Source organism: Kaistella flava (ex Peng et al. 2021) (assembly GCF_015191005.1).
Classification (GTDB): Bacteria; Bacteroidota; Bacteroidia; order Flavobacteriales; family Weeksellaceae; genus Kaistella; species Kaistella flava.
In genome coordinates this window covers 115,343-173,013 of sequence record NZ_CP040442.1, presented here as the reverse complement: position 1 = coordinate 173,013, position 57,671 = coordinate 115,343, and the positions used below count along the sequence as shown (strand labels likewise).

General features: G+C 34.8%; 52 protein-coding genes and 1 pseudogene (2 of these 53 running past the window's edge). 26 read left to right on the top strand and 27 right to left on the bottom strand.

Translation table 11 applies throughout. The annotated features are described in order from the left end of the window. Nucleotides 1-461, bottom strand: partial view of a peptide deformylase gene (gene def / locus Q73A0000_RS00745; RefSeq protein WP_193812187.1) — the 5' portion only. Its footprint begins 112 nt before the window's first position; the window shows 461 of its 573 coding nt (coding positions 1-461); it begins with the start codon at nt 459-461; its stop codon lies off the left edge, out of view. After that, nucleotides 458-874, bottom strand: coding sequence for a Holliday junction resolvase RuvX (gene ruvX / locus Q73A0000_RS00740; RefSeq protein WP_193812186.1), 417 nt, complete (start codon nt 872-874; stop codon nt 458-460). The genes def and ruvX overlap by 4 nt, the downstream gene beginning before the upstream one ends. Nucleotides 875-1,018: 144 nt before the next feature. On the opposite strand from ruvX, the gene Q73A0000_RS00735 reads away from it, so the two are divergent. Together Q73A0000_RS00735 and Q73A0000_RS00730 are read left to right on the top strand one after the other, a co-directional pair. Beyond that, nucleotides 1,019-2,059 (top strand): zinc-dependent alcohol dehydrogenase family protein, encoded by a 1,041-nt coding sequence (locus Q73A0000_RS00735; protein ID WP_193812185.1) that lies wholly within the window; start codon nt 1,019-1,021, stop codon nt 2,057-2,059. A 75-nt stretch (nt 2,060-2,134) separates the two neighbouring features. Beyond that, entirely contained in the window at nt 2,135-2,611 is a 477-nt protein-coding gene (locus Q73A0000_RS00730) for a SixA phosphatase family protein (RefSeq protein ID WP_193812184.1), read from the top strand. A gap of 72 nt (nt 2,612-2,683) precedes the next feature. Here Q73A0000_RS00730 and Q73A0000_RS00725 read toward each other — a convergent pair whose 3' ends face one another. Then, nucleotides 2,684-4,234: a serine hydrolase gene (locus Q73A0000_RS00725; RefSeq protein WP_193812183.1), complete on the bottom strand. Its 1,551-nt coding sequence runs from the start codon at nt 4,232-4,234 to the stop codon at nt 2,684-2,686. 172 nt (nt 4,235-4,406) lie between these two features. Here Q73A0000_RS00725 and Q73A0000_RS00720 point away from each other — a divergent pair, with 172 nt between their 5' ends. The 8 genes from Q73A0000_RS00720 to Q73A0000_RS00685 all read left to right on the top strand — a co-directional run bounded on the left by Q73A0000_RS00720 (nt 4,407) and on the right by Q73A0000_RS00685 (nt 13,896). Then, nucleotides 4,407-5,528 (top strand): hybrid sensor histidine kinase/response regulator, encoded by a 1,122-nt coding sequence (locus tag Q73A0000_RS00720; RefSeq protein WP_193812182.1) that lies wholly within the window; start codon nt 4,407-4,409, stop codon nt 5,526-5,528. Between the two features lie 13 nt (nt 5,529-5,541). Continuing rightward, nucleotides 5,542-9,123, top strand: a complete 3,582-nt coding sequence (locus Q73A0000_RS00715) for a response regulator (RefSeq protein ID WP_193812181.1) — start codon at nt 5,542-5,544, stop codon at nt 9,121-9,123. Between the two features lie 10 nt (nt 9,124-9,133). After that, entirely contained in the window at nt 9,134-9,508 is a 375-nt protein-coding gene (locus Q73A0000_RS00710) for a PleD family two-component system response regulator (protein ID WP_193812180.1), read from the top strand. Nucleotides 9,509-9,510: 2 nt separating this feature from the next. Continuing rightward, complete coding sequence (locus tag Q73A0000_RS00705) at nt 9,511-10,332, top strand: CheR family methyltransferase (RefSeq protein ID WP_193812179.1); 822 nt, start codon at nt 9,511-9,513, stop codon at nt 10,330-10,332. After that, nucleotides 10,333-10,893 (top strand): chemotaxis protein CheB, encoded by a 561-nt coding sequence (locus Q73A0000_RS00700; protein WP_193812178.1) that lies wholly within the window; start codon nt 10,333-10,335, stop codon nt 10,891-10,893. A 2-nt stretch (nt 10,894-10,895) separates the two neighbouring features. Next, nucleotides 10,896-11,282: a response regulator gene (locus Q73A0000_RS00695; protein WP_193812177.1), complete on the top strand. Its 387-nt coding sequence runs from the start codon at nt 10,896-10,898 to the stop codon at nt 11,280-11,282. A 162-nt stretch (nt 11,283-11,444) separates the two neighbouring features. Continuing rightward, nucleotides 11,445-12,803, top strand: a complete 1,359-nt coding sequence (pyrF, locus tag Q73A0000_RS00690) for an orotidine-5'-phosphate decarboxylase (protein WP_193812176.1) — start codon at nt 11,445-11,447, stop codon at nt 12,801-12,803. Between the two features lie 166 nt (nt 12,804-12,969). Further along, on the top strand, nt 12,970-13,896 hold the full coding sequence (locus tag Q73A0000_RS00685) for an AEC family transporter (protein WP_193812175.1): 927 nt from the start codon (nt 12,970-12,972) through the stop codon (nt 13,894-13,896). Between the two features lie 80 nt (nt 13,897-13,976). On the opposite strand, the pseudogene Q73A0000_RS00680 reads toward Q73A0000_RS00685, so the two are convergent. After that, nucleotides 13,977-14,958 (bottom strand): annotated as a pseudogene (locus Q73A0000_RS00680) (IS30 family transposase). 224 nt (nt 14,959-15,182) lie between these two features. On the opposite strand from Q73A0000_RS00680, the gene Q73A0000_RS00675 reads away from it, so the two are divergent. Both Q73A0000_RS00675 and Q73A0000_RS00670 read left to right on the top strand, forming a co-directional pair. Beyond that, nucleotides 15,183-15,887: a DsbA family protein gene (locus Q73A0000_RS00675; RefSeq protein WP_193812174.1), complete on the top strand. Its 705-nt coding sequence runs from the start codon at nt 15,183-15,185 to the stop codon at nt 15,885-15,887. A 121-nt stretch (nt 15,888-16,008) separates the two neighbouring features. Continuing rightward, nucleotides 16,009-16,509: a GreA/GreB family elongation factor gene (locus Q73A0000_RS00670; RefSeq protein ID WP_193812173.1), complete on the top strand. Its 501-nt coding sequence runs from the start codon at nt 16,009-16,011 to the stop codon at nt 16,507-16,509. A gap of 114 nt (nt 16,510-16,623) precedes the next feature. Here Q73A0000_RS00670 and Q73A0000_RS00665 read toward each other — a convergent pair whose 3' ends face one another. After that, a complete protein-coding gene (locus Q73A0000_RS00665; RefSeq protein ID WP_193812172.1) occupies nt 16,624-17,787 on the bottom strand; it encodes an MFS transporter in 1,164 nt (387 codons plus the stop codon). A gap of 126 nt (nt 17,788-17,913) precedes the next feature. Further along, on the bottom strand, nt 17,914-18,759 hold the full coding sequence (locus Q73A0000_RS00660; protein ID WP_244140772.1) for a DUF4846 domain-containing protein: 846 nt from the start codon (nt 18,757-18,759) through the stop codon (nt 17,914-17,916). A gap of 105 nt (nt 18,760-18,864) precedes the next feature. Between Q73A0000_RS00660 and Q73A0000_RS00655 the strand changes: the two genes are divergently transcribed. Further along, entirely contained in the window at nt 18,865-21,684 is a 2,820-nt protein-coding gene (locus Q73A0000_RS00655) for an aminopeptidase (protein WP_193812171.1), read from the top strand. Between the two features lie 192 nt (nt 21,685-21,876). Here the strand turns inward: Q73A0000_RS00655 and Q73A0000_RS00650 are convergent, their stop codons facing one another. Both Q73A0000_RS00650 and Q73A0000_RS00645 read right to left on the bottom strand, forming a co-directional pair. Beyond that, nucleotides 21,877-22,641, bottom strand: coding sequence for a T9SS type A sorting domain-containing protein (locus Q73A0000_RS00650; RefSeq protein WP_193812170.1), 765 nt, complete (start codon nt 22,639-22,641; stop codon nt 21,877-21,879). A gap of 145 nt (nt 22,642-22,786) precedes the next feature. Continuing rightward, complete coding sequence (locus Q73A0000_RS00645) at nt 22,787-23,545, bottom strand: T9SS type A sorting domain-containing protein (RefSeq protein WP_193812169.1); 759 nt, start codon at nt 23,543-23,545, stop codon at nt 22,787-22,789. Nucleotides 23,546-23,874: 329 nt separating this feature from the next. Between Q73A0000_RS00645 and Q73A0000_RS00640 the strand changes: the two genes are divergently transcribed. Beyond that, nucleotides 23,875-26,931 (top strand): hypothetical protein, encoded by a 3,057-nt coding sequence (locus Q73A0000_RS00640; RefSeq protein ID WP_244140862.1) that lies wholly within the window; start codon nt 23,875-23,877, stop codon nt 26,929-26,931. Nucleotides 26,932-27,213: 282 nt separating this feature from the next. On the opposite strand, the gene Q73A0000_RS00635 is transcribed toward Q73A0000_RS00640, so the two are convergent. Then, nucleotides 27,214-28,410: an exo-beta-N-acetylmuramidase NamZ domain-containing protein gene (locus Q73A0000_RS00635; protein WP_193812168.1), complete on the bottom strand. Its 1,197-nt coding sequence runs from the start codon at nt 28,408-28,410 to the stop codon at nt 27,214-27,216. A gap of 4 nt (nt 28,411-28,414) precedes the next feature. On the opposite strand from Q73A0000_RS00635, the gene Q73A0000_RS00630 reads away from it, so the two are divergent. Together Q73A0000_RS00630 and Q73A0000_RS00625 are read left to right on the top strand one after the other, a co-directional pair. Then, nucleotides 28,415-29,644 carry an ABC transporter permease gene (locus Q73A0000_RS00630; protein ID WP_193812167.1) on the top strand — a complete coding sequence of 410 codons (1,230 nt, stop codon included), beginning with the start codon at nt 28,415-28,417 and terminating at the stop codon, nt 29,642-29,644. A gap of 140 nt (nt 29,645-29,784) precedes the next feature. Then, nucleotides 29,785-30,765: a PLP-dependent cysteine synthase family protein gene (locus tag Q73A0000_RS00625; protein WP_193812166.1), complete on the top strand. Its 981-nt coding sequence runs from the start codon at nt 29,785-29,787 to the stop codon at nt 30,763-30,765. Between the two features lie 172 nt (nt 30,766-30,937). On the opposite strand, the gene Q73A0000_RS00620 is transcribed toward Q73A0000_RS00625, so the two are convergent. The 6 genes from Q73A0000_RS00620 to Q73A0000_RS00595 all read right to left on the bottom strand — a co-directional run bounded on the left by Q73A0000_RS00620 (nt 30,938) and on the right by Q73A0000_RS00595 (nt 37,785). Beyond that, a complete protein-coding gene (locus tag Q73A0000_RS00620) occupies nt 30,938-32,239 on the bottom strand; it encodes a glycosyl transferase family 1 (protein WP_193812165.1) in 1,302 nt (433 codons plus the stop codon). Nucleotides 32,240-32,412: 173 nt separating this feature from the next. Then, nucleotides 32,413-32,820 (bottom strand): GxxExxY protein, encoded by a 408-nt coding sequence (locus Q73A0000_RS00615; protein ID WP_193812164.1) that lies wholly within the window; start codon nt 32,818-32,820, stop codon nt 32,413-32,415. A 286-nt stretch (nt 32,821-33,106) separates the two neighbouring features. Further along, complete coding sequence (locus Q73A0000_RS00610) at nt 33,107-35,665, bottom strand: YfhO family protein (protein ID WP_193812163.1); 2,559 nt, start codon at nt 35,663-35,665, stop codon at nt 33,107-33,109. A gap of 56 nt (nt 35,666-35,721) precedes the next feature. After that, nucleotides 35,722-35,940, bottom strand: a complete 219-nt coding sequence (locus tag Q73A0000_RS00605) for a hypothetical protein (protein ID WP_193812162.1) — start codon at nt 35,938-35,940, stop codon at nt 35,722-35,724. Between the two features lie 50 nt (nt 35,941-35,990). Continuing rightward, on the bottom strand, nt 35,991-37,052 hold the full coding sequence (locus tag Q73A0000_RS00600; RefSeq protein ID WP_193812161.1) for a DUF6263 family protein: 1,062 nt from the start codon (nt 37,050-37,052) through the stop codon (nt 35,991-35,993). A 214-nt stretch (nt 37,053-37,266) separates the two neighbouring features. After that, nucleotides 37,267-37,785: an SRPBCC family protein gene (locus Q73A0000_RS00595; protein ID WP_193812160.1), complete on the bottom strand. Its 519-nt coding sequence runs from the start codon at nt 37,783-37,785 to the stop codon at nt 37,267-37,269. A gap of 100 nt (nt 37,786-37,885) precedes the next feature. Here Q73A0000_RS00595 and Q73A0000_RS00590 point away from each other — a divergent pair, with 100 nt between their 5' ends. Both Q73A0000_RS00590 and Q73A0000_RS00585 read left to right on the top strand, forming a co-directional pair. After that, a complete protein-coding gene (locus tag Q73A0000_RS00590) occupies nt 37,886-39,901 on the top strand; it encodes a M3 family metallopeptidase (RefSeq protein WP_193812159.1) in 2,016 nt (671 codons plus the stop codon). Nucleotide 39,902: 1 nt separating this feature from the next. After that, a complete protein-coding gene (locus Q73A0000_RS00585) occupies nt 39,903-40,280 on the top strand; it encodes a hypothetical protein (protein WP_193812158.1) in 378 nt (125 codons plus the stop codon). Nucleotides 40,281-40,355: 75 nt separating this feature from the next. Here Q73A0000_RS00585 and Q73A0000_RS00580 read toward each other — a convergent pair whose 3' ends face one another. Both Q73A0000_RS00580 and panD read right to left on the bottom strand, forming a co-directional pair. After that, on the bottom strand, nt 40,356-41,324 hold the full coding sequence (locus tag Q73A0000_RS00580) for a lysylphosphatidylglycerol synthase transmembrane domain-containing protein (protein WP_410504136.1): 969 nt from the start codon (nt 41,322-41,324) through the stop codon (nt 40,356-40,358). A gap of 99 nt (nt 41,325-41,423) precedes the next feature. Then, complete coding sequence (gene panD, locus Q73A0000_RS00575) at nt 41,424-41,774, bottom strand: aspartate 1-decarboxylase (RefSeq protein WP_193812156.1); 351 nt, start codon at nt 41,772-41,774, stop codon at nt 41,424-41,426. A 394-nt stretch (nt 41,775-42,168) separates the two neighbouring features. Between panD and Q73A0000_RS00570 the strand changes: the two genes are divergently transcribed. Then, the gene (locus tag Q73A0000_RS00570; protein ID WP_193812155.1) at nt 42,169-42,459 is read left to right on the top strand and encodes an HU family DNA-binding protein; all 291 of its coding nucleotides are present in this window, start codon (nt 42,169-42,171) and stop codon (nt 42,457-42,459) included. Between the two features lie 47 nt (nt 42,460-42,506). On the opposite strand, the gene pdxH is transcribed toward Q73A0000_RS00570, so the two are convergent. Beyond that, a complete protein-coding gene (pdxH, locus tag Q73A0000_RS00565; protein WP_193812154.1) occupies nt 42,507-43,151 on the bottom strand; it encodes a pyridoxamine 5'-phosphate oxidase in 645 nt (214 codons plus the stop codon). Nucleotides 43,152-43,203: 52 nt separating this feature from the next. On the opposite strand from pdxH, the gene Q73A0000_RS00560 reads away from it, so the two are divergent. Continuing rightward, the gene (locus Q73A0000_RS00560) at nt 43,204-43,752 is read left to right on the top strand and encodes a YqgE/AlgH family protein (RefSeq protein ID WP_193812153.1); all 549 of its coding nucleotides are present in this window, start codon (nt 43,204-43,206) and stop codon (nt 43,750-43,752) included. Between the two features lie 298 nt (nt 43,753-44,050). Here the strand turns inward: Q73A0000_RS00560 and Q73A0000_RS00555 are convergent, their stop codons facing one another. Both Q73A0000_RS00555 and Q73A0000_RS00550 read right to left on the bottom strand, forming a co-directional pair. After that, on the bottom strand, nt 44,051-44,854 hold the full coding sequence (locus Q73A0000_RS00555; RefSeq protein WP_244140771.1) for an aminotransferase class IV: 804 nt from the start codon (nt 44,852-44,854) through the stop codon (nt 44,051-44,053). A 67-nt stretch (nt 44,855-44,921) separates the two neighbouring features. Next, nucleotides 44,922-45,308: an START-like domain-containing protein gene (locus Q73A0000_RS00550; protein WP_193812152.1), complete on the bottom strand. Its 387-nt coding sequence runs from the start codon at nt 45,306-45,308 to the stop codon at nt 44,922-44,924. Nucleotides 45,309-45,716: 408 nt separating this feature from the next. Between Q73A0000_RS00550 and Q73A0000_RS17065 the strand changes: the two genes are divergently transcribed. The 5 genes from Q73A0000_RS17065 (at nt 45,717) to Q73A0000_RS00530 (ending at nt 47,868) form a co-directional block, all read left to right on the top strand. Continuing rightward, on the top strand, nt 45,717-45,851 hold the full coding sequence (locus Q73A0000_RS17065) for a hypothetical protein (RefSeq protein ID WP_262892925.1): 135 nt from the start codon (nt 45,717-45,719) through the stop codon (nt 45,849-45,851). 200 nt (nt 45,852-46,051) lie between these two features. Next, on the top strand, nt 46,052-46,528 hold the full coding sequence (locus Q73A0000_RS00545) for a hypothetical protein (RefSeq protein ID WP_193812151.1): 477 nt from the start codon (nt 46,052-46,054) through the stop codon (nt 46,526-46,528). 185 nt (nt 46,529-46,713) lie between these two features. After that, nucleotides 46,714-47,184: a GNAT family N-acetyltransferase gene (locus Q73A0000_RS00540; protein WP_193812150.1), complete on the top strand. Its 471-nt coding sequence runs from the start codon at nt 46,714-46,716 to the stop codon at nt 47,182-47,184. Nucleotides 47,185-47,324: 140 nt separating this feature from the next. Then, a complete protein-coding gene (locus Q73A0000_RS00535; RefSeq protein ID WP_193813616.1) occupies nt 47,325-47,576 on the top strand; it encodes a type II toxin-antitoxin system ParD family antitoxin in 252 nt (83 codons plus the stop codon). Continuing rightward, nucleotides 47,569-47,868, top strand: coding sequence for a type II toxin-antitoxin system RelE/ParE family toxin (locus Q73A0000_RS00530; protein ID WP_193812149.1), 300 nt, complete (start codon nt 47,569-47,571; stop codon nt 47,866-47,868). The genes Q73A0000_RS00535 and Q73A0000_RS00530 overlap by 8 nt, the downstream gene beginning before the upstream one ends. 22 nt (nt 47,869-47,890) lie before the next feature. Here Q73A0000_RS00530 and Q73A0000_RS00525 read toward each other — a convergent pair whose 3' ends face one another. The 7 genes from Q73A0000_RS00525 to Q73A0000_RS00495 form a co-directional block, all read right to left on the bottom strand. Beyond that, on the bottom strand, nt 47,891-49,066 hold the full coding sequence (locus Q73A0000_RS00525; RefSeq protein ID WP_193812148.1) for an aspartate aminotransferase family protein: 1,176 nt from the start codon (nt 49,064-49,066) through the stop codon (nt 47,891-47,893). Between the two features lie 123 nt (nt 49,067-49,189). Beyond that, nucleotides 49,190-50,926, bottom strand: a complete 1,737-nt coding sequence (locus tag Q73A0000_RS00520; RefSeq protein WP_193812147.1) for an OstA-like protein — start codon at nt 50,924-50,926, stop codon at nt 49,190-49,192. After that, nucleotides 50,926-51,399: a Fur family transcriptional regulator gene (locus tag Q73A0000_RS00515; RefSeq protein WP_193812146.1), complete on the bottom strand. Its 474-nt coding sequence runs from the start codon at nt 51,397-51,399 to the stop codon at nt 50,926-50,928. The genes Q73A0000_RS00520 and Q73A0000_RS00515 overlap by 1 nt, the downstream gene beginning before the upstream one ends. Before the next feature lie 77 nt (nt 51,400-51,476). Continuing rightward, the gene (locus tag Q73A0000_RS00510; protein WP_193812145.1) at nt 51,477-53,471 is read right to left on the bottom strand and encodes a KUP/HAK/KT family potassium transporter; all 1,995 of its coding nucleotides are present in this window, start codon (nt 53,469-53,471) and stop codon (nt 51,477-51,479) included. Nucleotides 53,472-53,578: 107 nt separating this feature from the next. After that, complete coding sequence (locus Q73A0000_RS00505; protein WP_193812144.1) at nt 53,579-54,562, bottom strand: pyruvate dehydrogenase complex E1 component subunit beta; 984 nt, start codon at nt 54,560-54,562, stop codon at nt 53,579-53,581. A gap of 116 nt (nt 54,563-54,678) precedes the next feature. Continuing rightward, nucleotides 54,679-55,098, bottom strand: coding sequence for a DUF2147 domain-containing protein (locus Q73A0000_RS00500; RefSeq protein ID WP_193812143.1), 420 nt, complete (start codon nt 55,096-55,098; stop codon nt 54,679-54,681). A 140-nt stretch (nt 55,099-55,238) separates the two neighbouring features. Then, entirely contained in the window at nt 55,239-57,164 is a 1,926-nt protein-coding gene (locus tag Q73A0000_RS00495; RefSeq protein ID WP_193812142.1) for an LTA synthase family protein, read from the bottom strand. A gap of 205 nt (nt 57,165-57,369) precedes the next feature. Here Q73A0000_RS00495 and Q73A0000_RS00490 point away from each other — a divergent pair, with 205 nt between their 5' ends. Continuing rightward, on the top strand, nt 57,370-57,671 hold the beginning of the coding sequence (locus tag Q73A0000_RS00490) for a CDP-alcohol phosphatidyltransferase family protein (protein ID WP_193812141.1). The gene runs 415 nt beyond the window's last position; the window shows 302 of its 717 coding nt (coding positions 1-302); the start codon lies at nt 57,370-57,372; its stop codon lies beyond the right edge, outside the window.

Here is a 57,671-nt window from a genome sequence, read left to right as displayed (position 1 = left end):
ATTCCTTCAATGTGATCATATTCATGCTGAATCACGCGCGCTCTCATATCTGAAAAAGTATCGGTATGTTTAACGAAATTTTCGTCATAATATTCGATGAGGATCGTTTCTTTTCTTTTCACATCTTCACGCACATCAGGAATCGAAAGACAACCTTCGTTGAATTTCCATTCTTCGCCACTTTCTTCCAAGATTTTCGCATTGATGAAAACCTTTCTGAAATCTTTTAATTCCTCTGCAATATCAACATAATCTTCATCTTCTGCCAACGGCGAAACATCGACTACGAAGAGACGAATATCCAACCCAACCTGTGGCGCTGCCAAACCAATACCGTTCGCACTGTGCATGGTTTCGAACAAATTATCAACTAACGTCTTCAATTCAGGATAATCCTTGTGGATTTCGTGGCAATGTTTTCTTAATACAGCATCTCCAAATGCTCTTATCGGTAATATCATTTCTGTTTCTGTTCTAAATAATTTTGCAATATAATGGTTGCACTCACTTTATCAATCAATCCTTTTTCTTCGCGCTTCTTCTTGCTCTTCCCACTTTGGGAGATAAAAAAAGAAGCCATTTTTGAGGTAAACCGTTCATCAAAACGATCGACTCCAATGGCAGGAAATTCTGATTTAAATTTCTCTATAAACTTCAAAATATGAACTTCTACTTCATTTAAATTTCCTTTTAAATCCGTGGGAAGTCCTACTACGATTTGCTCTACCTGGTTTTCACTAAAATACTTTTTTAAAAATAAAAAAACATCTTTTGTGGCTACCGTATCCAAACCACTCGCAATGATTTGCATGTCATCGGTGACCGCAATACCGCACCGGGCTCTTCCATAATCAATTGCTAATATTTGTGCCATCGCTTGCAAATTTACAAATATTTGTCTTTGCGCACAAAATTTTAAAAATGATGATTTCAATCATTTATATTTTAGCTAAAGTCATTCTTAATCTCACTAACTTTAATAAGGCAAAATAATGCCCAATCAGTAATCACAATCATTATGAAAGCGTTAGTATTTAAAGGACCCGGACAAAAAGACTTAGTCGATTGTCCGATGCCGGTGATTAAAGAATCGACCGACGTGATTGTTAAAATGGTGAAATCTACCATTTGTGGAACCGACCTTCATATTTTAAAAGGCGATGTTCCAGCGGTAATTCCGGGAAGAATCCTGGGACATGAAGGAATTGGAATCGTGGAAGAAATAGGAAACGGCGTTACCAATTTTAAAAAAGGCGATAAAGTTTTGATTTCCTGTATCACCTCTTGCGGAAAATGCGACAATTGTAAAAAACAACTCTACGCACACTGTTCCGATGGCGGTTGGATTTTAGGACATTTAATCGATGGAACTCAGGCTGAATATGTTAGAATTCCGCACGGTGACAATTCCCTTTATCATTTAAAAGAAGATATCGATGAAGAAGGAGCGGTAATGTTAAGTGACATTTTACCGACTGGTTTCGAAATCGGCGTTCTTAATGGAAAAGTAAATCCTGGTGATACTGTTGCTATTGTTGGAGCAGGACCAATAGGATTTGCAGCACTTCTTACCGCACAGTTTTTCTCGCCTTCAAAAATTATTATGGTCGATGTAGACCAGGAAAGACTGGAACTGTCCAGAAGTTTTGGCGCAACTGATCTAGTTAACAGTGGCGCTGAAAATGCAGTCGAAGCCATTAAAAAAATCGCTGGGAAATACGGAGTTGATGTTGCTATAGAAGCAGTCGGAATTCCTGCCACGTTTGATATCTGTCAGAAAATTCTAAAACCCGGCGCTCATCTGGCAAACGTTGGCGTACATGGAAAATCTGTAGACCTTCATATTGAAGAACTTTGGACCAGAAACGTAACGATTACGATGGGTTTGGTTTGTACAAGTACGACACCGATGCTGTTGAAAAATGTAGAAAGTAAAAAACTTCAGCCAGAGAAACTCGTAACGCACCGTTTCGATTTCTCTGATATGATTCATGCCTACGCAGTTTTCGGTAATGCCGCCAAAGAGAAAGCACTGAAAGTAATCATTAATTTCAACTAATTATTCACTTTAAAAAGGAGAAGCCGCTAACTTCTCTTTTTTTTATTTAATTTTAATGTTTTAAAAACTAAATGCATGAAAACATTAATTCTCGTAAGACACGCTAAAAGTGATTGGCCGGAAAACACCGATGATTTCGACAGACCTCTCGCGGAAAAAGGATTTCACGATGCTGAAAAAATGTCCCATTTTTTGAAAACTCAAAATATCGAAATTGAAAAATTCTTTTCCAGTCCTGCTTTACGAGCATTAACAACTTGTGAAATTTTTAATAAAGAATATAACATCGAAATTGAGAAGCTTCAGAAATTGTACAACGCTTCCGACACTAATTTCGAAAACATCACTCTTGGCTTAGATGACCATTTAAATAACGTAGCCATGTTTTCTCACAACAATGGAATATCTAATTTTGCAAACAGCATGGCCGAAGATATGTTTATCTTCCCAACTTGTGGCGTTGCCGGTTTTGAAATTGATTGCGATTCCTGGTCAGATTTTCATAATGCGAGGAAAAAAATGATTTTCTATTATGATCCGAAGAATATTTAAGTTTATTTAAAACCATAAAAAAACCTCATCAAATTAAATTGGTGAGGTTTTTTATTTTTATTTTGAATCAAATTAATTCTTTCTCTGCAAATCCAGATCTCCAAAATCAAAACTGAAATCGGTAACGTCAGAAATCGGTTTCAGTTTCATTCCTTCTGCTTTTCCATTTTCATCTAAATTGAAATTAACGAAAGCATCTGCATCATAGCTTCTGTCATCCCATTTTGCAATCATTACATTTGGAGAATAAGGCAACAACTCCCCTTTTAATCTTGGAGAATTTTTACAGAAAACACGGAAACTGTTTCCTTCTTTGGAAACAACAACATCTCCAAACCACGGGTCGGTATAGGTTCCTGTAATCTGCTCACCTTTGATCTGGCTCTTTTTCTCTTTTTTAAAGGCATCAGATTTCGCGAAGATTTCTTTCTTTTCTTTGGCATAATCTGCATCCACTTTAGCCATTCTGTCACCGTAAGTTTTCAGCCAGCTTCTGTCAGCAACTCCTAAGTAAGAATCTTTAATAGTATTGGTAATGGCGCTGAATGCCGCTCCACTTTGTTGATTGGTAAGCACTACAATTCCTAATTTCATATCTGGAATTAAAGTAAATTGAGTAACCGTTCCGATTAAACCACCAGTGTGATACACTTGTTTATGTCCTTTAACATCAGTTAAAAACCAACCTAATCCATAACCTCCAAAATTAGAATCGTACGGATTTTTTAAAGCAACTGGTGTAGAAATCTGTAGATTCCACAATTGCTGAATCTGTTTGTCGGTTACAAGTTTCTTTCCGTCCTTGGTTGTAAAACCATTCATTAAAAACTCTGCCCAAGTATTCATGTCCTTGATATTACTCATAATTCCACCTGCCGCATTTCCCGTTTCATTCCAGTCATGAGGAACTGCAACTACTTTCCCATCCACTGGCGCGTGAGCATCGATGATATTCGGAACATTGGCAGCTTTTGCTCGGTTGTAACTTCCGTAACTTGAAGTCATGCCAACTGGTTTCAAAATTCTTTGTTCGATAAATTCCGCCCAAGAAAGTCCAGAAACTCTATGAATAACTTCTCCGGCAACGATGAACATAATATTGTTATATTCCAAAGTCGTACGGAATGAATGATCTGGTTTTAAATATCTTACATTGTGAATAATATCATTAACCGTTAAAGGCCCTCCTTCTGGGAAAAACATTAAATCACCCTGTCCTAAACCAAGACCTGCACGGTGTGTAATTAAATCTTTGATGGTCACTTCCTGAGAAGGGTACGCCTCATGCATTTTAAATTCAGGAATATACTGAGACACTTTATCGTCGAATTTCAGTTTCCCTTCATCTGCTAACATTGCTAAAGCGGTCGCCGTAAAACCTTTCGAGTTAGAAGCGATTCCAACTAAAGTTTCATCGGTCATTTTTTGATTGTTCGTGAGAGATCTTACTCCAAATCCTTTTGAATAAACTACTTTCCCATCTTTCACAATTCCAATGGACATTCCCGGAACGTCGAAAGTTTTTAAAGTATTTTGAATAAGTTCGTCGAGTTTCTTTTCTTCCATCTGCGAAAAAGCAAAGAAGGAAATAAGAATTAAAAGAAGTGAGAATTTTGTTTTCATTGAAATTTTGATTTGTACGAAGATAGATAATTTTGGAAATATTTCATAATTCATCGTTTTTCTGAGTTCAAAATTTTTAGTAATATCCTTTCTTAGCATGGAATTTGATACTGTGAGAATTCTCAAAAATGTTATATTTGTTATCTTTTGAGGTAAAATTTAAATTTATAGAATGATTTTAATTGTCGATGATTCTCCGGAAAATATAATTTCCTTACAAAAAGTGCTTGAGAAAAATGATTTTGAGGTTGACACCGCATTATCTGGGGAAGAGGCTTTGAAAAAAATTCTTAAAAAGTCTTATGTTCTCATTATTCTTGATGTTCAGATGCCTGGCATGGATGGTTTCGAAGTCGCAGAAGCCATTTCGGGTTACAGTAAAGCCAAAGAAACGGCCATCATATTTCTTTCTGCCGCCACAGCCAATGTAAAACTGATCACGCGCGGTTATTCATCCGGAGGTTTAGATTACATCAGTAAGCCGGTTGATATGAATATTCTTCTTTTAAAAGTAAAAACATTTTACCGTATTTACGAACAAAGCCGCGCACTGAACGAGATGCAGCAAAGTTTGCGGGAAGAAATAGAATTCCGGAAAGAAGCGGAACGGAAAAAAGATGAATTTATCAGTATTGCCAGCCATGAACTGAAAACGCCGATGACCAGCATTAAAGGTTATATTCAGTTATTGGAACGAAGCCTCGATAAAGATGATAAAGAAACAATTAGAAAACGTCTGCACAAAGTACAGAATCAAATTGAAAAATTAAATATTCTTATTGCCGACCTTCTCGATATTTCAAAGATTGAAAGCGGAAAACTAAAGTTTAACAAAAAATATTTTTCTTTCAATAATCTATTGGAGCATATTATAGAAATTATGCAGCAATCAAATCCACATGTGAAAATTTTAAAGAAAGGTAATTTTGAGGCTCAAATTTATGGTGACGAAATGCGTCTCGAGCAAGTCATCATTAACTTTATAACCAACGCCATAAAATATGGACCCGATGGCGAGGAAATACATATTACGACAGAAATGCGTGGCGATGAAATTTATTTTTCTGTCAGAGATTTCGGTATTGGGATGTCTGAGGAACATCAGAAAAAAATCTTCGAGAAATTTTACCGTATTGAGGAAACTTCTGAACGTTTCCAAGGTCTTGGCATAGGATTATATATATGTCAGGAAATTATTGAACGTCATCATGGAAAAATAGGAGCTAACAGCGTTCCTTCTGAAGGATCAGAATTCTATTTCCAAATACCTGCACATCCTAAAAAGGAAGCATAACACAATTAATATTATGAGTTTTAAAAGAAATCTACTATTTGGCCTCGGGTTATCAATGACCCTTTTATTAATAAGTTCTTTTGCTTCCTACCTCAGTATAAAAAATCTGATTGACAGTTCCTATATGGTAAGGAACAGCAATAAAATCATTAAAGATCTCGACCATCTTTTTTCTCTGGTCAAGGATGCTGAAACAGGCCAACGAGGTTATCTTTTAACAGAAGATCAAGTTTTTCTGGATCCGTATACAAAAGCAAAGGAAAATATCACCGTAGCTATCAGTGATTTATCGTCTGAAATTTCTACTACTGATAAGCAAAGTAAAAATTTTGAAATTTTAAAAGCTAATATTGAAGCACGTCTGGACATATTAGATCGAAATCTAAATGAGAAAAAGCGGAAAAATGTTGTAACCACTGAGCAGTTATTAGCTGGTAAAAAATTCATGGATGACATCCGTGTTACGGTTGGTAATATGCAAACTGAAGAGCAGGCCATCCTAAAGTCCAGAACTGAAACAGTAGATAATCTTGCCTCTTATACGCCTTGGCTAATTATTCTGTCAGCGTTACTTGCCATCGCCATTACGCTTGTATTCTTCCGCAAAGTTTCCCAGGATTTTAATGAAAAGAATAAGCTAACAAATGAATTAGAAGAAAAGAACGAAGAAAGTGTAAACCGTCTTTCCGCTATTGAAAAGGTAACTGCACAAATTTCAGATGGTGATTATAATATCCTATTGGATCAGAATGCTAAAAACAGTTTGGGAAGCGTTGCAGAACCGCTGAACAATATGGCTCAGTCCCTTCAGAATTCCTTTAATACATTAGAGGAAAAAGAATGGCTAAGCTCTTCTGTCGCGCAGCTTAATGACCGAACCATGGGCGAAAAAAGCATTGAAAAACTGGCCACAGATATTTTAGAAAGTATTACAGAACATACCCAAAGCCGTTTAGCTGCCATTTATTTACAGGGAGAAGACAATCAATTATACTTGACCGGAACTTATGCAATCGATCATAGTGAAATTAAAACGACACTGAAAATTGGAGAAGGAATCGCTGGTGAAGCCTTCCGATCTGCAAAACAGATCGTATTGAAAAACATCCCGGATAATGCGGCTACAATAAGTTATGCCACAGGAAGAACAAAGCCAAATAATATTATTGCAATCCCGATTACCAGATATAACATTCCGTTGGGTGTTATTGAATTAGGTACAACGGGCGACTACTCTCCGCTTCAATTAGAATACCTTCATTCTGTAGCAGGAAATATCGGCCTGGCATTTTACGGAGCACAAAGCAGAATTAAAATGCAGGAATTGCTGGAGGAAACTCAGGCACAATCGGAAGAACTTCAAACCCAGCATGCCGAACTGGAAAACATCAATGAAGAACTTGAAGCACAGTCGCAGAAACTTCTCGCCTCTGAAGAAGAATTGCGCGTTCAGCAGGAAGAATTAATGCAAAGTAATCAGGAGCTGGAAGAACGAACCGGCTTATTAGAAGAAAAGAATGCTCTGATTGAAGAACGCAATATTTCAATTCAACAGAAATCGATTGAACTGGAGCAAAGCACCAAATACAAATCAGAATTTTTGGCCAACATGTCACATGAATTGCGCACCCCGCTTAATTCAATCTTACTGCTTTCAAAACTGATGACTGAAAGCGATGATCTTGACGAACAATATGTTGAATATGCGGCAGTGATGCAAAGTTCTGGACAAGGTTTATTAACGCTTATCGACGAAATATTAGATCTTTCTAAAATTGAATCTGGTAAGATGACCTTGGAAATTAATGAGGTTCCTTTAGAAGAAATAACCTCAGATATGCAGATGTTATTTAAACCAGTTGCAAATGAAAAGAAATTAGCTTTAAATATAGAAATCGAACCTGAAACTTCGAGAGTATTAAGTACTGATAAAATGCGTTTAGAGCAAGTCCTTAAAAATTTACTTTCCAATGCAATTAAGTTCACATCACAAGGAAGCATCACTTTAAAAATTTCGAATGATGAGACCAAACAGAAAGTTCGATTCACGGTAATCGATACAGGAATTGGTATTCCGAAAGATAAGCTGCGTATGGTTTTTGAAGCCTTTCAACAAGCCGACGGATCTACCCAACGAAAATATGGCGGTACAGGTTTAGGCCTTTCCATCAGTCGAGAACTGGCTCGTTTACTGGGTGGAGAAATAGATTTAAAAAGTACGGAAGGAGTCGGTAGTGAATTTACGCTGACTGTACCTGTTTATTTTACAGAAGAATCCAGAGATGAAAATCAATTGCAACTTCAAAGTCAGCCGTATCCAATCGTGGAAGTCGCAAAACAGCCGGAACGATTTATCGCAGATCATATTCCACAACCTATTCCGGATGACCGCGAAAATATTGTCGCAGGAGACAAAGTGATTTTGATTATTGAAGATGATACCGCTTTTGCAAAAATACTTATGGATTTTTCCCGCACGAAGAACTATAAGGTTATTGCAGCAGTGCGCGGTGATGTCGGTATTGAATTGGCTCAACACTTTAAACCGCTTGCTATTTTACTGGATATTCAGTTACCGATAATGGACGGCTGGCAAGTAATGGAAGCGTTGAAATCTAATCCGGAAACAAAACCGATTCCTGTGCATATCATGTCCTCAATGAAATTTAAACAGGAGAGTTTATTAAGAGGAGCAGTTGATTTTATTAATAAACCTTTTGCTTTGGATCAAATGCAGGAAGTTTTTAAGAAACTTGAAAATGCGATGAACCGTTCGCCCAAAAAAGTTTTGATTGTAGAAGAAAATGAGCAGCATGCCAAAGCATTAAGTTATTTTCTAAGTGCCAACAGCATCACCACAGACATCGTGAGTAATGTTTCGGAAAGCATTGACGCTCTTAAAAAACAGGAAATAGATTGCGTAATTCTGGATATGGGAATGCCTGGCAGAAATGCTTATGATACTCTTGAAACCATTAAGCAAAACAAAGGATTAGAACAACTTCCTATTATTGTGTTTACAGGAAAAAGTCTTTCTCAGGGTGAAGAAAACCGAATTAAAAAATATGCAGATTCTATCGTTGTTAAAACTGCGTATTCCTATCAACGTATTTTAGATGAAGCTGGTTTATTCCTTCATCTCGTAGAAGAGAAACAGAAGAAAAAAGGAGATAGATCAGACGGTTTTGAAAATTTAGGAGAGTTAAGAAACATCCTTAAAAACAAAACGGTACTTCTTGCAGACGATGATGTGCGTAATATTTTTTCCCTTACAAAAGCGCTTGAAATACAAGGAATGAAAGTAATTCCTGCAATGGATGGAAAAGAAGCCATGAACATTTTAAGAGAAAATCCAGCCATTGATATTGTTTTGATGGATATGATGATGCCTGAAATGGACGGCTACGAAACCATCCGTGAAATTAGAAGTTCATCGCAATTTAAAAATCTACCTGTTTTGGCAGTAACCTCAAAAGCCATGATGGGCGACCGCGAAAAATGTATCGCAGTAGGTGCCTCAGATTACATTTCAAAACCCGTAGATATTGACCAAATGGTTTCTTTATTAAGAGTCTGGTTATACGACAAAATCTAAAGTTCAGTTTATGAAAAACGAAAAAGAGATTCTCATCATCGATGATGACAGTAAAAATATATTTGCGCTCAGCGCAGTGCTCAAAGCAAAAAAATTTCAATGTATTTCTGCGTTGAGTGCCAATCAGGGATTAAAAATGCTTTCTTCCAATAAAAATGTTGGTGTCGTTCTTATGGACATGATGATGCCGGAAATGGACGGTTATGAAGCCATTGGAAAAATGAAAAGCGACAAAGAACTGAAAAACATTCCTGTAATCGCAATTACCGCACAAGCCATGACAGGTGACCGAGAAAAATGCATGGAGGCCGGCGCAGATGGTTACATTTCGAAGCCGGTAAATGTTGATGAACTTCTACTGTTACTTAACCAATTAATCGACTGACCGTGAATTCCACAGAACACAATGATGAATATGTCGAAACGCTACTCTCAGATGTACTGGAAGTTTACGGTTACGATTTTACGGGATATTCGCGGGCTTCTTTAAAGCGAAGGATTCTGCGGCTTTACGGCATGGATGGTTTTGTAAGTTTTGCAGAATTCAGATATAAAATCAGAACAGAACCCGCTTATTTTAAACGATTTCTGGAGCAGGTAACTATTAATGTTACTGAGATGTTCCGAGATCCAGAGTTTTATAAAACTTTAAGAAATGACATTTTACCCCGACTTGGAACTTATCCTTTTATTCGCATTTGGATTGCCGGATGCAGTACTGGTGAAGAAGCGTATTCTGTTGCGATACTTTTAAAAGAACTTAATCTACTCCACAAGTCGCTCATTTATGCCACGGATATCAACAGTGCTGTTTTAGAAAACGCTGCGCAGTCAATGATTCCGATGAGCAAAATAAAATTATATACCGAGAATTATATTGCCTCCGGCGGAAGTGAACAATTTTCTGATTATTACACTGCCAATTATTCATTGGGAAAACTCAACGATGATTTAAAAACGAAGATTATTTTTTCAACGCACAATTTAGTTTCAGACAATTCATTCAATGAGTTTCAGTTGATCTTGTGTCGAAATGTAATTATTTATTTTGATAGACCTTTGCAATCCAAAGTGTTCGAGCTGTTTGATAACAGTTTAGAAAAATTTGGCTATCTTGCTTTAGGCACGAAGGAAACTCTGGATTTTTCCCCAATTTCCAAGAACTTTGAAAGATTAGAAACCGGAAAGATCTGGCGTAAAATTCAATAAATGAAATATTGTGAAGCATTGGTTATAGGCGGATCTGCCGGCAGTCTGGATGTACTTTTAAAAGTACTGCCGGACCTTAATCCTTTGCTCCCATTTCCTATTATTATTGTACTTCACCGCAAACCGGGAAAAGAAAGTTTGCTAACCGACCTTTTAAGCAGCAAAACAAAACTGAAAGTAAATGAACTGGAAGAAAAAGAAGAAATGAAAGCATCCACGATCTACATCGCTCCTCCCAACTATCATTTACTTATCGAAAACAATAAAACCTTTTCACTGGATGCTTCTGAAAAAGTTAATTTTTCACGACCATCCATTGATGTCACTTTCGAAAGTGCCGCTCAGGTATTCGGAGAAAATCTCGTATGTTTGCTACTCTCTGGTGCCAACAGTGATGGAACAGTGGGACTGCAGAAAGTAAAAGAAAACGGAGGTCTCGCAATTATTCAAAATCCGGCTTCTGCAATCGTACCTTTTATGCCAGAATATGCAATGGATCATGTCGCAATTGATGCGATACTTGATTTAGAAGAGATGGCGAACTACATAAACCAACTATAAAAATGACCGAAAATACCGCTATAAAAAAAAACAAAAAAGTATTTATTTTTGATGACAATCTGGAAATTCTCGAGTTGTGTACTGAAATTTTAAAGGATCTCGGATTTGAAGTAAAAACTTCGCCTACGACCAATGGTATCGAACAACAGGTAAAGGACTTTTTGCCCGATCTTATTTTCATGGATAATTGGTTGCCGGACATTAGCGGAATTGAAGCTACAAGATTAATCAAAGCCAACGATGAATTAAAAAACATTCCGGTTATTTATTTTTCTGCCAACAGCAATATCAGTGAGTTGGCTGCCGAAGCCAAAGCTGATGATTTTATTGCCAAGCCTTTTGATCTTGATCAGTTTGAGGAAATTGTATGCAAACATCTGGACTGCTAACTGGCCAATTCAGAATACCTGTTTATTTTTTTTTCTTTATTAAAGTGAATTTAATTTCCAATTATATAGAAGGAAAATAATTTACTTTTTAGGGTTTTTTAACCTTTTATCTTTCCTCGAGTTTGCCTGAAAATATTAACTTTGTGATAAAGTAAAAAGTAAATGGAAACTAAGAAAGAATTTTTTCTCGAGTGTTATAAACTCGGCATCATTAAGTTTGGCAGGTTTACCCTGAAATCAGGAATAGAAAGCCCTTTTTATGTGGATTTGCGTCCACTCGCTTCTGATCCTAAGATTCTGAAATTGCTCGCTAATTATTTATTGGATATGCTTCCATTGGATAATTTCGATTTGATCTGTGGCGTTCCTTACGCGGCACTTCCGATGGCAACTGCAATGTCTTTGGAAAGTTATCTTCCTTTGATTATCAAACGTAAAGAAGCTAAGCAATATGGCACTAAAAAAATTCTTGAAGGGATTTTTACTCCCGGGCAAAACTGTCTTTTAGTTGAAGATGTTATTACCTCCGGTGCTTCATTGCTGGAAACGATTCCGGAAATCGAAAATGAAGGAATTACCGTTTCTGATATTGTGGTTGTTTTAGACAGACAACAAGGTGGACGGGAAATTTTGGAAAGCAAAGGATTCCGCGTTCATTCTCTTTTTACCATTTCTGAAGTTTGCAAAATACTAAAAGATGAAGGACATTTAACCGATGATGAAGTTGAAAGAATCAACGATTTCCTCGCTGGCAATGTGGTGAAATTTGAAGAAGAAAAAAGACTTTCTTACGAACAGAAATTAGATATTTGCGACCATTCTATTGCACAAAAACTATTGGAAATTGCGATTGAAAAAAAGTCAAATCTTATTGTTTCCGCAGATGTTACGACTACTCAGGAATTATTGGCCTTGGCTGAAAAAGTCGGTCCACACATCGTTGCTCTGAAAACACATATCGATATTTTAATCGATTTCGATTCAGACAATACCATTTTACCATTAAAAGATTTAGCGACCAAATACAACTTCCTTTTAATGGAAGACCGCAAATTTGCAGATATTGGAAACACTCAGGAATTACAGTTTGCGTACGGGACTTACAAGATTTCGAACTGGGCTGATTTCGTTACAGCGCAAGTAATTGCTGGCTACGATTCACTCGACTGCTTCAGAAATGTGGGCGTTGTTGCGATTATAGGAATGTCTTCAAAAGGAACTTTGACGGATGCTGATTATCGCGAAGACGCAACTAAAATTGCGTTATCTCATCCGAACGTTTTCGGTGGTGTCGCTCAAAATAAGGTTCCAAACGAATTACTTTTATTTACGCCGGGAATTAACTTGGCTGATGCTGGCGACGGAAAAGGTCAACAATACAACACACCGGAACACGCATTTACACAACTGGAAACTGATTTCATTATTGTAGGTCGTGGGATTTATAAATCTACTGACGCTGAAAAATCTGCTTTGACTTATAAGATTGCTGGTTGGAGTGCTTACGAAGCAAGTTTGTAGATTATTAGTAATATCACAAAAATAGGCTCCCGCAGATTTTGCAGATGACGCAGATTAACATTATTCAAATCTGCTCCATCTGCTTGATCTGCGGGAGTTTTTACTACCTTTATTCTAATTATTTTCGCTATTTTTAGTTCAAGAAAACCTTCAATAAAATTAAAATTTGTCTAATCTAATTATACTTTTTCTATGTTTATTTCTGGGATTTTTTCTTCGGAAAGCGAAACTGTTTCCAGAAAACGGACATCTTGCCTTGAATTCTTTTGTGATTAACATTTCACTTTCTGCGCTATCACTTTATTATATTCCGAAAATCACCTTAAACATGCAGGTGCTATTTCCTGTAATGGTTCCGTGGATCAATATCATTTTAGCCCTTCTATTTTTTAGTTTTTTAGGTAAGAAAATGAATTGGTCAAAAGCGTTGATTGGTGCTTTAATTTTATGTGCCGGTTTTGGAAATACTTCTTTTGTGGGAATTCCGGTCATTCAATCATTATATGGCGAAAGCGGAATAAAAATAGTGATGCTTGTTGATCAACCCGGATCTTTTGTAGCGCTTTCAACTCTGGGAATTACGATTGCCAGTTTTTATTCAGGTGATAAAATTGCAATCTCTGAAATCATTAAAAAGATTTTAAGATTCCCGCCATTTATTGCGTTTGTCATTGCGGTGATTTTAAATGTATCTAATGTCAATATACCATTTGTAATTGATGATGTATTTGCAAAACTTGGTGCAACAACAGTCCCGCTTGCTTTGGTTTCAGTGGGCAGCCAACTCAGATGGCAGAAATTAGACAGCGATGCAAAACCTCTCTTTTGGGGACTTTTATTTAAACTCATTTTATTTCCAGCGGTTATTTTTATCCTCTATTTCATCATTTTAAAACAAAGAGGAGAAATGATCGAAGTTGCTTTTTTAGAATCCGCCATGGGACCAATGGTAACGGCAGCCATTATCGCCTCAGCACATCGTTTGGAACCAAAGTTTTGTAACTTAATTCTCGGTGTGGGAATTCCTCTGTCATTTGTGACTTTAACTTTATGGTATTTGGTACTGAAGTATGGTGGAATATTAGGAATGTAGATTTCTATTTTAAATTAAAGGTTTCGCCCTGATTTTCTTTTCGTTGTTTTTAAAGACTGTTTTTTTTACATTAGGTGGATTCAAGTAATAAATGCAACATGATCAAAATTATTTAGTTGTTCGGCAAATATTTCATTGGGCGTTTTGTACCCAAATCTTTTCCTAGGTCTATTGTTTAAAATATAAGTTACATCTTGTATTTGTTCTTTTGTGATATTTTCAAAGTTATGCTTTTTAGGAAAATATTGTCTTATTAATCCATTCAAATTTTCATTCGCTCCTCTTTCCCAACTGTGGTATGGTTTGGCAAAATAGTAGCTTATATTGAGTGCTTCTGCTATCGCTTGATGATTTGCAAATTCTTTTCCATTGTCAGAGGTTATAGTTTTGATCAGAGGTTTCCAATCTTGTAATAACTCGATGGTTTTCTTCTCAATTTCAGCAGCTTCTTTACTACCTACTTTTCCCATAAATAGTACACCAGAGGCTCTGTCATTAATAGTTAGTAAGGCTCCTTTGTGATCTTTCCCTATGACCAAATCTATTTCTAAATCTCCTAATCTATTCTTCTTTTCAACTATTGAAGGGCGCTGACTAATGTCCACTCTACCAACAATAAGACCTCTTTTGTCTTTTAAATGACCTCTTTTTTTATACTTCTTTCCCTGGGTTCGAAGATGCCGATACAATTTACCTCCTCTGCGTTTATCTTCCCAAATGTATTGGTAAATTCTTTCACCAGATACCATACTTACCTTATCAACTTTAGATCTACCCACGATCTGTTCTGGGCTATAATCCTTAATCAAATAACACAAAATATTCACTTCTATCTCTGCTGTTAATGAGCATTTTTTTCCTTTTTATTTGATGCCTATTTTGAGCCTTTTTATCGGCTAATTTTGCTTTGTATGTCCCACTTCTTTGATCCGCATTTCGCTTGATTTCTCTGGAAATTACACTTTTGTCTTTGCCTACAAAGTTGGCTATTTCAGAAATGCTGATTCCAGTACTTCTATAAGTTTCTATTTGGTATCTTTGTTCCAACGTTAAATGAGCCATCTGTTTTTAGAGTTTTGCAACCCAAAGATAAGATGAAATTTTTCGCCGACTGCTGGGATAGCTTCTGTTCCTAGGAACAGAAGCTATCCCAGCAGTCTTTTATTAACCGTTGCATTTATTAATTGAATGTAAGTTATTAAAAAACACTGACGCGGTTTATATCATAAGTCAAGAACAATGGATTTTAAGATTTGTATCTTTGTTATTCTTAAAAATAAAAAGTTATGAAAGTAGATATTTGGAGTGACATTCGTTGTCCGTTTTGTTATGTTGGAAAAAAGAATTTTGAAAAAGCTTTGGAACAGTTTCCAGACAAAGATAAAATTGAAGTAACCTGGCATAGTTTTCAACTTGATCCAAACTTGAAAACACAACCGGAGATAAGTTCTTTGCAGTATTTTTCTGAAGCAAAAGGAGTTTCTGTGGACCAAGCCAAAGAAATGTATGAACACGTTTACAAAGCTGGAAAAGCAGCCGGAATTGATTTTAATTTCGACCACCAGAAAGTTGCTAATTCCTACAGAGCGCATCTTTTACTACAATTGGCTGCGACGAAAAATCTAGCCAACGAAACTGAAGAAGCTTTATTTAAAGCGCAACTTATCGATGGAAAAAACATTGATGATGAAGCGACTTTAATTGAAATTGGAAAATCGGTTTCTTTAAACGAAGACGAAATAAAAGAAGCTTTAGTTTCAGACGATCTTGGAATGGAAGTAACGCGCGATATGATGTTGGCTCAACAAATGGGCATCAGCGGCGTTCCGTTTTTTGTTATTAATGATAAATATGGAGTTTCAGGAGCGCAACCTCCCGCAGCATTTACAGATGTTTTAGAAAGTTCTTGGAAGGAATTTTCTGCCGGAGACAAAGGTTTACAAATCATCTACGGCGGCGAAAGCTGTGATGTTGATGGAAATTGTGATTAATAATCCGACGAAATAATTTAAAGAAACTTCCGGAACTTTTCGTTCTGGAAGTTTTTGTTTAATTTTATAACTCTAAAAAACAAGGTCTGGAAATTGCATTAATTCTACTTAAATTTAAATTATGAGCAGAGGATTTGTAAAAGAAGATGATCAGGAAGAAGTTCCAATAGTTCCGCCCAGAGCCGATTTACCAATTGGAACCGAAAATTTCGTCACCCAAAATGGAATGAATTCTTTACTGGAAGAAAAAGAAATTCTTCTTAAAGAACAGGACAATTTAGATCCATCGCAAGAGAAAGAATACCGAATTTCTTTTAATCATATCAATGCGAAACTTCAGTTATTGAATGAGAGAATTACCTCAGCGAAAATCATCGATCCAAAGAAATTGCCACAAGATGAAATTCATATTGGTGCAACGGTCACTTTTAAAAATGTAGAAAATAACTCAACGCAAACTTTCCAGCTGGTTGGTGTTGACGAAGCTAATATTTCAAAAAAGAAAATATCATTTATTACTCCTTTAGCGAAAGCATTGTTGCATAAAAAGATTGGTGAACAAGCTATTTTAAACTTGGGTGAGAAGAAAAATATTTTTAAAATATTGAGTATTGAGTATTGAGAAAACTCAATCATTTTCTACTCCTGCAGATTTTGCAGATTAAGCAGATTTTTTTGCGTACAATTTTAAATCTGCGTCATCTGCAAAATCTGCGAGATAATTTTTCACAACAATTTAAATCGTTTTCTTATTCGTCAACAATTGAACGATCAAAATAATTCCCGAGAATACTAAGCCTACCACGGAAACTCCAGTCCATCCAAAGTAATTCCAAGCAAGCGAACCGAAACTGGTTCCTGCCGCTCCACCGATGAAAAACCCAACCATATAAATGGTGTTCACTCGGTTTCTGGCTTCTGTATTTTTAGAAAAAACTATATTCTGGTTGGTGATATGAACGCCTTGTACTCCTAAATCAATCAGCACCACTCCGATGATTAATCCAATAATTGAATGTGGCGAAACTAAAAATATCAACCACGATGCAATGATTAATATGGTACCAAAGATTATAAGTTTACTTTTTTTAACACGGTTATTCAATTTTCCCACAACGGTTGCACCGAGCGCTCCAGCGATTCCAAACAAACCAAATCCACCCGCAACTGCACTTCCGTAGCCAAAAGAATCTTGCATTAGGAAAACAAAGGTGGTCCAGAACGCACTTAAACTTCCAAAAGCCAAAGCACCACGCAAAGTTGCCAATCTCAAAGTCGGTTCTGTTTTAAAATAAAACCAAAGCGATTTCATTAATTTCGCATAACTCTCGCCAAATTTTGGTTGAATAACTGGTAGTTTAGCATTTAACAAAAAGAAAAGCATGGTCATTAAACCGGCTGCGCCAAAAAACACACTGCGCCAGCCAAAATATTCACCAACCAAACCACTCAGAACTCTACTTCCCAAAATTCCGATTAGTAATCCGCTCATTACAATTCCGATTGCCCGTCCACGTCCTTCATCACTACTCAGATGGGCAACCATTGGCACAAATAGTTGTGGAAGTGTAGAAGTGAACCCAATTAAAAAACTACTGAAAATTAATAGAGGTAAAGACTGTGAAAGTGCCGCTCCCATAAGGGAAAGAACGAGAATTAAAAAATTCAGTCTAATGATTTTTAGATTACTGACTTTATCACCCAGCGGAATAATAAACAACAAACCCAAAGCATAACCAATCTGAGTAGAAAGCGCGACATTGCTCACTTCAGCATCTTTGACCTGAAGGCTTGAGGCAATATCATGAAGCAAAGGCTGATTGTAGTATAAATTCGCCACAACCAAACCGGCTGAAACGCTCAAAAGATAAAGTAACGAATTAGGTAATTTATTTTTCATGGAAAGTTGGAAAGTACTATTTTTAAAGAACTGCAAAACTAAAACTTCTTCGCAAATAACGACCGTATTTATTCATCGTATTCTTTAATTGAAAAAGATGACGACATCTATTTACCAAAGTAAATTTCACCTTAAAGCATGAAATCTTTTAATAGAAGTTGGTTTGAAAATATATTTTGCAGTAGTCGTTTCCGGTGCACCAACATCGAGTTCATACCAAGGCGAAAGTTGCGGATTTTGATGATTCACTAAAACATGAATATCCTGTGCTGGCATAAAACTCTCGGCCAATAAATATAATTTCTTTCCAGCTAAATTTCTGGCAACACCAACAATAATCACGGAATGACCAGGACTTCCGGGTTTTATAAGAAAATCACCAGTTTTAATGGCAGCATTATTTTTAATAGGAATCGATTCCCGATCCAAGGAAATGGTGCCGGCATATCTAAAAATAACTTCTAAATATTTTTGAAAATTTTCGTAAGAATTATCTTCTTTTTCAGTTTTTATGAAACTTACTTTTTTATTGAGTTCTTTCGTTCTTATTCCTTTTTTAAAATCGTTCCAGGTGAAAAATTGCGAGCTTGTAAATTCGAATCCGATTTCATCAAACCTTTGGTTGATCCATAAATATTCAGCGTAGAGACGAATCCACGCATCTGCGCATTGCTGCAAATTTTTAACACCCACATCAATTTTTAAGAGCGCAATATGATGTTGCTGCTGCTCTATAGGAACTCCGGTAAAATCTCTGACCGGAAAATTAGGTGGATGAAGCGGAAAATTATTGAGAAATTGACTGAAACTTCCGGGTTCTTCATTTATCCAATAAAATCCTTTGGGCGGAATAAAACGCGTACGAATTGTTGACCGAGATTCATCAATTATCAATGGTGCGGTAGTCTCAATTACTTGGGAAAATAGATGTTGAAAATAAAACAACAAAAGTAATACAGCAAACCGTTTCAAATGGCACAATATTTAAATGTTAATCAAAATTAGTTAATATTTCTAAATACTGAAAAATAACACTAATTTTTAAAAAACATCGTTATATTTGAGCTACGTTTGAAAATGAAAAGATATTCCACAGCCCTATTATTTCTTCTAATTTTTGTTGAGATTTCCGCTCAACAAGATACCATCAACATATCTGCGAAAATAACTGAAAACAGCAATCTAATTTCAGTAAATCAAGAAATAATTTACTACAATAACACCGATTTACCTCTAAAAAAAATAAAATTACTCAATTGGATTTCGGCCTACCAAAATAGAAACACACCTCTTCTTTCCCGATTATTACAGGACCGAAAGAATGAAATGTATTTTGCGAAAAATGAACAATTAGGAAAAACTGAGGAAGTACAAATTAAAATCGGATCTGCGGACTGGGAATATCTTTCCGGCGATGATGAAAATATTTACTTCCCTCTTTCTCAAGAATTAAAACCAGGAAAAAACGTCAAAATATCTTTAAAATATATTCTTCATATTCCTAACAAAAGATTCACGGGTTATGGAGTCGGCGAGCAAGAATTCTCATTAAAATATTTTTTCATTGTTCCTGATCGCTTCGAAAATGATAATCAGAAACCGAAACATTATCTAAATATTGAAGAAAATCAAAGTCCTGGCAATTATTGGAATGTAAAGTTTGAACTTCCGCCAAGTTATTTTGCTGCAAGTAATTTGAACAAAGTTCAGTCAAATTCTTTTGAAGGTAAACTCAATAAAGATCCAGAATTTATAATTTCCACCAAAAGTAATGATCAAATTACGACGCAAATTGATGGTCAAAACATTGAAATCGATTTCGGTTATCCTTTAACAATAACTGAAAAACAAAATCTGGAGTTTTATCTTCCGTTGCAACTTCATTTCATTAAAAATAAAATTGGGAATCTTCCGACGAAAATTTTCATTACCGAAAAATTTAAAAAAGACGAAGATTTTGTTGGAATTGATGACCTCAATTTTTGGAAATTTCATTATCAACTTTTTAAAGATACCGAAAAAACTGACCTTAATTATTTTAGCATTTTGTCAAACGCGATTGTTCAAAGAGCTGTTATTTTTGATAAGAGCAAAGATCATTGGCTGATGAATGGGCTTCAAACTTATTTGGAAATTCAATATATCGACCGCTATTATAAGAACAGAAAACTCTTGGGAGATTTGCCGGATGAGCTAAAGTATTTTGGTGTAAAACCGTTAAAATTCATGCGGATTTCTAAACTGGAACTAAGCGAAAGATACGGACTTGCCTATCAATACATGGTTACGCAGAATTTGGATCAAAAAATTAATGAGCCTTTTGAAAAGTTAAGTAATTTCAATGCTACTGCGATTAGCCATTTTGAAACAGGTAGTCTTTTTTCATTTATCGCGGAGAAAATGGGTCAGGAAAATTTCGATGATTTTTTGATCAATTATTTAACTCAATATTCTGGAAAACCTGCAGATCAAAAAGTGTTTTTAGACGAGCTTTCTTTGGCATCTGGATATTCATCTGACTTTTTAGAAAGTTTTATTCAGCAGAAAAACCGAGTGAATTTTAAACTGAAAAGGTTTACTAAAAACGGTGACAACTTTCAAGTGAAAGTCTCGAAAAACACCCACCAAAGAATTCCTTTTAAACTGGAAACCGAAGAAGAATCAGGTCAAAAAGAGACTTTTTGGTTCGATACTGATGACTCAAAAGAAACCGTAGTTTATAATATTCCTCAGTCGAACGCAGAGAAAATCATTATTAATGACGGTTATATTTTCCCTGAGAAAAACTTTCGAGACAACTATTTATATACGGAAGGATTTTTCTCAAACAGAAAAAAAATAAAACTTAAAGTTTTTAAAGATATTCCTAATCCAGAATACAACGAGATTTATGTAAATCCTCGATTAAATTTCAATGCTTATGATAAGGTTTTATTTGGCTTAAATTTTAAGAATGCTTCTTTATTTGACAGAAAATTTCAATATTCATTTACGCCGTATTTTAGTTCCGGTACCGGACAATTGGCAGGTTCTGGCGGCGTAGCTTATTCTTTTCAACCCGCAAATAGCTTTTATCGGAGTTTAGATTTTGGAGTTTCTGCCTCTCATTTTCATTATGACTACGATTTGACTTATCGGAAAATCGCTACGTTTGTAGGTATTAATTTCACGAAAGATCCGAGATCTGACATTCGTAGAAATATTGGTTTTACGTATAATTATTTGGAGAAAGATTTGGATCCGATCAAAACAAACCTAAATGAATACGGAAAATATAATTTGTGGAATTTAGGATATAGTTATTCTGACCGTTCTTTAATTCATGAAAAATCGTTCAACGCCAATTTCCAGTGGATGGAAGATTTTCAAAAAATTTCTACGGAATTCTTTTATCGATGGGAATTTGCGAAGGACAAAAAAATCAGCATGCGACTTTTTGGTGGCTACTTTATCACCAACAATACCAAAAATAATCTTTTTGATTATGGTATTTCACGCGTTTCCAATTATGCTTTTTCTTATGGATTATTGGGACAGAGTGCGACTTCTGGATTATTTGCACAGCAGTTAATTGTAGCCGAAGGAGGTTTTAAATCTTATTTAGGAACGACCGCAAACCAATGGATCACGTCTGCAAATGTTGATTCTCACGTTTGGCGATGGTTTAATGTTTATGCAGATGCAGGTGTTTACAAAAACAAAAATCTGGGCGTGCAATTCATTTGGGATTCGGGCGTGAAAGTAAAAGTGATTCCAGATTTCCTGGAAGTTTATTTCCCTATTCAAAGTTCATTAGGATTTGAACCTTCATTTAAGGATTACGGACAACGAATACGATTTACCTTGGTTTTAAATTTCAATGCGGTTACGAGTTATTTTAGAAGAGGTTGGTTTTAAAAAATTGATGAACTTATTTAACACAAATAGCACCAATATTTTTTCACAAATTTCACTATTTAGAACTTAACCATTAAGAAATCAAGATTTCTTTCGGAAATTATATTGTACAAAAACTAAAATATTGTTACTAACACCATAAAAAAAGCGATCCCAATTGGAATCGCTTTTCATATTTGATTAAAAAGAATATTACTTCTTGATAATTTTTTGAGAAACTGCTTTACCGTTAACTGTACCAGAAACAAGGTACATTCCTTTTGGTAATTCAGAAACGTTAAGTCTAGAGTTTTCAGTTGCATCAGCAGTTTTTACTACTTGACCATTCATGTTAAATACAGATACTTTAGAAGCTTCTCCGAAGATAATTTCATTAGTAACAACCGTATTTTTAACTAAGTTTGCTTTAGTTGCTTTAACATCACCAACTGCAAGATTAGGATTATAAGTAACTTCAACTGATAAAATTCTAATTTGTGCCGAAGTTCCTGTCTGACCATTTTTAATAGTAATAGTAGATGCTGGCGTAGCTGCAGTAATCAAATAAGTACCAGTCAAATCAGCTGGATCATATACCGTTGGTACAACAACACCATCTACACTAACAATTGCAGTTGATGGAGCATAATTATCAGTACCCACTAATCCAGAAGTTTTGATTTTTACAGAAGTAATTTTTGCAGTACCTACTGCTTTTACAGAAAAAGAGTTACCATTTCCAGTTGCATTTTCTGAGTACATTCTTAAAGTTCCTCCACCTGCAGTGTAAAAAGAAGGTGCATTACTTGCTCCATTTTTCAATGCTTCGTAAGTAATTTTTCCTGCTACAATATCACCAGTGGTAATTGCTTGTGCGTTTGCAAAACCTTGGTTGTTTAAAATGTAGTTAAAAGTTGTTTGAGCTTGTGCTGTAATAGCTAAAGCTGAAATCGCTAAAATTGTAAAGATTTTTTTCATTGTATTGAAATTTAATTGTTTATGATTTTTTTTAGTAAAGCAAATTTACGAAATTGTTTTTCAACAAAAAAGTAACGAAATATAAATCATGTTTTAAAAGAAGATTACCATTTCTAATAACCTTCTTTTAGTTTATTTATAAAAATTATTTTTTAATAATTTTCTCAGTAACAGCTTTTCCATTTACGATTGCAGTTACAACATACATTCCTTTTGCTAAAGTTGCAACGTCTAATGACGTATTTTCATTAACAGATGCAGTTTTTACAACTTGACCATTCATGTTTAAGATTTGAACGTCTGCTTTTCCAGCAAACATCAATGTATTTCCGACAACTGTATTTTTAACCAAGTTTACTTTAGTTGCGTTTACATCAACTACTGCTTGAGTTGGTGCTGTAACTAAAATCTCATCAATGAAGAATCTATTATTTGATGCAACTGCTGCCGCAAATACCAATTTACTAGATGAAGTACCTCCAGTAATTTCAACCGTGTAAGTACTAAATTCACCTTTAACTAAAGTAACTGAAGTTATATCTAAAGATCCTCCACCAATAATCGAAACATTTAAGGTTAATTTTTCACTACTGCCAACCCAAGCTCCTGCTCGGAAAGTTAGAGTTGCAACACCAGACAAATTAGCTAATACAGGAGTCGTTAGTGAACCCGCTTTACTACTCGTACCTCCTTTAAGACATTTATCACCTTTGTACATATTATCATATACAAATCCACCAGTTGCAGTCGCTGCTGAACCGGCAACTGTACCACTCCATGAACCATCGTTACCTCCAGTACCAACTACATCATCAAAATCTGCACTGAAAACAGTAGTTGTAGTTTGTGCATTAACACTTGCAGCCAAAATTACAGCTGCGAATAAAGAATAGAATTTTTTCATGTTTGAAAATTTAAATAATTAATAATTTATGCCACAAAAATAGAAACTTTTTTGCCAATTCCCTAATCTCAACATGAATTAATTGTTAAATATGCAACAACAATTTTAAAAAGACTTTTTCGTTACTTTTACACCATTGTTTCTAAAACGTTTTGATTAAAAAAACACTGTTCTTATCCATCTTACTTTCAGCATTAAGTCTATTTAATGCTCAGATTTTCACTTGGCAAAATCCTAATATTTCAAAAGACTCTATAAAGAAAGATTCGATTCTAACGGCGAAAATAGAGCGAGATGTTTTCTCTAAAGATACTTTGGATTTTATCAGAATGCCGAATAAAACGATTATTGATGAAGGAGTTTTGGTTAAAAATCCTCGTTCCCAAATTTTAGGAGATTTAAATTCTAAAGGTTCAATTATCAGAGGAATCACTTTTGGAAATAATCAGGGACAAAGTGTACAGAGTTCGATGGATTTGCAGATTACAGGAAAACTCTCGAACGATGTTTCAATTCTGGCTTCGATTTCCGATCATAATCTACCGATTCAAGCAGATGGTTATACGCAAACTCTAGAGGAATTCGACAAAATTTATCTTCAACTCAATATAAAAGACAACTCGATTCTGCGTGCCGGTCATTTGGATTTGGTGGATGAGAAAACCTATTTCGGTCGTTTTCAAAGACGAAGTATGGGTTTAGAATATCAGACGAAATTTGGGAATGAAAATAAAACCTTTGCCAATATTTCAGCCGGCGTTGCAAGAAGTGAATTTTACCGAGTTCGTTTTCAAGGTGTAGAAGGAAATCAAGGTCCTTACCGTTTAAACGGGAAAAATCGCGAACAGTTCATTACCATTATTTCCGGGTCTGAACAGGTTTTTATCGATGGTATTTTAATGAAACGTGGCGAGAGTCAGGATTATGTGATTAATTATAATACAGGCGAGATTACCTTTACCAGTTTCCGACCGATTTTTAAACAGAATTTTATTACCATTTCTTATAATTATACCAATCGAAATTACACGCGATTCTTAGTAACTGGTGGCGTTGAACATGAAAGAGAGAAAGTGAAAATTGGGTTCAATTGGTTTATGGAAAATGATAATAAAAACGCTCCACTTTCTTTAAATCTATCCAAAGAAGATGAGCAAATTTTAGCCAACGCCGGAAACAATCCTGATTTAATGTACGCTCCGTCAGGAAATGTTGCGGAATATGATGTGAATAAAATCCTCTATCAACTCGTTCAAAATCAAAACGGAAATTACTACGAATTCTCTAATGATCAAACCCAAACTTTATATCAGGTTGCCTTTACTTATTTTGGCGACAATTTAGGCGATTACCGTTTAAAGCAAACCACGAATAACGGACGTGTTTTCGAATATGTTGGTCCAAATGTCGGAAATTACAAAGCCGTTCGTAAATTACCTTCGCCCCAAAAAGCACAGGTTTTTTCTACCAATGCAGAAGTACTTTTAAAAGAAGGAAAAATCGGAGCAGACATTTCTTTGAGTAATTACGATATCAATCTTTTCTCCTCCAAAGATGCCAACCAAAATATCGGTTACGCCGGACGCGTTTTCGGGAACAAAACGTTTACTAAAAACAACTGGAAAGGGACGCCAAGTTTTGAATATCAACATATCAGTTCGCAGTTCCATATTCTTGATAAAATCAATGATGTTGAATTTTCAAGGGATTTTAACCTGGCTCAAGAGTTTAATCAAATTACACAAAACCGACTAATTTTTAGTTTTTTAAACCAATGGAAAAACACTTCTTTCCTAAATTATCAAATCAATTACTTGGACGAAAAAGATTCTTATAAAGGGATAAAAAACGATTTGGATTTTGGTTGGATTAAAGGGAAATTTAATACGAAAGGAAACTTTTCTTATCTCGATACGAAGTCAACTTTTCAAAACACCAATTTTGTACGAACTGCCGTCGCTACAGAATATGCGGGTAAAAAAGGAAGTTGGGCAATCGGCGCTGGCATGGAACAAAATTTGAAAAACTTCAACCAAACCGATGTACTCGATGTCACAAGTTATCGTTGGAAAGAAATTTTTGTTCAGAAAAAAATTGGCGATTCTCTACGAACAAAACTTTTGGCTAAAATGTATTTGCGTGATAATGATTCTGTCAGAAATAATACTTTGCAAAATAGAAATCAAATCCTTGGTTTTATGGCGGAAAGTCAGATCATTAAAACAGAGAAAACCACTTTATCAGCCCTACTCCATTATCGAAAATTCTTTGAGAAAACGGATGATTTAATGGCAACTTATAATCAGGATTTCATCGTTGGAAATATGACGTATCAGCAACAACTCTTCAATAATGGAATGCGTTTGCAGGCATTTTATGAATTAGGAAATGGTCAGGAAGCGCAACGTGAATTTCAATATATCAAAGTCACCGACGGACAGGGAATTTACAAATGGACCGATTATAATGGCGACGGAATTCAGCAATTAGATGAATTCGAAATTGCTGAATACGCAGATTTGGCTCAGTACATAAGGATTTACACGAATACCGTCAATTATATTCCGTCCAACAAAAATAAAATGCAGTTGGCTTTATTCGTAAATCCTTCCGTAGTTTTCAATTCTGAAAATCAATTTCTGAAAAGATGGAATTTTAATCTTTCCATTAATTCTCAAAATTCTTATTTTAAAAAAGAAAAGGTTTTCGTACTTAATCCGTTCGAAAAAAATGAAGATCAAATTCTAAAAAATCAAAACATTCTGGCCTCGGCACAGTTTAATCCGACCGACAAATCGGGCTGGAATGGAAATTACCGTTTCATAGCCAACAATAATTTAATCAATGCCAACTTTAGTAATGAAGAGCGAACGCAGGTTTCTCATTTCCTGAATATCGGACATTGGTTTGGGAAAGATTTCCGGATCGATTGGGAGAATTCGATTCATGATATTAAAAACGCATCGCAACTTTTTAACAGCCGGGATTATCAGTTGCAAAATGTGGAAACAAAACCAAAAGCGACTTATAAATTTACAGAAGCGATTCAGACCGAACTTTCTTCGGCTTTTCGTCAGAAGAAGAGAATTGATGGCGAAGAGTTTTTAAAGACGTTTGACCTTACCGGAAGTTTGCAGTGGGATTGGAGGAAAACTTCTGTTCGCGGCAATTTCTCTTTTATCAATAATAATTTTACAGGAAACAATTTTTCGATTGTCGGCAACCAAATGCTCGATGGTTTGAAGCCCGGGAAAAACCAGGTTTGGTCGGTATTCCTACAACAGGCGATTAATTCCTTTATTCAAGTTGATTTGAATTATGAAGGAAGAAATTCAGGTGAGCGAACGATTCACATGGGCTCGATGCAGGTGAAAGCGAGTTTTTAGAAATTTATTATTTTGCCATCCCGAAACTTCGGGACACGAATTTATTTTGTTAAAAACTATTTAAAAATTCATTCTGAACTTTAAGGCAGAAATTACAATATTGAAAAATAAACCATTAAGAATCATTTAGGAATTAAGAGCATTAAGATTTCCTTAGAAAATTAAACTTCGCAAAAATTTTCTGATTTTTTAGATTAAAAAACAAGTCGAGAATTCACTATTCACAATTGACCATTCACCGTATTTCTTGGCTCTTTTTACTTTTTACTTGGCTCTTGAAACTTAGTCTTCATACATCACATATTTCGCTCTGATTTTCTGAAAATTCTCTAAATCACTTTTCCAGGAATCTTTAATTTCAGCAGCAGATTTCCCAGCGATGATTTGCTTTCTCAATTCATCAGTTCCCGCTAATTTATCAAAGAATAAATTCTTTAAAAAGAAATCCTGTTGTGGATTTTTATAGTCTTTATATGCTTTCAAAATCCAGTCTAAATTCAATGCTCTTAGATCTTCGGGATATTCTGAGAGGTTTTCACCGTAACATAATTTACCGTTTAAAAAAGGATCTTTTGCGCCGGCGGACGGTTTTGGTGTAAACTGATACGGTAAATCTTTAGTCCATGGAGAACCATAAATTTGGAAAGGAAAACTCGTTCCACGACCGACAGAAACTTGCGTTCCTTCAAAGAAACACAAACTCGGATAAAGGTTGATGGATTTATCATTTGGCAGATTCGGTGAGGGTTTATCAGACATTTCATAACGCTGTTTCTTATGATAACCTTGCATCGGAATCAAAGTATATTTTGTCTGAATTCCATTATCCAGCCATTTTTCTCCATTGACCATTTTTCCATATTCACCAATGGTCAGTCCATAAACCACGGGAATATTATGCATTCCGACAAAACTTTTCCATTGGTTTTTTAAAACTGGTCCATCAATATATCCATCTTGCGGATTTGGTCGGTCGAGAACAATTACTTCGATATTATTTTCGGCAGCGGCTTCCATCACATAAGTCAAGGTAGAAATATAAGTATAGAACCGCACGCCAACATCCTGAATATCAAAAAGAACAATATCAATTCCTTTTAACTGCTCAGCTTTTGGTTTTTTATTGGATCCATAAAGAGAAACAATCGGAATTCCTGTTTTGGTATCGACACCATTTTTCACGTGTTCGCCTGCATCTGCATCTCCGCGGAAACCATGTTCAGGTGCGAAAATAGATTGTATTTTAATATTATTCTTAACCAAGAAATCAACCAGGAACGTTTTATCTTTCATCAAACCGGTTTGATTGGTAACGATTCCGATGGTCTTGTTTTTTAGTAGAGGCAGATACAATTCTGGTCGGTCTGCACCCGTTTTAAAACAGTTTGTATCGAGATTTTGGGCAAAACTCATTTGGCAAAAACCAAAATAAATTAGCACAATCAGAAGTAAATCTTTATTTTTGAGGCTTAAAATCATACGATTGAATTTTCCGGTATATTTTTCTAAAAAAATTGCATTTTCCAAAGATAATAAAAATAATCTCTCACGGGTTATTGTCTTTATTGGTCGGCTTTCCGTCGCTCTGGGAGTTATTGTTTCGCTCATCACCGTTTCTACTGGAGTCGGCTCCAAAAAAGCGATTAAAGAAAGAATGGCCGATTTCTCTGGTCACATTTCTGTAAAATCAAAACAATCCAACAATTCTTATAATTCCTCCATTCTGAGTAATGACGGACTTCAACTCGACAAGATAAAAGCCTTACCAGATGTCGCTTCCACGCAAAAATATATTGCCGTAAGTGGAATTTTAAGGAACGAACATAATTTCGCCGGAATCATTTTTAAAGGAGTTGGAAAAGATTTTGACTCTGCCCGATTCCGTAAGTTTTTAGTGGCAGGTCATGTACCAGTACTTACTGAAGACGGTTTTAACAATGGAATTGTTATCTCCCAAAAAATCGCCACTGATCTTCACCTTGGAATAAAAGACAGTATCGTCGCGATTTTTTCAAAAGAAAATCAAAGTCCGCTTTACCGGAAATTTGAAGTGGTTGGGATATATAAAACCGACATTAAATTAATTGATGATGTTTTTATCATCGGTGGAATTAATCACGCCCGGAAAATTCAGGGAATGAAAGATTCAGAAATTGGTGGAATCGACATTTTCCTGAAGAACATTAATGATATTGATGAAGACGCTCCCAAAATTGACGAACTCGTTGGCTATAAAAACTACACCGTAAAAGCCACCGATGAATATCCACAAATCATGGATTTCATTGCGATTTTTGATACCAATATTGCGCTAATTATTACGATTATGTTAGTCGTGGTGATCATTAACATCATCATGGTTTTATTAATTTTAATTATCGAACGAACCAACTCGATTGGAATGTTAAAAACCTTAGGTGCTACTAATGGACAAATCCGAGCGATATTTATTAATTACACTTTGCTGATTATGATTCCGGGTCTAATCGTCGGAAACTTAATTGGTTTAGGATTTTTGTTCATTCAAAAATATTTCGGCATTATTACTTTAAATCCTGAAAACTACTATTTAAGTGTCGTTCCTGTTGAAATAAACATCTTCCATATTTTATTAATCTCAGTGGGAATTCTTATTGTATCAGGAATCTCATTAGTTCTTCCGAGTTATTTGATTAGTAAAATCTCTCCAGTGAAAGCCATTAAATACAATTAATTTTTAAAATTATATCTTTGCAAATTCGTAAATTTCTTATCGATTTTTACGAAATTAATAATGTTAAAAACACCACTTTAAATCATTCAAAATTTTATTTTAAAAATGATAAAAGTGAAAATAAAAATATAACAACTCTTATGAAATACGCACAAAATATTCTTGAAACAATTGGAAATACGCCGTTAGTAAAACTTAACAAAGTTTTGGGAGAAGATTTTCCAGCCTTGGTTTTGGCAAAAGTAGAAACCTTCAATCCAGGGAATTCTGTGAAAGACAGAATGGCTTTGAAAATGATTGAAGATGCTGAAAAAGACGGCCGTTTAAAACCAGGCGGAACCATTATCGAAGGAACTTCTGGAAACACCGGAATGGGCTTGGCTTTGGCCGCAATCGTGAAAGGTTACAAATGCATTTTCGTTACGAATGCAAAACAGTCGAAAGAAAAAAATGATATTCTAAGAGCCGTTGGCGCAGAAGTAATCGTTTGTCCGACGGACGTAACGCCAGATGATCCCCGTTCTTATTATTCTGTTTCTAAGCGATTGGGCGAAGAAACTGAAAATGGTTGGTACGTGAATCAATATGATAATTTATCAAACCGATTGGCGCATTATGAATCTACGGCACCAGAAATCTGGGAGCAGACGGAAGGTAAATTAACGCATTTCATGGCAGGTGCGGGAACAGGCGGAACTGTTACGGGTTGCGGAACTTTTTTCAAGGAAAAAAATCCCAACATTCAAGTAATCGGTGTTGATACTTATGGTTCTATTCTGAAGGAATATCACGAAACGGGTGAATACCATCCAGAACACGCTTTTTCCTACATTACAGAAGGTATTGGCGAAGATATAATTCCCCAAAATTTCGATATGTCTGTGATTGATCATTTCGAAAAAGTGACCGATAAAGACGGTGCAGTTTACGCTCGAAAACTGGCAAAAGAAGAAGGTATTTTCTGTGGTTATTCTGCCGGAAGTGCGATTGCCGCTTTGATTCAAATGAAAGATCAATTTACCAAAGACGATGTGATTGTTGTTTTGTTACACGATCACGGTTCCCGATATGTGGGGAAAATCTACAATGATGAGTGGATGAAAGAAATGGGTTGGTTATAAATATTTTTGGGCGTGCCCTTTATAAAAATAGCCGTAAAAGTAAACTTTTACGGCTATTTTTATAAACGTCGGTATCCGGTTCCCAATCTTTTTTTTGATATAGATTCTATCTAATTTTGAAAGTTAGGATATAAAAAAAAGGATTTCGACCTTCTCCCTCACGCAAAGTGGATCACAAAAGTTCAGTCAGTTTTTTAGTCAAGTTTTTTCTTGAGAATTGTTCAATATTTTGAGTTTGAGAATTTGAAATTCCTGATTTCCATTCTTCAAATTTTTGCAGTAAAAACACTTTTAATTCTGATTCATTATCATACGAAAAATGCTTTCCGGCGTTGGTTTCTTCTAAGATTTTCTTGACATCACTTTCTTTCGGACCAAAAGAAACGATCTGCTTTCCGGTCGCTAAATATTCAAATATTTTTCCGGGAATAATTCCTTTTGAACTGTCATCTGGGAAATTGGTAATTAAGAGCAAATCAGAATTCGCCATCTCTACATTTGCTTCTGAATGAGAAAGATAACCCAAATTATTGATTGAATTTTTTAATGAAGATTGTTCGATCTCATTCAAAATTTTATCATCAATTCTTCCGACAAACTTCAATTGAAAATCATTTTTAAAATCTTCATTTTCAGAAACTAATTCCCTTAAAACTTTCCATAAAACTTCTGGATTTCGCAATTGCTCTAAAACTCCGATGTAACTTAAAGTGAATTTTGATTTTTCAATTTTCAAATCCTCAAATTCACGAATTTTCAAATTTATATTTTCATCAAAACCATTGGTAATACAAAAAGCATTCGCTCCTTTTTTTCTGAAATTTTCTGCATCAGAAAAACTTGTGGCTAAAGTAATATCCGCAGTTTCAAACACTTTCTGTTCGAGGTTTCTATGTTTTTGATCTGCAGATTTCGTGAGTTTCAAATGTTTATAATAAGAAATTTCTGTCCAAGGATCACGGAAATCAGCAACCCATTTTATATTAGGAAATTCTTTTTTTAATTCCAAACCAATCAAATGCATCGAATGCGGCGGACCAGTTGTGACAAAAGCATCAAACTGATTTCCCTTCAAATACTTCTTCAAATATTCAACGGAAGGTTTAACCCAAAATACTCGAGCATCGGGAATAAAGAAATTCCCACGAACCCAAATCGAAAGTTTAGATTTCCAGGATTGGTTTTTACCGACATCAAATTGTCCTGCTTTGAATTTCTTATTGTCTTTTCCGAAGATTTCCGCCAATTGATATGGTTCCCAAATCTTCGTTTTAATAATATCTAAATCATCAGAAACTTCTTTTTCTAAAGTTTCGTCAACAATCGGGTAACTCGGATTTTCGGGGATAAAAACAGTGGGTTTCCAACCGAAGTCGGGTAAATATTTTACAAACTTCAACCAACGCTGAACACCTGGTCCACCAGCAGGCGGCCAATAATAGGTGATGATTAATATTTTTTTTGTTGGTTTCATTATAATTCTAAAAAATTTTTAACCGCAAAAGAGGCAAAAGACAAATGCGAAAATAAGAAATTCAAAAGATGGCAAAATGTATGTTTTTAAACCTTTTACAAACTTTTCAATAGTTTACTAATCTAATCTAATCTTTTGTTTCTTTTGCGGTTAAAAAAAAGTTCTACAACTGCTTAATCATACTGATCAAAGTATTTATTTATGAACGTTTCTTGACCGAAATGATAAATATTCTTTACATTAAAATTGATTAAAATTCCTTTTGGAACTTTTAGTAAATTCATATAATTTAAAACCTGAGATTTATGAATATCCATAATCTGAGTGACGGCTTTTATTTCTAATACAATCAGGTCTTCCACTAGAAAATCGCATTTAAAATCACACTCAAGATTTTTATCTTTATAAAAAACCGGAATTACAAATTCTGATTTGAATTGAATATCTCGAATTCTAAATTCTTCCTCTAATGCCTTATGATAAACAATCTCTGCCAAACCTGAACCCAAAATTTTATGAACTTCAATGCAAGCCCCGTTAATTTTATAAGTTAAATCAGTAATGTATTTTTGAGTTATCATAAATGTTTAATTACGATTTTGCATCCTTTTGATTTCGTTACAGCAAACAATTTGCTTTATTTTGCAATCAAAAGCAGGAATATTCCAGAAACTTTTTGCAAACTTTTGATTTACTTATTCAGTCAAAATTCTTTTGTGTCTTTTGCGGTTAAAATCAAAAGAACAAATATCCACATCCATTTTGCAATCTTTTGAACTCCTTAAACAGCCAAATTTCTTTTGTCTCTTTTGCGGTTAAAATCAAAAATACAAATATCCACATCCATTTTGCAATCTTTTGAGCTCCTTACACAGCCAAATTTCTTTTGTCTCTTTTACGGTATAAAAAATAAATTCCCAAGCCACTCAACAACAAAAATAATCCAAACGCAATCATCGAAATAATTTTCCCTTTTTCGATAACTGCTGGTGCGAAGATCATTTTAATCGAATGTTTTCCAGCAGGAACACAAACTGCTCTCAACAAATAATCTGCTTTGATGTATGGAACTTCTTTGTCATCAACAAACATCTTCCAACCTTTTGGATAATAGATTTCTGAGAAAACGGCTAACTGTGGCGTTTTCGACTGAGACGTAAATTCGAGTTCGTTGGCTTCGTATTTTTTCAAATCTAAAAAGGCGGTAGAATCTTGTTGGAGAGGTTTTCCTTCAAAATACTTCTCATCTGATTTTGAAATCACAGCAACCTTTTTATTATCAACAATTCCGATTTGATCCAGTTCTTCATTTGGAGTATCCACGAATTTTACTTCTGAAACAAACCAGGCATTCCCATTTGCATCAGCATTGGTAACTCCTTGAGGTTGTTCAGGAGATCCAAAAATCATATACTTAGTATTCAGCATATTTAGGATTCTTGGAACTTTTACGGTATCCATTTTTCCAAAATATTCATTGATTAAATCATCATATCTTCTCAATTTCACTGCGTGATAACCACCGATTGAAGATTTAAAATAAGAAGTATTGGTTTCATTAAATGCTCCTAAAACTTGATTATAAATTCGGTAATGACCTTTATCTTTTTCGGCAATGGTTTCCAACGTTTTGTTCATGTTGGTATTATCCAAAAGCGATTTTAAATTGGCATTATCGCCCACCTTCTGCATCAACAAATCTGAATTTTCTGTCTGGAAAGGATTTTCTGTAAATGATTTATCAATGAAATTATCGTTGTTTAAATACCTTTTATTCACGCTCCACAAATCAAAGAAACTCACCAACCCAATAATGATGATCGCAATATTTTGAGTGACTTTATTTTTTAAACTTAAAAATAAAACTCCAGCCGTAATTGCCACAAAGAGAATCGCTTTGAATGCATCAATACTGAACATTTTATATCTTTCATCAACCAAAAACTCCAATAGAAATGGCGGAAGATAAGTCTTTTCTGAAGGCGTATAAAATCCTAAAATCGACTTACCAAAAACCATTAGTAAAAGCGTAATTCCTAACACCGCAGAACTCACATAGATCAAAGTTTCCTTCTTGTAATCTTCTGTCAATATATTATCAGCAGAGGTTTCTGTCTTTTCATTTGAATTAAAGAAACGGTATAAACCAACAATCGCAATCAATGGAAATAGTAATTCTACAACAACTAAAATTGAACTTGGTGCTCTAAATTTATTATAGAAAGGAACGAAATCGATAAAGAAATCGGAGACGATCATGAAGTTACTTCCCCATGCCAAAAGAATGGTTAAAATTGATGCTCCTAAAACCCAATATCTGTATTTTTTCCAGGCAAAGAAAAAGCCTAAAACGGCCAGAAAACAAACTACCGCACCTTGATAAGCGGGCCCGGAAGTTCCGGGTTGGTCGCCCCAGTAAGTTAATGTTCCAAATCCTTTTGAGATTCTGTCCATTTCCTGTTGCGAACCTACATTTTCCTGAACCAATTGTTGCACTTTCGCCATCATTTTATCAGAACCTTCTTCATTGCTCGCACCACCCATCAAGCGTGGAATAAATAAATTCAAAGTTTCCAGTTTCCCGTAACTCCACATCAACATGCTCTCTTTATCCATTCCGGATTTATCGGCAGAATGTTTTTCGTTATCTAGAATCTGCTTTCCACGAACGGTTTCGGTGATATATTCTGAATTCGCCATAATCCGCTGAGAATTCATTCCAACTCCAAGCACAAATGCTAAAGCCAAAACTCCGGTTGAAATACCGAAATGTTTCCAATCTGTTTTTCCCTGAAAAGCACGAATCAATTCTGATAAGAATAAAAACGCCAACGCAATGAATAAATAATACGTCATCTGCGGGTGATTGGCTGCAATTTGCAAGCCCATAAAAAGTGCCGTTACAATAAATCCAACGACATATTTTTTGCGGATATAAACCAAAAGTATTCCCGCTAAAAGTGGTGCAAAATAAGCAACCGTGTGTATTTTACCATTATGTCCGGCTGCAAGTGCGATATAAAAATACGTTGAAAGTCCAAAAAAGGTCGCGCCTAAAAGTGCATATTTCCAGTTTCTGACTGCGACTAAACCTAAAAGAAAAAACCCTGAAAATAGCAGAAAAATATAGTTCGCCGGTTTCGGTAAAAAGTTCAGCAAATCATCAATTTTTTTAATAACATCACCTCGAAACTGCGCGCCCATTTGATAAGTGGGCATTCCGCCAAACATGGAATCGCTCCAATAGGTTTCTCTGCCATGTTCGGCACGGTAATCCAAAAGTTCTTTGGCTCCTCCTTTATACTGCACAATATCGTGCTGAAAAAGTTGCTTTCCAGTTAACACAGGATTGGCGTAAATCACAGCCAACAAAATGAAAACCACCAGGCTTCCGATAATGAAAATTAAGTTTTTGTTCTTTAACATCTTTAGGTTTATTATTGAGAAAAACCCTTTGACATTGCCAAAGGATTTTCAAATCTTTATTTTTCTTTAGGTTCTTTAACCTCTTCGTAATCTACTGTTTCAGCATCCCAATGGATTTTAGAATCCAGATTATTTTTGGATTTCTGCTGCGTTACATTCTCCTCATTTCTCGGCTGTGGAAATTTAAAAATTTTCTTGAAAAACATTCTTTTTAAAAAATTCCAAACAAAAAAAATGATTACGGTGCTTAGAATTAATTCTAATATATATTTCATTTCTTATTTTTGATAATGATAGATATTGTTTTAAAATTGTGAGTACAATTTTATTTCGAAGGATTCACAACAACAGTAGAATTCGATACCGATTTCATTGTTTGCGATTGTTTACCATCTGAAAGCGTTTCTGATTGCGTCGTTTTCACAGAGATGTTTTGGTTTTTTACCCAACCAGTTTTTTGATCCAAAGTAATTGTTCCGTTTTGTGCCAATTCAGAACTCATTGATCTGGTCACGCCTTCTTGAGTTTGTTTATCCGATTTTTTCGGAATTCCTCCCGCAACTGAAATTTCCGCGATTCCATTACCAACGCTTTTCAAAGTATAAGTCGTTGTTAATTTGATTTTTCCGTCTGGAGTTGCATTTTCACTTTCAGACCATTTATCGCCAATCTTAACTCCTTTTGCAGGAATCAAAACCAAGTTTTTCGTGAATTGATCTTTCAACATTTTCTCGTTGAAACTCTGTTTGAAACTATTGACAAAAGCAGTTTTGTCTTTCGCGTCTTTAATTGTTGATCCAACAGAAGCAGTAATTTTATTATAAACGGTATCGAAACCTGTAATAGAAATGACCTTTCCGGCTTCGTTCATTTTCAAATTCAATTTATTTCCAACCAAAGCCTTGTTCACTTTCCACATCATTTTCAACTGCTCATCTTTCGGCTCTGCTTGATTGGTATCGACTGCAACTGTTTTTCCATTGGCTGACTGAGAGTTTCTTTTTCCGGTTAAATTAATGGTGATGTCATAAATACCATCTTTGAAATCGTTAACCGTAAATGACATTTCGTCGGTCATTTCACTTGTGCCACTTTGCGTTTTACCATCAGGCGCGGTCATCGTTTGAACATCTTTTTGGAAAGTTACTAAAGGATAAGTTTGCCCTTTTTCTAATTGAAAAGTCTGTTTATAAACTCCTAAAGAATCTTTAATAGCAAAAACTTCGGCTTGAGATTTTTCAACCTTCGCTGAATCGGAATTGGTTACAGGAACTTCTACGGTGATTGTTTTTCCAGTTGCTGGATCCACTTTGGTTACGGTTTGAGTTTCTTTTTTACAGGCAACTAATGTTATAGCAAGAAGCGCGATGGCTGTGAATTTTTTCATTTACTGATTTTTCTGAATTTTATTTAAAGTCGTTTTTAAAATATTTTTAAATTTAAAAAACGAAATACAAATTTAAGGTAATTATTTCTGATGGATTCATACATTATAACAATTTTAACAGTCTGTCACTAATTAGAAAAAGTAACTGAATACCTTTTATCATTTCATAAAAAAAGTCGGCTTTAAAAACCGACTTCATCTTATATTTTAAAATTTATTTTTCAGATATTGCTTTTAAAGCGTTCAATCCGTCGCCATATGATTTATCCATTTTCCCGTCCATAAATAATTTCATTAAGTTCATCGGATAATCCAGTTCACAATCCATATCCCACGTTACTTTAGTCGAATTTCCTTCCGGCGTAAGGATAATATTAGAAGTAGCATCGCTTTCAAAAGGTTTAAAGAAAATTATCTTTGTAGATTGCTTTTGATTCGGAACTAATGCCGTAATTTCCTGGCAACCACTGCCGACCTCATCATTTCCTTCCCAGCAATATTTATCGCCAATTTGGCCAGGATTTCCGGAATAAGTTACTTTCAAATTCGGATCCAGTTTCATCCACGGATTCCATTGATTAATTGCTTTTGTGGAGTTAATCTGTGTATATACTTTTTCTACAGGAGCATTAATGATGATTGATTTCTCAAAATGATACGCTTTTCCCATTAACAACATCACGATGATAAGAATGGCAACAATCGCCAACAGAATTTTTAAGAATTTTTTCATGGTTTTTTAGAGTTTCAATTAATCAAATATAAAATTTATTTTTCAGTAAATTTGCTGTTCAATCTTAAAAAGATAAAATTTAATTATACTTCAATTAAAAATGCAAAATCCATTATTACAAACATTTACAACAAAATATCAATCCGCTCCTTTTAATGAAATTAAAGAAGAACATTTTCTTCCGGCTTTTCAGGAATTGATTACAGTTTCGGAAAAAGAAATCGATGAAATCGTTGGAAACCAAGAAGAACCAACTTTTGAAAACGTGATTGAAGCATTGGCTTTTTCAGGTGAAAAATTAGAAATTGTTTCTGGCATTTTCTTTAATTTAAATTCTGCCGAAACCAATGACGAAATTCAAAAAATCGCTCAGGAAGTTTCGCCACTTTTAACAGAATTCTCAGCGAAGATTTCTCAAAATCTGCCCCTTTTTGAAAAGATTAAAAAAGTCTTTGACGAAAAAGAAAAATACAACCTGAACGAAGAACAGCAAATGCTTCTAAATGAAACTTATAAAGGTTTTGTAAGAAGCGGCGCTTTGTTAAACGATACTGACAAAGAAAAGTTCAAAAATATCAGTATTGAATTATCAAAGAAATCACTTCAGTTTGGCCAAAATGTTTTAGCGGAAACGAATAACTATTTCAAACATATTACGGACGAAAAAGAACTGGCCGGAATTCCGGAAGCAATTTTAGAACAATACCGCGAAGAAGCGAAAGAGAGAAATCTCGAAGGTTTCGTGGTGACTTTGCAATATCCAAGTTTTCTTCCTTTAATGACTTACGCTGAAAACCGTGAATTGCGAAAAGAATTGGCGCTGGCAAATGGTAAAAAGTCTTTTCAGAATAATGAATTCGATAACCAGAATTTAATTAAAGAAATCATTTCTTTAAAACAGGAAAAAGCGAAACTTCTAGGTTACGAAAATTACGCAGATTACGTTCTGGAAGAAAGAATGGCGAAATCTCCCGTTCAAGTAAAATCATTTTTAAATGAACTTTTAGAGAAAGCAAAACCTTACGCTGAAAAGGAAATAGAAGAATTGAAAAAACTGGCAAAATTAGACGGAATCGAAGAAATGGAAAGTTACGATCATACTTTCTACGCTGAAAAATTACGCAAGCAAAAATTCGATATTGATGATGAGGAACTGAAACCTTATTTCCAGTTGGAGAAAGTTCAGGACGCTGTTTTCGGTTTGGCAAAAACGCTTTTCGGTTTAGAATTTAAAGAAACAACAGAAATTCAAAAATACAACGAAGAAGTAAAAACGTACGAGATTTTCGAAGACGGAAAATTCAAAGCCCTACTCTACGCTGATTATTTCCCAAGAAAAGGAAAAAGAGCCGGTGCCTGGATGACGAGTTTTAAAAGTCAATCCATTAAAAATGGGGAGAATAACCGTCCGCATATTTCGGTGGTTTGTAATTTCTCAAAACCAACTTCTGACACGCCAAGTTTATTGACTTTTCAGGAAGTGACGACGCTTTTCCATGAATTTGGTCACGCTTTACACGGAGTTTTAGCAAACACTACTTATCCGAATCTTTCAGGAACTTCTGTGAAATGGGATTTTGTGGAACTTCCTTCTCAGTTTTTAGAAAACTATTGTTACGAACCTGAATTCTTAAAAACGTTTGCGAAACATTATCAGACTGGCGAAGTTTTACCGAATGACAAAATTCAGAAAATATCGGATTCCAAGAATTTCATGGAAGGTTATCAAACTTTGAGACAAATCGGATTTGGACTTTTAGATATGGCTTATCATTCCGATCCGGAAAAAGTTGGTGACGTAAAAACCTTTGAAGTGGAAGAAACTAAAGCAACCAATCTTTATCCAAGCAATCCGGAAACCGTTATGAGTACAAGTTTCTCTCATATTTTCCAGGGTGGATATTCGGCGGGATATTATTCTTATAAATGGGCCGAAGTTTTAGATGCTGATGCTTTTCAATACTTTAAAGAAAACGGTATTTTCAATCCGGAAATCGCTGCGAAATATAAAATATTGCTTTCTTCAGGCGGAACAAAAGATCCGATGGAACTGTTTAAAAACTTCAGAGGAAGCGAGCCGAAAGTGGAGAGTTTACTGAAAAGAGCCTTTGGATAAAATGGAGAAAAAAGACAATAACATTCCTGCTGTTCGACTTTTACGGCATTCTTCAGGAGAAAGTTATTTTGAAAAGGGAAACATACAAACGGACTTGAAAATTAAGGCGACGGAATTCTGGTTTGCTAATGAAATTGATTCCTGGCAAGTAGGAACGCATATCGCGCCAAGAAAACAATTCGTAATCACGTTGAGTGGTAAATTAAAATTCACAACCAGCGATCATTTATCGTTTATTATCGAACCTGGAATTGTACTTTTAGCCGAAGATATCAATGGTGAAGGTCACACCTGGGAGATGATTGAAGGACATGAAAATTGGCATCGCATCTATATTCCAATAATAGATGAATCAGAAATTTACTTTATTAAGGATTAAATAAAATCATCTTTTAAAACACAAAAAAGGGTTTACTTGAATAGTAAACCCTTTTTTAATATTGTATTTCTAAATTTAATTTTTTTGATTCTTGACTGCTGCATTTCTGGCTTTCGTCAAAATAGGAATTGAAACAGCACCCAAAACCAACATGATTACCAATTGCATCGTGTGTGAGATAAATGCGTACGATAATCCCACTTCGCCACCTTCTTCAGGGTTTTTACCCATGGAAAGAAATAAGGCCATAATACCGAACTTTAAAGCCAAATGAAAAGCACCGATTCCGCCAGAAGCCGGAACCATCATTCCTAATGTTCCTACAACGATGATAAAGAAACCATCAGCAAAAGTAAACTGAGACGTTTCCGGTAGTGAAAAACAAACCAAATAAGCCGCTAAATAATAGCAAATCCATATTGCCAACGAATAAGCGATAAACTTCACTTTTTGCTTCATTTTAAAAATTGAAGTCAAACCGTCAACAATTCCTTTTGCGAAATTGAGCACTTTCTGATAAATAGAAAACTGCTCCAGTTTTTTTCTAAATATGAAAAACAAAATCGCTGCTAAGATCAAAATCCCACCAAAAATATAGATTGTTGAATTGGACGTTGTCGTTGCTGTTTTCCCCTTTTCCTCGGTGATATAAGAATAGAAAGCAAGGAATGCTTTGTATTTAAATATTAAGGTTAAACCTAAAAAGCCAACCATGCATATTAAGTCGATCACCCGCTCTAAGATAATTGTTCCAAAGGATTTTTCAACCGGAACTTTTTCCACTCCAAATAAAGCGGTCGCACGAGCCAGTTCACCACTTCGGGGAATGGTTAAATTCATTAAATATCCGAAAGAAATAGTCCAGAAAGAATTAGAGTTTGAGATTTGATAACCCATCGGTTCCAATAAAAGATTCCACCGAATTGCACGAAACCAGTATGCAAGAATTCCAAATATCGAAGCGATAAAAACCCAGAGATAATTGGCTTTCGCAAAATAGCCGGCGATTTTTTTAAACTCCATTCCTTTTAGCGCCAACCACATAAAAAGTGCAGCTATACCAAGAGAAATGGCAATCGTTAAAAAGGTTTTAAGAGGATTCGGTTTTTTGATTTGTTCCAAAGTAGGCGAAATTTTCAGAAATTACGTAAGAAGATTGGTCTGCTCATCTGGGAAAATAATTTTCGGCTGGAAGGTTTTTGCTTCTTCCGGCGTCATTTGAGCATAGGCCATTATAATGATGATGTCATTTTTCTGAACGCGTCGTGCGGCCGGACCGTTCAAACAGATTTCTCCAGATTTTCTTTTACCTTTTATCGCGTAAGTATCGAACCGTTCACCATTATTCACATTAACGATGTATACTCTTTCGCCCACGATAATTCCTGAGGCTTCGAGCAAATCTTCATCAATGGTGATGCTTCCTATATAATTAAGGTCTGATTCAGTAACGCGTACGCGATGGATCTTAGATTTAAAAATTTCAATTAACATGGCGCAAATTTAATTATTTTAATTAAAGGAATAAAATTAATTTTTCTTTATTGTCTTCAAACTTAATATCCATTAGCGATTAAACAATAAAAAGATGCTAAAAACCCATTTGTTTTAACAATAACATAATACCAATTTGGATTTACCACAAAATTCCATAATTCGTAATTACAATTAACAATATTTTTATTTCATAAAATAGCGACACGTATTGAGTTTGGCACGATAATATAACTTGCAAACATCGATTAAACGTAAAAATAGAGATTATAAACTTTCTCTACTATTCAAGAATTTTATTGAATATTGATTAAATTTTTGCAAATAATTTGCACAATATGAAAATTGTTTTATATTTGCTTTAACAATGAACTAACCTTAACTAATTAATATTATGAACAAGTCTGAATTAATCGACGCTATCGCAAAAGACGCGAACATTACAAAAGTTGCAGCAAAAGCTGCTCTTGAATCATTTATCTCTAACGTTACTGACACTTTGAAAGAAAAAGATGGTAAAGTTTCTTTAGTAGGATTCGGAACTTTCTCTGTAGCAGAAAGAGCTGCAAGACAAGGTATCAACCCAGCTACTAAAAAACCAATCAACATTGCTGCTAAAACAGTTGCAAAATTCAAAGCAGGTTCTGACTTAGCAGACGCTGTAATGGGTGGTAAGAAAAAATAATCAATCGATTATAATAAAAGAAAAGTCCCGATCATTCGGGACTTTTTTTATGGTGCTAAACGGGAAATCTTCCAGTCAAAATCTTCCTGTAATTCGTAGATGATTCTATCGTGAAGTCGATTTGGACGACCTTGCCAAAATTCGATCTCGTAAGGTTTAGCCAAATATCCACCCCAGCCTTCTGGTCTTGGAATTTCACTATTCTCAAATTCCTTTTCAAGATTCTTTAATTTCTTTTCCAGAAATTCGCGATTCGGAATTACTTGACTTTGTGGCGAAACTACTGCTCCGAGCTGACTTCCTTTCGGGCGGGAATGAAAATAACCATCACTTAAATTATCCGCTAATTTTTCTAAATCTGCTTTAATGATAATTTGACGTTCTAAATTGGGCCAGAAAAAGCTTAAACAGGCTTTATGATTACTTTCAATCGCCTTTCCTTTTCTACTGTCGTAATTGGTGTAAAAAATAAAACCTTCCCAAGTATATGATTTCAGCAAAACCATTCTGGTACGTGGACAGCCATCTTTTTCAAGGGTAGAAACTGCCATGGCATTGGCTTCAGAAATTTGAGGATTTTGCTCAGCCTCTAAAAACCAATCGCGAAACTGTTCCATTGGATTTTCTTTAATCTGACTTTCCAAAAGTTCGGCGCGGTCGTAGATTTTTCTTTTGTCGTGCAAGTTTTCCATTAAATTTTTATTACATTTGGTTAAAGGTTTTTTATTTAACCTGATTTATCAGATGAATTATTCTTACAAAGGTAAAATTTTAATTTCCACTCCCGATATTTCGGGGGACATATTCTCACGCTCTGTAGTTTTAATCGTTGATCATAATGAAAACGGTGCTTTTGGACTCATACTGAACAAGAAAAATGAAAATATGAGTTCACGATTGCTGGAAATATTCGAATTTCAAGTTACTGTTTATGAAGGCGGACCGGTCGAAAATGACAAGATCTTTTTCATTTGTAAAGGAAAGAAAGTTACAGAAGAATATTTAGCGATAGATGATGAATACTATCTTACTGAAGATATTGAAAATGTTGTTTCTTCAATTTTAGATTCACAAATTTCAATCAACGACGTTAAGGTATTTTCGGGATATTCAGGTTGGGCAGGTCAGCAGTTAGAAGGCGAAATCCTTCGTAAAATGTGGACTCCTGTTGATGTTTACAATTTAGATTACACTTCTCCGAATGATCAAAGTCTTTGGAAAAATATTATGCAAAATTTGGGTGGAGAATACCTCTTGTGGGCAAATTCTCCGGAAGATGTTTCGTTGAATTAGAAACCGATTTTGGGTGATGGATGGTAGATGATGGATGTTAGAGCTCTTTCTATGCACTAAATTTCAAAAAGAACGAAATTCGTTTCTACACGATATCGCTATTATTTTCGCCACGAATATACGACTGTCTTATAAAAATAGTGTTGCTTTCTTTTAAAATCTGCAATATTACAATATTAACAAAACTTTAATACCAGCACCTATAATTTAAAGATTTGAACAACGTTATAATTGTAATTAAAATCTAAAAACCCGGTTAATGACTTTCTTTAAAGGTTGTTAACTGGGTTTGTCAATTCTAAGCGAAACTGGCTTTCCATTGTTCTACCATTTCAGAAAAACGGTCTTTTCCAAAAGTTTTATTTCGGATTTTGGTAACAGGGAAAATTCCTTTGATATCAGAAATCATCAAGATCTCTTCAGCCTTTTGAGATTCGAACGCAATCATTTCTGACTCCTGAATCTGGGCTAAATTATTTTTATGAATAAAGGTGACGAAGTTCTCCAACAGAGGCGAAATATAAGCTCCTTCCGTAGTCTTTGGAATCTTAATCACTTTTCCTTCCAGGAATAATAAATTCCCGTAAATACTTCTGGCAATTCTTTTAGCTGGATTCAGAAAAATAACATCATCCAAATCATTTTCCTTCGCATAAATTTCAGCATAGATATTTTCCGGACAATGAACATGAATACTGCTTAAAACATTCGTATTCACATTAATTTCTTTAATCAAATCAAGTTCATAATCTCTTTGAATATTCAAAAGATCATCAACTTCATCTACCTCAAAATAATAAGAAATCCTACTTTTTGAAAGTACTTGTTCATCCGTATTTCGATAGACGAAAAACTGAATAATTCCATTTTTTATGCCTTCCTGCAAAACTTTTTCTGCAAATAGATTCTGGAAAAACTCCAACGTATAAGACAATGGAATCGCCATTCTCATTTTACGCATAGAGGCCATTAAATAGAAATAACACTCTTCCGCCATAATCAATTGCGACCCGCGGATAAAAAAAGAAACTTGCACCGCATCGCCATATAAAAAAGCACGGTTGTGTAATTGAGACTGCTCAGAAGCAAAAGATAATTTCACAATAATCAGGATTTTAGTAACAAAAAATGAACGATAAATCGTTCATTTTATATTTAGGTTAAAAAAATTAGGAAGCGCCTAATTTCAATTTTAAATTTTCGATTAAGTTTTCCCAGTACAAACGATTTTCTTCCTCATCGCCAGCATCACAGAAATCAGTAACATTCAACGCCAAATCATCCGTAATATCATCGATAACGATGGTCATTTCGAAATAATTTTTGGTCCCTTCATCCTCTTCCCATCGAAAACGCACAAAGCTTTCAGGCTTATAACGAATAAGCGTAGCTTTTTCCTCGGGGCCATTGCTCCAACTAAAATAGAAGTCATCTCCTTTTTCCACCACATCATCTGCAAACCACTCAGAAAGACCCTCTGCGCTAGCCATATATTCATACAATATCTCTGACTGACAGTGCATTGAAAATTCGTATTGCACTTTCGTTTTCGCCATATTATTACCTTTTTTTAATGTGTCGCAATATATAAATTAATTTCTAATATACGCAATATATTTGATGAAATAGTTTATGAGGATAAGAAGCATCACCATCTTGATTTCTTACAAAACCCGTCCCGCTGTCCGCTATATCAGCGATTCAGAAAAAACGGCTTTAAAATCATGACATATATCATCGCGGGATGTCGCTTCCATCGCGGCTAAAAGAAAGCTCGGTTTTTTTTTCGAAGAATTTTGGGTTACGTTTAAGTTACAGCTTTCCAATATTTATATTTTGATATTTTGTATAAGTTACAAAGTGAAGAAAAAGTAATGATAGTGGATTTGACCTAAATAAATATTTTTTAAAATTATGAGGAGTTGCGTATATTTGAGAGTTAGCAGAAATATTAAAAAATCACTATGAAACAAATAACAATTTTTCTAATTCTATTATTATCAATAAATGTTTTTGGACAAGAAAATAAATTATCTGATAAAGAAATTCAAGCGAAACTTGATTCAATCAAAAATGAAGGAAATTTACTTATTCATTAGAAAATGCTTCTTGGAATTCTACTGATATTATTCGTGAAAATAAAAAATTTCGAGATTTAGTAGGTTCGTATTTAACTTACAAATCCGCTGACTCTGTAAAAACAGTTTTTTTAAACAAAAGTGCAGACAAAGTAATCGCTGAATATCTTTTTGTAAACAATTCAAAAAAACCAATCAAACAGAACTTAAATGAACGGAATTTGAATGTATTAGAAAATGATTTGACGAATGTAAGAGAAAAATTAATTTCTCAATTGTCAAATCCAAAATATGAAATTGAAGTTCCACAAGGATTTAGTTTAAATTTAATTACTATTCCTTTTAATAAAAACTTTAAAACTTATTTAATTACTGGAGCAAATGAATCTGGTGTAATTCCTTTTGGAAATGACTATCTCTTCATAACAGATAAAGATGGAATCATTTTAGAAGAACAAAAATTCCATTCAAGATTAATTCCACAATATACATCAAGCGTGAATGGAGAAATGACAATGTCAACTCATAGTCATCTGAAAACGAATCCTTTCATTTCTGCAACAGATATTTGCACGTTCAAATTATATGCATCTTTTACAAAACTCGAAAAATTCTTTGTTTACTCTCCCGCTTTACAAACATATTTTGAATATAATATCAAAAAAGATACTTTAAAAAAGATAAAATCACCTCTTTAAAAATACTTCTGCTAAAATGGCATTTCTACAAGCGGGGTCAAATTAATAAGTTGAAGATTTTCGCTATTTTCACTATTTTCATTATATTCGAAAGTAGAAAGATTTGGCATTTTAAGCCCTGCCAACAGAAATACCCAACCGTTAGCTGTAACCGATAAATAATATACGAAAGATTCAAAATAATTATGAGCCAAAATAAAATTGAAATAATAGATTTTTCAGAAGATCAACAAGAAGCTATAAAAACGCTCAATTACGAATGGCTTGAAAAATATTTTCGGGTTGAAAAAAATGATGTTATTTCACTTTCAAATCCTAAAGAAGAGATTATTGATAAAGGAGGATTTATTTTTTATGCCAAATTAAATGATGAAATTGTTGGCACCGCTTCTTTATTAAAGAAAAGTGAAACAGTTTTTGAACTGGGAAAAATGGCGGTTGCAGAAAAGGCTCAGGGACATAAAATCGGTACTCTTTTATTGGAACATTGCATAAATTTCGCAAAAGAGAAACAAATGAAAACGCTCCTATTATATTCAAATACGCAATTAGAATCTGCTATTCATCTTTACAGAAAATACGGTTTTTCTGAAGTTGAACTGGAAAAAGGACTTTATGAAAGAGCAGATGTAAAAATGGAGAAACACCTTTTTTAAAATAGACTTTGACAGCTACAATAAAAACCTTTGTCCACAGCTATTTTCTATCATTTCACAAAAACCATTTCTAAAATAATTTGCAAGAATTACCAAAAATTGGTAACTTTGAATTAAATAATTTAAAAAAAATATTAAAAATGGGACGCAATACTTCAGTTTCTCTTGGTCACTATTTTGAGGACTTTGTTGATAGTAGAATTGCAGGAGGGCGATTTAAAAATGCCAGCGAGGTTATACGCGCAGGTTTGCGACTTCTTGAAGATGAAGAAAATAAAATTCAACTTTTAAAAAAAGCAATTCAGAATGGACTTGACAGTGGAATTGCAGAAAATTTCAATGCCAAAACTCATCTGCAAACCTTAAAGGAAAACAAATTAAATAATGGCTAATTATATTTTAACAAATAAAGCCGTTAAAGACCTTTCAAATATTTGGGATTACACTTATGAAGAATGGTCTGAAAATCAAGCCGACAAATATTACTCTGAATTGATTGCAGGTTGCGAATTACTTGCTGAAAATCCAAATCTGGGAAAGCACTATGAAGAAATAGACTTACTTATCTTCGGCTATTTAGTCAATAGGCATATCATTTTTTTTCAGAAAATTAACTCCAATGAAATTTTGATTGCAAGAATTTTACACGCCAGTTCTGATTTAAAAAATCGAATAACTGGATAAAAAAAACAACTAATACTGATCTTTAATTCCCGTTCAAAACATCAATTATAATCCCGCAACCTTCTCTAATTTCATCCAAAGAAATCGTCAATGGTGGCGAAATTCTTAAATATTCATTTCTGTATAATTGCCAGAAAACAATAAGTCCTTTTTCCATACACCGTTTTGCAACTTCTAAAGTGAAATCTGGTGAACCAAGATTCACTGCCAACATCAAGCCTTTTCCGTTAACATTTTTAATTTTAGGATGAACTAATAATTCACGGAATAAATTTTCTTTCTGCTGAATTTCATTCATTAAACCGCTTTCAAGTACTTCATGCAAAGTCGCATAACTTGCTGAGGCAATTAAAGGATTTCCACCAAAAGTTGTAATATGTCCCAATTTCGGAGAATGTGAAAGTGAATGCATTATTTCTTTGGAGCTCATAAAAGCACCAACCGGAACGCCACCGCCCATTCCTTTTCCCATCACGAGAATATCAGGAACCATTCCGAAATGTTCGAAAGCAAACAGTTTTCCTGTACGTCCAAATCCAGGCTGAATTTCATCGAGGATCAATAAGGCGCCAACTTCTTCACATCGCTTTTTTAGATTTCTAAAATAGTCTGAATCAGGAACTAAAAATCCCGCTGCTCCTTGAATGGTTTCGGCTAGAACACAAGCCGTCTTTTCAGTAATCTTTGAAAAATCATCTTGATTATTAAATTCAATAAAACTCACCATCGGCAAGAGCGGACGAAACTCACGCTTGTGATATTCATTCCCCGAAACCGATAAAGCACCGTGTGTATTTCCGTGGTAAGAATTGGTCATCGAAATGATTTCTTCTCTTCCCGTATAACGTTTTGCTAACTTCAAAGCGCCATCAATCGCTTCTGCTCCAGAGTTGACGAGGTAAGTTACTTCTAAAGGTTCTGGTGTCGCATCGGCTAATAGCTTGCACAATTTCACCGGCATTTCCTGAGCGTATTCGCCGTAAACCATCACGTGCAGATATTTTTCTGCCTGCGTTTTAATAGCTTCTACAATTTTCGGATGTGAATGTCCTAAAGTATTGGCAGAAACTCCAGCTACAAAATCCAGATATCTCTGTCCGTTTTTTCCGTAGATATAAGAACCCGCGGCTTTTTCTACTTCAAAGCCTGCAGCAAATTGGGTGGTTTGTGCTTGATATTTAAAAAAATCTGTTTGCATTTTGTGAAAATGTTTTATTACAATCTAGTGTTGCGCCCCGACTTGAGTGGAGCTCTTTTTGCGTAACGAAGAGCAGCAAAAAAGCGGGAACGGAAGGCGGAAAAAGGCGCCCAAATAAAAAAATTATTTCCGAACTCTCTTCGGTTTCTTAGCTTCTTCTTTCGCTTTCTCATCATCAATTGATTTCTGAGCAGCGTTGTAAAGAGCGTCGTCAGCTTCGTATTTCGTTTCTGGATAATTTGGTGTTTCTACGAAAATATCCTTCCAGGTATGAAGTCGGTCTTTGGTATTCCAGTTGAAATCTGGGAAAAATCTTTGTTCACGCGAAATTAAACTCATGGGATAAATCTCGGTATTGGCTCCGATATTACAGGAAATAATCTGAATTTTTCGATCTTCGAATTCAGCTTCAATTGTTCCACAAGTGGAAATTGCAACACCGATTCTCTCTTCTTGCTTGGTCTTCTCGTTTTGATCGTCGGCGTACGTAATTGATTGTGCGTTGCCGATCACTTTTGCCAGCGTGATTTCGTTATTCTTATAATAAACCGTCATCAATTTTCCTTTGACTTGGTTGAATTCATCTTTGTTATTTAAAGAATCTGCTTTGCTGATGGCGAAAGCATTTCCGATCACTCTTAAGGAATCTATGAACTCTTTTTCGGTATCAAAATAGGCTTCTATTTTATCTCCCGTTACTTGTTTCTCACCACTCCAGGCAATTGGTTTTCCGTCGAGATGCATGATTCCATCAGTTTCATTAAAACTTAAAGAATCTGCTCTAACCTGAATATTGGATTTGAACATTCTGGCTTTTTTATAAGCACGCAGGAAACTTTTTTTCTTGAGCGGATTTGATTCATCAACTTTCTGATAAGCCAAAATTCGGTCTGCCGAAAAGTACATTGAATCTTTTTCTAAAATCTTCACAGCGTAAGGTTTATCGGTCATCATTGCGGAATCTTTCTTTTCGTAGATTTCGCCGTAGCCACCTTTCATATAACGTTTTTCTAAAGGATCACGTAACGTAACATTTCCTTTTCCCGTTCCAAAACCAGTGATTTGGTTGAAGTATAAATCGTCGCCAGTTAAGATCTTTCCGTTATAATGAATCCTGGAATTTTTCTTTAAATAAACTTCCTTGGAATTCATATTGTAAGTTCCTTTCTCTGTATAAATAAGATTGCCTGGATTCTTTTTATTGGTAATGGTTGTAGCGCCGTTAAAAGTCGCGGTATTGGTATTTTGATTCTGAACTATATTCACACCTTCGACGGTGTATTCAGGATTATCGATTTTTACATTTCCGGTAAAATCAATGATTCTACTGTTCAAATCATAAGTCGCAACTTTGGTGAACATGACGTTTCCATCTTTGGTAATGGTACCGCCTGTATTGAAATAAGCCTTGTTTGAAAGTCGATCGTAGTAAAGAGTTTCGGTTTTAATAGTTTGTCCTGGATCGGTCAGCAATACATTTTTCCAGGCAATTCCTTTTTGGGTATTTCCGTCGTATTCCATTTCACCAGAAGTAATTACTGAACCGTCGGCATTTTGAAGTCTTACATTACCGATTGCTTTTACAAAATTCTGTTCCTGATAAAAGATAACTTCATCGGCAGTCAATACAGAACCTTGATGCGCAAACTGCACATTTCCAGAAAAATAAGGATTACCATCGTATTTATCTAAAGCTTTTTGAAAGAAATCGGAATGAATTAATTTCACCTTTTCTGTAGGAGCATTTTTTGGTGCATTGTTAAAAAAAGGATCTTTAACCAAAGCCTGATTAGGTTGGGTATTGATCTGCGCAAAAACATTGACAGTGATGAAGAGAAAAAAAACAAGAAGTCTTTTCATTAATCCTTTTTGGTTCCGTAAAAATAAAGTGAATGTGAATCAATATTTACGCCAAATGCTGCTTCAATTGACTCTTTAATCCCTTGAATTCTTGGGTCACAAAACTCGATGATTTCCTGAATTTCTTTATCGGAATCCTTTTTATAAATCACCAAATGGTCATGTTGTTTATCGAAGTATGATTTCTCGTAAGATGAAGAAGTCATCGTTTTTTCACCAAACTGATGCTTTCTAATTAAACCGGCATCTAAAAATATTTCGATGGTATTATAAATGGTCGCTTTGGAAACATGGTATTTCTTCTGCATCATCAATAGATACAAATCATCAACATTGAAGTGATGTTCCATATTATAAATTTCCTCCAAAATAGTATAGCGTTCTGGTGTATTTCTAAAACCTTTGCGCTGAAGATATTGTTTTAAAACCTCCTTAATTGTTGAAAGATTGAGTTCCTTTTGTTTAGCGTCCATTAAAAATTATTATGTGCAAATTTACCGAATTTTTTATTAACGGTCCTTTCTAGAAGATCCTTACGTTTTCTATTATTTTAGGAATCGAATCGGTGAAAACTTACTTGCTGAATTTTTTTGTTTATACTCTTCTGATCCAGTAAAGGTGCAGATTCTACGACCACATTGTGGGCAGAAACTCCCCAAGCTTTGAAGTCGTCACTACCCATATATTTCACGAAATTATAAATATTGAGCGTGATTTTTTCTTTAACTGTCAACAAAGTATCATTGATGTACGTATTGTCAATAATCACATATTTTAAATCTGGTGGCACATTAAAATGGCGAAGTGAAGGATGACTGCTTCGAGACGGAATAATTCCCTCTTCCATCATGTCTTCTAAAACTTGGTCAAAATAATCATTAATTCGACGGTCTACTTTAAATCCGAGCATGAAATTAATTCGGTAAATAGTACCAGGCATAATTTCATCGATGGTGTATTTAAAGGTATACGGATCTTCCTGATTAAAAATATTGAGAATAAAATAATGATCTGCTCTTTTCGGCTGCTTCCGCAAAATAGAATAGATAATCTTGGCTTCTACTTCATCCTTTCTTTTTGCACGGCTTAAGAAAGCCAGATTGGTTGCATATTTCGGGATAGATTCATCCAGTTTCATTTCTTTGATTACCGGTACATATTTATCTAATTTCACAAACGTAATAAACTTTGCTTTGATCAATCTTCCGTTATACCAAGCGTACATGCATACACCAATAAATCCGGCTAAGACAACGGTAATCCATCCTCCTTCAAAAAATTTAATAACATTTGCACTGAAAAAACCAAGTTCTATGGATAAATAAATTAATCCGAAGCCTAAAATAACAAATTTGTTGACCCGCTTTTTAAATAACCAAAAAGCAAGTAAAATTGTGGTCATTAACATTGTTATCGTTATGGATAAACCGTATGCGGCTTCCATTCTACCGGATTCTTTAAAATGTAAAACCACTATTAAACATAATACCAGAAGTCCCCAATTAATTTTGGGAATATACATTTGACCTTTAACACCGGAAGGATAATCGATTTCTTGATTGGGCCAAAAATTAAGCGAAATAGCTTCTGAAAATATGGTAAAAGATCCTGTTATTAAAGCCTGGCTGGCAATAATTGCTGCGGCTGTAGCTACGACAATTCCCGGAATTAGCATCCAATCTGGCATTACACCAAAAAAAGGATTAATGCCATTATTATGAACGGCATCATAATTTTTCAAAACCCACGCGCCCTGGCCAAGGTAATTCAAAATCAACATTACTTTCACGAAAATCCAACTCACTCGGATGTTTTTCGCACCGCAATGACCTAGATCCGAATACAAAGCTTCCGCTCCTGTAGTACATAAAAAAACGGCGCCTAAAATCACGATCGCACTTGGCGAATGCACAATTAATTTATAGGCATAATAAGGATTGAATGATTTTAAAATACTAATGTCATCAACTAAATGTGATAATCCTAAACCTCCTAAAATGAGGAACCAAATAACCATTACAGGACCAAATAATTTACCAATCGAGTTCGTTCCAAACTGTTGAACAGTAAAAATGATGATTAGAATGACGCAAGTAATTAATACAACCGGCGTATGTGGATTGTAAATCTTTAGACCTTCAATTGCAGAAATTACAGTTAAGGAAGGCGTGATAACTCCGTCTGCCACTAATGCGGAAGCGCCTATCATCGCAATGAGGTAAAGCCAACCTTTTTTAATGTTTTTAATGAGAGAAAAAAGCGCCAAAATTCCACCTTCTCCTTTATTATCTGCACGCAGTGCAATCATGACATATTTTACGGTGGTTTGCAATGTTAGTGTCCAGATAATACAGGAAAGTGCTCCTTCTATATATTCATCAAAAGGCATATTTCCACCATTGGTTCTTGCGTTCACAATGGCTTTCATCACATAAAGAGGAGACGTTCCGATATCGCCGAAGACGATTCCCAAAGAAACCAATACTCCAATTGTGGTGAGTTTTCGGGTATTAATATGTTGACCTCCTTCTACTGTTTCTGACATTGAATAAAATTTATGGTGTAAATTTAGATTAAAAACTAATTATGAAAAGGTTTTTTCTGAAAATTAATACAAAAATGAAAAAACTCTCTTTCGAGAGTTTTTATCTATTAAGCTTTAATGTATAAAGCGTTCTTTATTTCTTCTTTTACTTTCTCCAGTTTCGGGAACCACTCAGCAAATAATGGCGCTGAATAAGGTGCCGGAGCATCTGGTGTTGTGATTCTCTTAATAGGAGCATCAAGATAATCAAATGCTTTTTGTTGAACCATATAAGTAATTTCAGTTGCGATTGAACCTAACGGCCAAGCTTCTTCTAAAATAACCAATCTGTTCGTTTTCTTCACTGATTCTAAAATTGTATCGTAATCTAAAGGACGAACCGTTCTTAAATCGATTACCTCCACAGAGATTCCTTCTTTTTCTAAATCTTCAGCAGCTTGCATCGCCATCTTCATGATTTTACCGAAAGAAACTAAAGTGACATCTGTACCTGCTCTTTTGATATCAGCTTTCCCGATTGGGATATAATATTCTTCTTCTGGAATTTCCATTTTGTCGCCATACATTTGTTCAGACTCCATGAAAATTACCGGATCATTGTCCTGAATTGCAGTTTTTAATAAACCTTTTGCATCATAAGGATTTGAAGGTACCACTACTTTTAAACCTGGAGTATTGGCAAACCAAGATTCCAAAGCCTGAGAGTGTGTTGCTCCCAATTGACCTGCAGATCCTGTTGGACCACGGAAAACGATTGGGCAATTCCACTGTCCTCCACTCATTTGACGGATTTTCGCAGCATTATTAATAATCTGATCAATTCCTACCAACGAGAAGTTGAAAGTCATATATTCTACAATGGGTCTATTTCCATTCATGGCTGCACCGATGGCAATCCCAGTAAATCCGAGTTCTGCAATTGGAGTATCAATTACTCTCTTAGCTCCGAATTCATCGAGCATTCCTTTAGAAGCTTTGTAAGCACCGTTGTATTCTGCGACTTCTTCACCCATTAAAAAAATGGACTCATCTTTTCGCATCTCTTCACTCATTGCCTGTGCAATCACTTCTCTAAAAGTATATTCCTTCATGATTTATTAAAAAATTAAAGTACAAAAGTAAAGATTTTTTCGCTAAGTACAGTACATGATCGCATTAAAAAAGCATCTTCGAAAAGATGCTTTTTGTCAAGTTTATGTTTAGAAAACTATTTAACTGCGTGCCAGGTTTGTGTTCTTCCGATTAATGAGAATCCTACATAACCTCTTACATTCAGTTTGTCACCATCACGGGTGATATTACATTTGTAAGTTTTCCCTGTTTTTGGGTCGGTAATAGTTCCACCTGTAAATTCATTACCATCTTTTTTCATTCCTCTAATAACCTCCATCCCTAAAATAGGTTTGTCTTTACGGTCATCTTTACAATCGATGCAATTTGCATGTTCAGGTTTAATCAAAAGTTGGATTACTTTACCGTAATATTTACCATCTGGCTTTTTGGTAATTTCTACAATAGATTTAGCCTGTCCGGTTTCATCATCGATGGTCTTCCATTTCCCTTCAATTTGGGCATAAGATAGTGTTGCGAATAATAAAGCAACAAAACTGAAAATTATTTTCTTCATTGTAAAATTGTTTAATTTTTTAGTTTGATAAAAGTAATTAAAAAAAGTTAAACACCAAACTTTTAACTATTCATATCATAATAGGCAAAAGCACTGCCAAAATCTCAAAAACTAAACAACGGTTTAATAAAATTCTGAATTTAATCTAATTTACGATTGATCACCCGATTCATATAATCTTGATACCAAGCTTTGCTTAAAAGAATTCCTTTTTCAATTTCCGAATTTTTCACTTTGTTAATGAGGTTTTGCTCCAAACCTTTATCGGAGATATTATAAATCCCGGTAACTTCTTTTCCATTAAAGAGATAAATATAATTCCCAATTATAAATTGATCGTTGATGGAATCAGAATTCACGATGATATAATCGTCCTTTTTATCGGAAACCAAACTTCTTCCCCAACTTCTTATTTTTTTATTATAACCCATTAAATCTGCTAAAGTTGGGTAAATATCAATCTGTTGAGCAGGCTCGGTGATTTCTCCTTGTAGATGATATTTTGGATTTGCAGAATAAAATAGAATAGGAATTGCAAACCTGTTCATCGATTTTTCATATTCGGGATAACCAACCTGATTGGTATGATCGGCGACGAGCACAAATATCGTATTCTCAAACCAAGGCATTTTCTCCGCGGTTTTGAAGAATTGTTTTAAAGCATAATCGGTATAACCAATCGGTTCATGAATTTCCAGTGGTCCTTTTTTAAATTTACCTTGATATTTTTCAGGAACTTTAAATGGATGATGCGATGAAACAGAAAACAAAGTCGCCATAAAAGGAGATTTCTTGGTATTCAAAGTTTTCGCAAAATATTGAAAAAATGGCTCATCCCAAATTCCCCAAATTCCATCAAAATCAGCATCATTATTATATTCCGTTTTTCCGTAGTAATGTTTAAAACCTAAGATATTTCCGAAACCTAAAAAGCCCATCGATCCGTTTGGCGCACCATGAAAAAACGAGGTATCATAACCCATATCATTGGCAACAGAAACGATTGACTGTATTTTCTGATTTGAATAGGGCGAACTTGTAAACGCATCTTTCAAACTTGGAATTCCCGCCAACACCGAACTCATTCCGTGAATCGATTGTCTTCCATTGGCAAAAGCATTGGTTGCAATTAAACTTTTCGTCGCTAAACTATCGAAGAATGGCGTGTAAGAAACGAAATCTTTAATCTTCGTATCTTTATTAAAAGCACCGGAATATTCCTTCCCAAAACTTTCAAGAATGAAAATCACCACATTCGGTTTTGGTTCCACCTCTTCCCGAGTATATAATTTATAAGGATGAATATTTTCATCAATAAACTTCTGATCCACAAAATGAACTTCCTGGAAATTATTGGTATTCATTGTTCTGAAAAAAGAAAAAACACTATTCAGAACTACATTTGCCTGTGCCGGTTTGGTAATATGTCGGTTCGCATCAACCAAATTAATTGGACGGGTTGAATGTTTAAAATCGCCTCGAATTCCGCCAACAACCAATAAAGCAGTTATACATAAAGTCAATACTGAAAAAATAAAATAAGGAACTAATTTCACAGGTTTTCTCCAAATGACTTTTACTTTTTTATAAAGGAAAATCCAGAGAATCATCAAAACTGCAAACCAAACAATCACAAAAGGATGTTCCACAATAGACAATAAAAAAACTTTACCAATATTACTTTCATGCTGTGCAACGTTCATTGCGGCGGTAGTTAATCTGGCTTGGGAGAATTTAAAATACACGAAATCACCGAAATTCATTCCGTAGGAAATTCCATTGGTAATGAAATAGAGATAAAACAAAAATTTCTGGTAAGATTTCTTTGTATTAATAACAATTGGAATAATACTCAAAAGAATAAAAAGTGAATTCACATATAAAATCGCAGTCGTATCGAATGCAATTCCACGATAAGCCAAATTCAGATATTCTGAAACGCTGTCAACCGCAATTAAATCTTTATTAAAAAACCAAAAGAGAAATCGCGCAATTTGATAGAAAAAAAAGGCGAGGAATATTCGGTATAGTAAAGCAAAAATCTCTTGAAATCTAATTTCTTTCATTAATATTTTGTTCAAATTTAGGATGCAAATTTACACTATTTTAGAATTTTAAATCATTCCGCTTCCTATTCTAAAAACTCTGAAAATTAATTTTAATAAAAACCTTACTTTTGTAATTATGAAACATCGGGACAAAAGTGCCTATAGCCTACTCTTTAATTTAAAGATGTTTCATTTTAAACTTTAAAAAAATAGAAATTTACAGATGAATTTTATCAAGAACAATTTGGCGAATGCTTTCACGCTCGGCAATTTATTTTCGGGAAGTGTTGGAGTAATCCATTTAATTAATGGTGATTATCAAACCACTGCGATTTGCATTATCCTTTCTTTGATCTTAGATTTCTTCGATGGATTTATCGCCCGCGCTATGAAATCAAATTCTGAACTTGGCGTACAACTGGATTCTTTGGCTGATATGGTGAGTTTCGGTTTGTTACCTGGACTTGTACTATTCAAAGCATTAGAACCGTTTGGCAACCAATTATTCGGACTGGATCTTCCTTT

Excerpts from the sequence above, each read along its gene's own strand:
- Q73A0000_RS00650 (WP_193812170.1), bottom strand. The coding sequence starts at position 22,641 with ATGAAAAAAATCTTTACAATTTTAGCGATTTCAGCTTTAGCTATTACA.
- Q73A0000_RS00700 (WP_193812178.1), top strand. The coding sequence starts at position 10,333 with ATGAAATATTGTGAAGCATTGGTTATAGGCGGATCTGCCGGCAGTCTG.
- Q73A0000_RS00635 (WP_193812168.1), bottom strand. The coding sequence starts at position 28,410 with ATGATTTTAAGCCTCAAAAATAAAGATTTACTTCTGATTGTGCTAATT.
- Q73A0000_RS00695 (WP_193812177.1), top strand. The coding sequence starts at position 10,896 with ATGACCGAAAATACCGCTATAAAAAAAAACAAAAAAGTATTTATTTTT.
- Q73A0000_RS00715 (WP_193812181.1), top strand. The coding sequence starts at position 5,542 with ATGAGTTTTAAAAGAAATCTACTATTTGGCCTCGGGTTATCAATGACC.
- Q73A0000_RS00725 (WP_193812183.1), bottom strand. The coding sequence starts at position 4,234 with ATGAAAACAAAATTCTCACTTCTTTTAATTCTTATTTCCTTCTTTGCT.
- Q73A0000_RS00525 (WP_193812148.1), bottom strand. The coding sequence starts at position 49,066 with ATGCAAACAGATTTTTTTAAATATCAAGCACAAACCACCCAATTTGCT.
- ruvX (WP_193812186.1), bottom strand. The coding sequence starts at position 874 with ATGGCACAAATATTAGCAATTGATTATGGAAGAGCCCGGTGCGGTATT.
- Q73A0000_RS00595 (WP_193812160.1), bottom strand. The coding sequence starts at position 37,785 with ATGAAAAAATTCTTAAAAATTCTGTTGGCGATTGTTGCCATTCTTATC.
- Q73A0000_RS00590 (WP_193812159.1), top strand. The coding sequence starts at position 37,886 with ATGCAAAATCCATTATTACAAACATTTACAACAAAATATCAATCCGCT.
- Q73A0000_RS00645 (WP_193812169.1), bottom strand. The coding sequence starts at position 23,545 with ATGAAAAAATTCTATTCTTTATTCGCAGCTGTAATTTTGGCTGCAAGT.
- Q73A0000_RS00710 (WP_193812180.1), top strand. The coding sequence starts at position 9,134 with ATGAAAAACGAAAAAGAGATTCTCATCATCGATGATGACAGTAAAAAT.
- Q73A0000_RS00530 (WP_193812149.1), top strand. The coding sequence starts at position 47,569 with ATGGCTAATTATATTTTAACAAATAAAGCCGTTAAAGACCTTTCAAAT.
- Q73A0000_RS00720 (WP_193812182.1), top strand. The coding sequence starts at position 4,407 with ATGATTTTAATTGTCGATGATTCTCCGGAAAATATAATTTCCTTACAA.
- Q73A0000_RS00670 (WP_193812173.1), top strand. The coding sequence starts at position 16,009 with ATGAGCAGAGGATTTGTAAAAGAAGATGATCAGGAAGAAGTTCCAATA.
- Q73A0000_RS00735 (WP_193812185.1), top strand. The coding sequence starts at position 1,019 with ATGAAAGCGTTAGTATTTAAAGGACCCGGACAAAAAGACTTAGTCGAT.
- Q73A0000_RS00505 (WP_193812144.1), bottom strand. The coding sequence starts at position 54,562 with ATGAAGGAATATACTTTTAGAGAAGTGATTGCACAGGCAATGAGTGAA.
- Q73A0000_RS00615 (WP_193812164.1), bottom strand. The coding sequence starts at position 32,820 with ATGATAACTCAAAAATACATTACTGATTTAACTTATAAAATTAACGGG.
- Q73A0000_RS00535 (WP_193813616.1), top strand. The coding sequence starts at position 47,325 with ATGGGACGCAATACTTCAGTTTCTCTTGGTCACTATTTTGAGGACTTT.
- Q73A0000_RS00495 (WP_193812142.1), bottom strand. The coding sequence starts at position 57,164 with ATGAAAGAAATTAGATTTCAAGAGATTTTTGCTTTACTATACCGAATA.
- Q73A0000_RS00675 (WP_193812174.1), top strand. The coding sequence starts at position 15,183 with ATGAAAGTAGATATTTGGAGTGACATTCGTTGTCCGTTTTGTTATGTT.
- Q73A0000_RS00585 (WP_193812158.1), top strand. The coding sequence starts at position 39,903 with ATGGAGAAAAAAGACAATAACATTCCTGCTGTTCGACTTTTACGGCAT.
- Q73A0000_RS00550 (WP_193812152.1), bottom strand. The coding sequence starts at position 45,308 with ATGGCGAAAACGAAAGTGCAATACGAATTTTCAATGCACTGTCAGTCA.
- Q73A0000_RS00500 (WP_193812143.1), bottom strand. The coding sequence starts at position 55,098 with ATGAAGAAAATAATTTTCAGTTTTGTTGCTTTATTATTCGCAACACTA.
- Q73A0000_RS00515 (WP_193812146.1), bottom strand. The coding sequence starts at position 51,399 with ATGGACGCTAAACAAAAGGAACTCAATCTTTCAACAATTAAGGAGGTT.
- Q73A0000_RS00640 (WP_244140862.1), top strand. The coding sequence starts at position 23,875 with ATGCCGAATAAAACGATTATTGATGAAGGAGTTTTGGTTAAAAATCCT.
- Q73A0000_RS00605 (WP_193812162.1), bottom strand. The coding sequence starts at position 35,940 with ATGAAATATATATTAGAATTAATTCTAAGCACCGTAATCATTTTTTTT.
- Q73A0000_RS00665 (WP_193812172.1), bottom strand. The coding sequence starts at position 17,787 with ATGAAAAATAAATTACCTAATTCGTTACTTTATCTTTTGAGCGTTTCA.
- Q73A0000_RS00520 (WP_193812147.1), bottom strand. The coding sequence starts at position 50,926 with ATGAAAAGACTTCTTGTTTTTTTTCTCTTCATCACTGTCAATGTTTTT.
- Q73A0000_RS00580 (WP_410504136.1), bottom strand. The coding sequence starts at position 41,324 with ATGTGGTTGGCGCTAAAAGGAATGGAGTTTAAAAAAATCGCCGGCTAT.
- Q73A0000_RS00560 (WP_193812153.1), top strand. The coding sequence starts at position 43,204 with ATGAATTATTCTTACAAAGGTAAAATTTTAATTTCCACTCCCGATATT.
- Q73A0000_RS17065 (WP_262892925.1), top strand. The coding sequence starts at position 45,717 with ATGAAACAAATAACAATTTTTCTAATTCTATTATTATCAATAAATGTT.
- Q73A0000_RS00730 (WP_193812184.1), top strand. The coding sequence starts at position 2,135 with ATGAAAACATTAATTCTCGTAAGACACGCTAAAAGTGATTGGCCGGAA.
- pdxH (WP_193812154.1), bottom strand. The coding sequence starts at position 43,151 with ATGGAAAACTTGCACGACAAAAGAAAAATCTACGACCGCGCCGAACTT.
- Q73A0000_RS00540 (WP_193812150.1), top strand. The coding sequence starts at position 46,714 with ATGAGCCAAAATAAAATTGAAATAATAGATTTTTCAGAAGATCAACAA.
- Q73A0000_RS00620 (WP_193812165.1), bottom strand. The coding sequence starts at position 32,239 with ATGAAACCAACAAAAAAAATATTAATCATCACCTATTATTGGCCGCCT.
- pyrF (WP_193812176.1), top strand. The coding sequence starts at position 11,445 with ATGGAAACTAAGAAAGAATTTTTTCTCGAGTGTTATAAACTCGGCATC.
- Q73A0000_RS00570 (WP_193812155.1), top strand. The coding sequence starts at position 42,169 with ATGAACAAGTCTGAATTAATCGACGCTATCGCAAAAGACGCGAACATT.
- Q73A0000_RS00655 (WP_193812171.1), top strand. The coding sequence starts at position 18,865 with ATGAAAAGATATTCCACAGCCCTATTATTTCTTCTAATTTTTGTTGAG.
- Q73A0000_RS00610 (WP_193812163.1), bottom strand. The coding sequence starts at position 35,665 with ATGTTAAAGAACAAAAACTTAATTTTCATTATCGGAAGCCTGGTGGTT.
- Q73A0000_RS00625 (WP_193812166.1), top strand. The coding sequence starts at position 29,785 with ATGAAATACGCACAAAATATTCTTGAAACAATTGGAAATACGCCGTTA.
- panD (WP_193812156.1), bottom strand. The coding sequence starts at position 41,774 with ATGTTAATTGAAATTTTTAAATCTAAGATCCATCGCGTACGCGTTACT.
- Q73A0000_RS00510 (WP_193812145.1), bottom strand. The coding sequence starts at position 53,471 with ATGTCAGAAACAGTAGAAGGAGGTCAACATATTAATACCCGAAAACTC.
- Q73A0000_RS00600 (WP_193812161.1), bottom strand. The coding sequence starts at position 37,052 with ATGAAAAAATTCACAGCCATCGCGCTTCTTGCTATAACATTAGTTGCC.